Source organism: Gordonia sp. QH-12, from assembly GCF_001578675.1.
Classification (GTDB): domain Bacteria; phylum Actinomycetota; class Actinomycetes; order Mycobacteriales; family Mycobacteriaceae; genus Gordonia; species Gordonia sihwensis.
In genome coordinates, this window is sequence record NZ_KQ969288.1 from 1 (window position 1) to 56,428 (window position 56,428).

The window sequence follows — 56,428 nt, forward strand, 5'->3', positions numbered from 1 at the left end:
TCCACACGGAGGTGTTCGGCACCGCCTGCAAGCACGACGGATGATTGTCGCGCACGCTGTACACCAGCCACAACATCTTCCGGTCGATCCGATTCGTGATGGTGACCGTGTCACCGACCTTCACCTTGCCGTCGACGAGGGTGGCGCCCTCGACCGATCGTTGGAAACTCACGGTGTCGTTCTCACCGCTGACGGGGCCGACGGTGTCGGCGGCCGCCGCACCGGTGCCGATTCCCGCCAGCGCGGCAGCCGCCGCGCAACTGCCCACGACCGCCACTGTCCGTCTGATTGTCGACATGTTCGTCTGCTTTCTCGAGGTGTTGGTATGCGCGCTCATCCGAGGCTGCCCGTGTAGATGCTTCCGGTGTCCATGCCGGCGCTTCCGCTGCCGAGGCTTCCACCGAGACTGCCGCTCGCCGGGCTGGCCGAGACGTAGACGCTCTCGGTCACGGTGACCGGCTCTGCGCTGGAGATGACGGCGCGCAGCGGGTAGGTCCCGGCCTTCTTCGGCACCCAGGTGCAGCTGACGCGGCGGTCACCGTCGAGCTCGAGGTTGCCGCAACCGTCGAGCGACTTGCCGTCGGCGGTGAGGACCACCTTGTCGCCGGGGCGGCCGTCGGGGTTCTTGACGGTGATCTCGACGTCGTTGTCGGCCATCGCATCCTTCGGGTTCACCGAGATCCCGGGAACGCCGCGCGTCACCTCGATGTTCGGGCCGACGTTCGGATGGTCGCCGTTGTCGCCCACCCAGGTGGTCGAGTACTGCAGTCCGCCGGTGTTCAGCACCCCGACGTCGCACTTGAGCAGGTAGTCCTGCGACCAGGCGATGCTCTCCCAGGAGTTGGCCGCGGGCGCGTCGATCTTCGCCCATCCCGGACCGGAGGAGAACTCGTCGGGCTTCATGGCGCCGGAGACGTTCGGATTGTTCGTGTAGGTCTTGCCGCTCACCTTCCACACCGAGGTGTTGGGCACGGCCTCCATGCACGTCGGGTGCGTGTCCTTGACCCAGTAGATGAGCCATGCGAGTTTGCGGTCGAGCCGGTTGGTGACGGTGATGACCTCTCCGTTGGGCACCTTGCCGTCGACCAGTTTGAGTCCGCTGATCTCGCGGGAGAAGTTCACGGCACTGCTGCTGCCCTTCGCCGGACCGACGGTGTCGGCGTCCGCCGCACCCGATCCGGACATCACGCCGACCGCGCCCAGCGCAGCGATCGCCCCTGCCGCTGCGAGTCGTCGCAGCACGATCTTGGTTTTCAACACAGCCTCCTCGATTCGCGGCGCGGGATCAGGTGGGAGGGCGCCGCGACAGCGTCCGATAAATGTATGGATCCGACGAGGGCGAACGCTTCATCGAGCTGTCGATACGTCCCGAATTGCGTGCTGCCAGCACAAAAACTGCGACATATCGGCCGTTCGTAGGACGGCCGGCACGAAGTGGAGGGCGGCGCACCGCCCGCCGGACACGACGATGCCCGCAGGTTCCCCTGCGGGCATCGGTCGGAGTCGATGTGGTTCGGTCGCGCGCCCTACTGCGCCAGCAGTCCCTTCGCCACGTGGGTCACCTGGATCTCGTTCGACCCGGCGTAGATCATCAGCGACTTCGCATCGCGCGCCAGCTGCTCCACGCGGTACTCGGCCATGTAGCCGTTGCCGCCGAAGAGCTGCACCGCCTCCATCGCGACCTCGGTCGCCGCCCGGGAGGAGTACAGCTTCATCGCGGACGCCTGGGCCAGTGTCGGCGGCTTGCCGGCCTTGGCCGCCTCCATCGCGACGAAGAGCATGTTCTGCACGTTGAGCCGCGCGATCTCCATCTCCGCGAGCTTGAGCTGAATTAGCTGGAACTTTCCGATCTCCTGTCCCCACAGGGTGCGCGTCTTGGCGTAGTCGATGGAGAGCCGCTGGCATTCGTTGATGATGCCCAGGGACAGCGCGGCGATGCCGATCCGCTCGGCGGTGAATCCGGCCTTCGCGCTGTCGCCGCCCCGCTTGTCCGATCCGGTCTCCTCGGTCTCTCCGAGCAAACGATCCCGGCCCACCCGGACGTTGTCGAAGAACAGCTCACCGGTCGGCGAACTCATCATGCCCATCTTCTTGAACGGCTTGCCCTGGGTGAGTCCCTCCATGCCCTTGTCGAGGACGAAGGTGAGCACCTTGCGATCGCGCATCGGCGTGCCGTCGCCCTCGTCGAGCTTGGCGAAGACCACCATGGTGTCGGCGTACGGGCCGTTGGTGATGAAGGTCTTGTTGCCGTTGAGGATGTAGTCGTCGCCGTCGCGGCGCACCGTCGTCTTCATCCCGCCGAGCGCGTCCGAGCCGCTGTCGGGCTCGGTGATGGCCCACGCCCCCACCTTCTCCATCGTCACCAGCTCCGGAAGCCAGCGACGCTTCTGCGCCAGGGTGCCGCGGCTGCGGATCGTCGAGACCGTCAGGCCCAGTGAGACGCCCATCGACGCGATGAGGCCCAGGCTGACCCCCGCCATCTCCATGTTGAGGATCAGGAACATCGAGTTGGCGAGACTGTTCGATCCGCCGCCCGAGGATCGCGGCTCGCCCGCCTCCTCGGCTGCGAGCTCCTTCTCCAGGCTCTCGGCGTTCATCGAGTCCATCCCGAAGGTCGCCAGCATCTTGCGGAGGATGTCGTACGGCGGGAGCGACCCCGACTCCAGACCCTCCAGATTGGGCCGGACCTCCTTGTCGATGAAGCCGCGCACAGCGTCGCGGACCATCACATCTTCCTCAGACCACTCGAACATCAAGCCTCCAAACTGGAACACGTTTCACTTAGGTCTGACGGTAGCGCATCGTGTCACCGACCCGGTAGGTCGACGCCCTCAGTCGACCGGCTCGTCACAGCGCCGATCCGTCCCGTACGGCGGCCTCGGCCAGGCGACTGTGCCACTGCCGATTGAGCCACATCTCGACCAGTTCCGGCGCCACGCCCGCCTGCGCGGCCCAGCGGTGAAGCAGGGAGTTGTACCGCACGTATCTGCGGACGGAGTAGTGCGACACCGACGACGCGACAAGCCAGCCGTTCCACGTGAGACTGCCGGCGCTGGCAGCATCCAGCAGTTGCGGACGGTCGGGTGCCCCGGAGTGGATCGCCCAGCAGTACAGGGACATCAGGACGTGGCCCACACCAGGAGCGACCGGCCATCCCGACCAGTCCCGATACGCCGCGGCGTCGATCAGTGCCGGAGCGCGCCGGCAGGCGACGAGCGCACGCTCGACCGCGGCGAACGGCGTGCCCGCATCCCGCCCGGACCGGACGTCGACGAATCGGCGGACACCGCCGCGCAGCGGGTGCTCGGCCAGCCAGGCGGCACACATGTACAGGCGATCGAGTTCCGGTTCGTCACCGAGGCCCATTCCGTGCACACCCGGCTCGAGATCGCCCCGACGCAGGTACGCGGTGCCCTTCCACACCTGCGTTCCGTCCGCATCGCGCCCGCTGACCTGCGCCGGGATCTCGCACTGAGCCAGGCGCTCGTTCCACCAGTCGAGATCCACTTCGACGACATCCTCGAGAACCGTCTCGGCGTAGGGCTGGTTCCGGCACCAGGCGATGCAGTCCGCCGGAATCACCAGGTGCGCGTCCGCGCCGTCGCCGCTCCAACTCTCGTCCATGCGGCCGATGGTCGCACGGCCCTCTGACATCGACGTCGCACCTGCTCCGCGACGTCAGAGCGTGACCGTGTACAGCCCGCCCGGGCACACGTCGGCCGCAAAGAAGCTCGCGGCGTCCTCGCAGAGCACGGCCTGTGCGACCGGGCCCGCGACCACGAGCGTCGCCGGCCCACCCGCGGCGAGCGCGGCGAGAACGCCGCGAATCCGACCCACGAACGCGCCGACCGACTCACCGCCGTGGCCCGACCACAGGGGATCGCCGAACCAGGCGCCCAACTGCGCCGGGTCGACCGACTCCGGCGCGGTCGACCGCCAGCGGCCGACGTCGAGCGACGCCAGTCGCGGGTCGACGCCGAACAGACCGCACGCCAGGCGTGCGGTCTGCGTCACCGATCTCTCGGGTCCGGCGATCACCCGTCCGGCCCGGGGCAGCCGCGATGCGAGCGCCGCCGCATCCCGGCGGCCACGCGAGTCGAGATCGTCGTGCTCGCCGCCGAACCGGACCGCTCTGTTGGGTGCGGTCCGCGCGGCGACCACCAGATGCACCGACGTCAGGCGCCGACCTCCGCGAGCGTGCGGTCGGAAGTCTTGGACCGGCGCATCATCACGCCGAGCAGCGCGACGAACGCCACGGTCAGGACCGTCCACAGAAGTACCTGGTTCGCGATCGCGTACACCCGGAAGTCGGCCACCACCTGTCCGGGGAATCCGGCGCCGACGATCCGGTCGCCGTCCATCACCGGACCGGGGATCTCCTTGAACTCGGGAAGAAGCGCGGCCGTGATGGTCACACCGACCAGGTACACCACCGCGGAGGTGACACCCGACCACAGTCCGCCGATCCGGTCCGCGAGCCGGCAGCCGAGGATCACCGCGACGACCATCAGCGCCACCGACACCAGCGTCAGCGTCAGGTAGGCGCCCGACCGCGCTCCGATGGTGTCCTCCTCGCCGACCGCGGGCGGGTTGGGCGGGTAGACGAAGTAGGGGACGCCGATCACGGCCACGAAGGCCACGGCACCCAGCCCCGCTGCGACCGCCCGAGGGTCCGCGGCCGGCCACCGACGTCCCACGTAGGCCCACAGAACTGTGAACGCGACGGCGAACAGGGCGCCCATCGCGACGGCGAAGACGACCGTGCCGACTCCCGCACCGATGTTCTCCTGGACGGTTCGGCTGTAGATCTCGTGCTCGTGTGCATGCTCGCCGGACAGCATCGACTCGGCGTGCGACCGCTCCTCCTCGTAGTCGATGGCCAGCCGCACCTGCGGTTCGATGAAGATCCGCGCATAGACGAACGACACCAGTCCGGCGATCAGGCCTGCGAGCACGCCTGCGCCGGTGAATCTGCGCTCCATTGTTCTGTTGTCTCCCCGGCTCAGTGGCAGGGGAAGCCGAGGAAGTGCCGTGCGTCGTGCACGAACTCGTGGACATGGGTGTCGCTGCCGAACACCGACACCGCGCCCTGGTCGTATCCCAGGAAGTAGTAGGCGAGCGCCGCGAGTGCCACGGTGGCGGTGAGCCAGAGGGCCGCGCTCGCGGCGGAGAGGTTCGGCACGGCGAGGGAACGTACGCCCTGCGTTGCGGTGGATGCGGTCATCGTCGACGTCCTGTTCTCCCGGATCACGCGCCCGGGGTCGGCATTGTTCACACCGATGCGACTGTCTGGCTCGCAGTCCGACGGCGTCGTCGGCGGACCGCTCACAGTGGCGCGACCGCCCCGGATTCGCACCGGGTTAACCGCATCGGCCCGCTGAGTGTACCGCCGGCCGCAATCCGCTGAGTGTCACAGGTGTGCGCTTGAATGGGAGTGTGGCATCGGGCAGTCAGATCCTTCGGAGCATGCATCCGGCCACGCAGCGGTGGTTCAGCGACGCGTTCGGCGCGCCGACCCGAGCCCAATCCGGTGCGTGGACGGCGATCGCCCGCGGCGAGAACACCCTCGTCGTGGCTCCGACCGGGTCGGGCAAGACCCTCGCAGCCTTCCTGTGGGCCATCGACTCGCTGTACCGCGAGCGGATCGACGCCGCGACCGGCGGCAGTGCGGGCACCGCTCCGGGTGTCCGGATCCTCTACATCTCACCGCTCAAGGCACTCGCCGTCGACGTGGAGCGGAACCTGTCGGCACCACTGGTGGGCATCGCGCACGCGGCGCAGATCATGGGACTCGACGCACCGTCGATCACGGTCGGAGTCCGGTCCGGGGACACCTCGGCGGCCGACCGCCGACGGCTGCAGACCCATCCGCCCGACATCCTGATCACCACGCCCGAATCGCTCTACCTGATGCTGACCTCCTCGGTGCGCGAGACCCTCGCCACGGTGACGACGGTGATCGTCGACGAGGTGCACGCCGTCGCAGCGACCAAGCGGGGCACGCACCTGGCGCTCTCGCTCGAACGGCTCGATGCGCTGCTCGAGCGGCCCGCGCAGCGCATCGGGCTGTCAGCGACCGTGCGGCCCGAGGAACTCGTCGGCGAGTTCCTGGCGGGCGAGGGCGACTGCACCGTCGTGAAGCCGCCTGCGGCGAAGACCTTCGACCTCTCCGTGGACGTGCCGGTGGAGGACATGACCGCCATCCCGCCGCCGGACACCGGGACGGACGATCTCGACGACGCCTTCTCCCCGACCGCCGGTTCCCTCTGGCCCCACGTGGAGTCGGCGATCGTCGACCGCATCGAGGAGAATCGCTCGACGATCGTCTTCGCGAACTCTCGTCGTCTCGCCGAACGTCTGACCGCCCGGCTGAACGAGATCGCCGCCGAACGCGCGGGCATCGAGTTCGACCCGGACCGACCGAACCCGACAGTGCCCGGCGGGATGCCCGCCTACGTCTCGGCCAGTGGAGACACGGCGGGCGCGCCCGCCGTCCTCGCCCGCGCCCACCACGGCTCGGTGAGCAAAGAGCAGCGTGCACAGATCGAGGACGATCTGAAATCCGGCAGGCTCCGGTGCGTGGTCGCAACGAGCTCACTGGAACTCGGCATCGACATGGGTGCCGTCGACCTCGTGATCCAGGTGGAGGCCCCGCCGTCCGTCGCGGCCGGGCTGCAGCGCATCGGCCGCGCCGGACACCGGGTCGGCGAGGTGAGTCGCGGCGTGCTGTTTCCGAAGCACCGCACCGACCTGATCCACTGCACGGTGGTGGCGCAGCGAATGCTCGCCGGCCGCATCGAGGCGCTCTCGGTACCGGCCAACCCGCTCGACATCCTCGCCCAGCAGACCATCGCGGCGACCGCCGTCGACGATCTCGACGTCGACGACTGGTACGCGACCGTCCGGCGCGCGATGCCGTATCGGACCCTCACCCGCGACGTGTACGACGCCGTCCTCGATCTGATATCCGGCCGGTATCCGTCCGACGAATTCGCCGAACTGCGCCCGAGGGTGGACTACGACCGCGCAGCCGGGCGGCTCACCGCCCGGCGCGGCACCCTGCGTCTGGCGGTCACCTCCGGCGGGACCATCCCCGACCGCGGGCTGTTCGGCGTCTTCCTCGTGGGCGGGACCGACCGCGCAGAAAGCGGCCAGCCCCGCCGGGTCGGAGAGCTCGACGAGGAGATGGTCTACGAGTCACGGGTCGGCGACGTGTTCGCCCTCGGCGCGTCGAGCTGGCGAATCGAGGAGATCACACACGATCGGGTGCTGGTCTCGCCCGCGTTCGGCATGCCGGGGAGGCTGCCGTTCTGGATCGGCGACGCCGTCGGTCGTCCGGCCGAGCTCGGTGCGGCGATCGGTGAGTTCATCGGGATCGCGGGCCATGAGGAGAAGCTCGCCGCACTCGCCGCCGAACTCGGGCTCAGTGCCAATGCAGAGCGCAACCTGTCCGCGCTGATCGCCCAGCAGCGCGATGCCACCGGCGTGCTCCCGACCGACCGCACCCTCGTACTGGAACGCTTCCGCGACGAGCTCGGCGACTGGCGGCTGGTGCTGCACTCCCCCTACGGCCTGCGGGTCCACGCACCGTGGGCCGGTGCCGTGGCCGCGCAGCTCTCGGCACGTCTCGGCATCGACGGGGCCACCACTGCCACCGACGACGGCATCATCGTGCGCCTCCCCGACACCGATGACGATCCGCCGGGGGCCGACGTCTTCCTCCTCGACCCCGAGCACATCGAAGCGGACGTCACACGCGCGCTGGCCGATTCGTCACTGTTCGCGTCGCGGTTCCGCGAGTGCGCCGGGCGGGCGCTGCTGCTTCCGCGCCGTGATCCCGGAAAGCGTGCCCCGCTGTGGCAGCAGCGGCAGCGCAGCGCCCAGCTGCTGGCGGTGGCGTCGCGCTTCAGCGATTTCCCGATCATTCTCGAGACGGTCCGCGAATGCCTCTCCGACGTCTACGACCTGCCCTCGCTGGTGGACGTCCTCACCCGCATCATGCAGCGCAAGATCCGGATCACCGAGGTCGAGACGTCCACGCCGTCGCCCTTCGCGGCCTCGATGCTGCTCGGCTACGTCGGCTCGTTCATCTATGACGACGACGCCCCGCTCGCCGAACGCCGGGCGACCGCGCTGTCCCTCGACACCGCGTTGCTCGCCCAGCTCCTCGGCCGCGTCGACCTGCGTGAGTTGCTCGATCCCGCAGTGATCACGGAGGTCGTCGCACGGCTCCAGCGGACGGCTCCGGAACGGCGGGCGCGCGACGATCAAGATGTGGTGGACCTGCTGCGATGGCTGGGACCGTGCACACCCGGACAGATCGCCGAACGCTACCGGGGCGACGACCCACTCGCCGTTCCGCTCGACGAGGTGCTCGAGCGACTCGTCGCCGACGGCCGCCTGATCGAGGTGCCCTTCCGCGGCGCGACCGCTCTGGCCTCGGTCGACGACGCAGCGCGCCTCCGCGACGGCCTCGGCATACCGCTCCCGCTGGGCGTCCCCGCCGCCTACCTCCAGCCTGTCGCCGATCCCCTGGCCGACCTGGTGCACCGTTACGCCCGCACCCACGGACCGTTCACCACCGCCGATGTCGCGGAAGCTCTCGGCATGGCGCCCGCGGTGGTGACCCGGACCCTTGAAGAGCTCGCGGCGCGACGAACGGTGATCGAGGGCGAGTTCATTCCGCTCCCGCCCGAACCGCAGACCGGGCGCACCCCGAGCCAGTGGTGCCATTCCGACGTCCTCACCCAGCTCCGCCGCGGATCGCTGGCGGCCGGGCGCGCCGAAGTGGAGCCGGTCAGCGCCGAGGCGTACAACCGATTCCTGCTCGGCTGGCAGCACGTCACCGGGAAGTCACGGCTGCGCGGCGCCGCCGGCGTCGCGGCCGTCGTCGAGCAACTCGCCGGACAGCCGATACCGGCGTCGGCGTGGGAGACGCTGGTGCTGCCGGCCCGGGTGGAGGACTACCGGCCGTCGATGCTCGATGAGCTGACCGCCTCCGGCGAGGTGATCTGGTCCGGACACGGGGGCATCGGCGGGGCCGACGGCTGGGTGGCCCTGCATCTGGCCGACGCCGCCGCACTCACCCTCCGGCCCGCCGAGGACACCGAACTGACTCCCGCGCAGGACGCGGTCCGGACCGCTCTCGACCGGGGCGGGGCCCTGCGCTTCCGCGAGCTGTCCGACGCGCTGAACAACGCAGAGCACGCGATCCCCGACGGTGAACTGCCGGACCTGCTGTGGGATCTCGTCTGGGCCGGGCTCATCACGAACGACTCGTTCTCGGTGGTCCGCGCCGCGCTGAACCCGCCGCGCAGCGCACGATCGTCGGCCACCTCCGCCCACCGGACTCGCGGTCGGCCGCCGCGTCTGCGCGCCGCGCGGCTGTCGTCGCAGTATCTGGCGGGTGCTGCGGGTGCGGCAGCCACGCCGCCCACGGTCGGGGGGCGGTGGTCGGTGATCCGTCGCATCGCCGTCGATCCGACCACCGCTGCCGCTGCCACCTGCGAGGTGCTTCTCGACCGCTACGGCGTGGTGACGAAGGGAGCCGTGACCGCCGAATCGACCGAGGGCGGGTTCGCGCGAATCTACAAGGCGCTCGGCGTCTTCGAGGACAACGGCCAGGTGCGGCGCGGGTACTACATCGACGGGCTGGGAGGCGCGCAGTTCGCCGCCGGTCACACCGTCGACATCCTGCGCGAGTCGGCTGTCGTCGCACGCCAGGAACGGTGCGCGGCGGTGGTGCTCGCGGCCACCGATCCGGCGAATCCGTACGGTGCGGCCCTCGACTGGCCCGAGCGAGCCGTCGAATCGGGGCATCGGCCCGGCCGGAAGCCGGGAGCGGTCGTGATCCTGGTGGGCGGACGCGCCGCGGTGTTCATCGAGCGCGGCGGAAAGACGGTGCTCACCTTCACCGCCGAGACCGAGATCCTCGAGGCGGCCGCGGCGGCGCTGTCGCACGCGGTCACCACCGGGGCGGTGCCGCGCATCCACATCGATCAGGTCGACGGCGAGCCGGTACGCCGCACACCGCTGGGTGACCGACTGGTCGCCTCCGGCTTCGCGACCACGCCCCGGGGGCTGCGGATGAACTACGACCCGAGGAGCCGGTAGCGGTGCCCGAAGGCGACACCGTGTTCCGTGCGGCGCACCGCCTCCGCACCGCGCTCGTCGGAAAAACCCTGAGCGACAGCGACTTCCGAGTACCTCGCTACGCCACCACCGACCTGTCCGGTGCGCGCGTCGAGTCCGTGCGGTCGGCGGGAAAGCACTTGTTCATCGATCTGCGGCGTCCCTCGGGCACCCCGGTCTCGATCCACTCGCATCTGATGATGGAGGGCCTGTGGGACGTGCACGCCATCGGTGCGAAGTGGCGCAGGCCGTGGCACACCGCACGAGTGGTGCTGCGTGCCGAAGACATCGAGGCCGTCGGCTTCGATCTCGGCGTCCTGGACCTGCTCGCCGATCCCGGCCCCGCGGTCGCCCATCTCGGCCCGGACCTGCTCGGCGACGATTGGGATGCGGCTCGCGCCGTCGAGAATCTGGCCGCCGCCCCCGATACCCCGATCGGCATCGCTCTCCTAGACCAGCGCAATCTGGCGGGTGTCGGCAACGTGTATCGCAGCGAACTCTGCTTCATGCGGCGCGTGCACCCGGCCACACCGACGGCCGCGGTCGACCTGCCGCCACTGGTGGACCTCGCGCACCGGTTGTTGACGGCCAACCGGCTGCGCGTCGCCCGCGTCACCACGGGCGCCACCGGCCGCGGCCGGGAACTGTGGGTGTACGGCCGCGACCGCCGCCCGTGCCGCAGATGCGGTACCGCCGTCGAACGCGGGATGCTGGGCGAGCCGCCGGCCGAGCGCAGCATCTATGTGTGTCCGCGATGTCAGACACGGTGACGCGGATGCGCCGAACCCCTAGGGTCGGGCGCAAGACCGGTCGGCCCCAGGCGTCGACCCGCACCGCGACGTCAGGAGGACGAATGGACATCGAACAGCGCGTGGCCGCACTCGAGAAGATCGAAGCGATCAAGGAACTCAAGTACCGCTATTGGCGCGCCTGCGACGCCAAGGATCCCCGCGGATTCCGTGACGCCTTCATCGCCTCCGGCGCCCGGATCGATTACGGCCGCCTCGGCGCGTTCGACGACGTCGAGCCGATGGCGCGGATCTTCACTCAGGTGGCACTGCACAAGGTGGACGGTCGCCACGCCATCCTCGACATGCACCACGGGATGCACCCGGAGATCCGGCTCACCGGTGAGTCGTCTGCGATCGGCCGGTGGACGCTGCGATTCCGACAGCTCAACCTGTCGGACCGTACCGAGACGATCGCCACCGGCGAATACGACGACGAGTACGTCGTCGAGAACGGCGAATGGAAGATGTCGAAGTGCGTCTTCACCGAGACCTGGTCGGTGACACGCCCACTCGACGCCGGGGCGATCATCACCGAGGGCGCCTTCGCCGCAGAGTCGGCCGGGTGAACCGGATCAGCGGATCTCGTGGTCGGGCTCGGGCCCGAAGACGAACCGCCTGCCGGTGATCTCCTCCACGGCGATCTCCACGTACGTCGTCCGCACCGTGGGAATCCAGGGGTTGAGCGGGGTCTGGTCGGCCGCTTCGATCTCCGCGGAGTCTCGGAGGATGCGGGCGCGCCCCTTGGCCACCACGCTCCAGCCGATCCGGCTGGTGAAGGCGTCCACCTCGATCACTGCTCGGTCGTTGACGGCGAGCTCGGCCAGCTTCGTGCCCTCCGCGGTCCGGAACAGGATCTTGCCGTTCGACACGTAGATGTTCACCGGGAAGACGTCCGGCTGCCCGTCGACGCAGACCGCCAGCCTGCCGAGGACGCTGCCCTCCAGCAGTTCCCACGACTGTTCGTTGCTCAGGTTCTCCACCGGCTGCGTACTCATGGCCCCAGTCTGGCCCAGACCGCCCGGGCTGTACAGGGCACTTGGTCTGTGAGCCGGGCGACGTGAGTCGGATTCGCCGCTAGTCCGGAACGGGAACCGGTTCGAGGATCTCGCGGCGCGCCTCCGGTGCCGCGGCGCGCAGCGCATCGGCGGAGGCGTCGTCGGGCTGGCGCTGCGAGGCGATCTCGGCGTCCACCCGCGCCTTGTACGTCGCGACCTCGGTGGCGACCCTCGTCTCGTCCCATCCCAGGACCGGGGCGATCAACTCGGCCACCTCCTGCGCGCAGTCGACCCCGCGGTGGCTGTACTCGATCGCGATCCGCGTGCGACGGGCGAGCACGTCCTCCAGGTGGAGTGCGCCCTCGGCCCACACCGCGTAGACGATCTCGACCCGCAGGTACTGCGGTGCCGCCTGCAGCGGCTGCAGCAGCGACTCGTCGGCGTCGGCGTAGTACAGCACATCGTCGAGCAGTGAGCCGTAGCGGTTCAGCAGCCGCCGGATCCGGTAGGGATGCAGGCCGAACCGCTGCCCCAGGTGCTCGCACTGGTTGATCAGTGCGAAGTAGCCGTCGGCCCCCACCAGCGGCACCCGCTCGGTGATCGACGGTGCGACACGGGTGGGGATGTAATCGTTGCAGGCGTCCACGGCGTCGGCCCCCATCACCCGGTAGGTGGTGTACTTGCCGCCCGCGATCGACACCAGGCCGGGTGCGACGACGGCCACCGCATGCTCGCGGGAGAGTTTGGAGGTCTCGTCGTCCTCACCGGCGAGCAGCGGCCGCAGCCCGGCGTACACGCCTTCGATGTCGTCGTGCGTCAGCGGGGTCACCAGTTCCTGGTTCACCCGGTCGAGGAGGTAGTCGATGTCTTTACGCGTGGCGGCGGGATGCGCGAGGTCGAGGTTCCAGTCGGTGTCGGTGGTGCCGATGATCCAGTGCGTCTCCCAGGGGATCACGAAGAGCACCGAACTGGCCGTCCGCAGGATGATCGCAGTCTCCGAGACGATCCGGTCGCGCGGGACCACGATGTGCACTCCCTTGGACGCACGCACCTTGAAGTGACCGCGCTGCTTCGAGAGTGCCTGCACCTCGTCGGTCCACACCCCGGCCGCGTTGATGACGCAGTGTCCGCGCACCTCGGTGGTCTCCCCCGTCTCCGAATCGCGGACCTTCACGCCCATCACCCGGTCGGACTCGGTGAGGAAGCCGACGGCCTGCGTCGAGGTCCGGATCACCGCACCGTACTGCGACGCGGTGCGGGCGAGGGTGAGGCTGTGACGGGCGTCGTCGACGACCGTGTCGTAGTACCGGATGCCGCCGATCAGCGAATCGCGCTTGAGGCTCGGCGCCACGCGCAGCGCACCCGACCGCGACACGTGCCGTTGTCCCGGAACCGATTTGGCGCCGCCCATCCGGTCGTAGAGGAACAGTCCGGCGGCCATGTACGGGCGCTCCCAGAAGCGGCGCGTGAGCGGAGCGAGGAAGGGCAGCGGCTTCACCAGGTGCGGAGCGAGCAGACGCAGCGACAGCTCGCGTTCACGCAGCGCCTCCCGCACCAGACCGAACTCGAACTGCTCCAGGTAGCGGAGCCCGCCGTGGAACATCTTCGACGAGCGGCTCGAGGTGCCGGACGCGATGTCGCGGGCCTCCACGAGCGCCACGCGAAGACCGCGAGTGGCCGCGTCGAGCGCCGCGCCGACGCCGACCACTCCGCCGCCGACGACCACGATGTCGAACTGTTCAGAGCCCAGTCTGCGCCAGGCCTCGTCGCGATAGGCGGGGCTGAGGTCGGCGGGCCGATCCGGATTGAACTCGCTCTCCATATTTCGCAAGACTACCCGAGGGTAACCGGCCGTCATGCCAGACTTGACGGCGTGAAATCGGATGCTCAGTACGTCGCCGCAATCGATCAGGGAACCACGTCCACCCGGGCGATGATCTTCGACCGCAAGGGGTCTGTGATGATGAGCGAGCAGGTGGAGCACAGACAGATCTTTCCCCGCGCCGGCTGGGTGGAGCACGACCCGATGGAGATCTGGCGCAACACCCGTCGCGTGGCCGCCGCCGCGCTGGCGGCGGCGCAGCTGCATCCGGGGAACATCGCGGCATGCGGGATCACCAATCAGCGGGAGACCACCGTCGTCTGGGATCGGCACACCGGCACTCCGATCCACAACGCGATCGTCTGGCAGGACACCCGCACCGATGCGCTGTGCGAGGAACTCGCGGGCGAGCACGGCGTCGACCGCTATCGCGAGCGGACCGGGCTGCCGCTGTCGACGTACTTCGCCGGGCCGAAGGTCGCGTGGATCCTTGACAACGTCGAGGGCGCCCGCGATCGCGCCGAGGCCGGCGACCTGCTGTTCGGAACGATGGACAGCTGGCTGGCGTGGAACATGACCGGCGGCGTCGACGGCGGGCTGCACGTCACCGACGTGACGAATGCGTCCCGCACCATGCTGATGGATCTGCATACGCTGCAATGGGATCCGGAGATCTGCGCGGACCTGCGCATCCCGATGTCGATGCTTCCCGAGATCCGGTCGAGCTCCGGTGTGATCGGGAGCCTGCGGACCTCGGGCTCCCTCCCAGATGTGCCGCTGGGCGGCATCCTGGGCGACCAGCAGGCCGCGATGTTCGGCCAGGCCTGCCTGGAACCCGGCGAGGCGAAGAACACCTACGGCACCGGCAACTTCCTGCTGCTCAACACCGGCACCGAGGCAGTGCTCAGCAAACACGGCCTGCTGAGCACCGTCTGCTATCGACTGGGCGATGAGCCGGCACGCTATGCGCTGGAGGGATCGATCGCGGTCACCGGCTCCCTGGTCCAATGGCTGCGCGACAACCTCGGGATCATCGACACGGCCGCCCAGGTGGAGGAGTTGGCCCGCCGAGCCGACGACAACGGGGGCGTCTACTTCGTCCCGGCGTTCTCCGGGCTGTTCGCGCCCCGCTGGCGACCGGATGCGCGCGGCGTGATCGTCGGGCTCACGCGGTTCGCCGACCGCACGCACATCGCACGCGCCGTCCTGGAGGCCTCCGCGTACCAGACGCGCGAGGTGATCGAGGCGATGCAGGCCGACTCGGGCGTGCACCTGCAGACGCTGAAGGTGGACGGCGGCATGGTCGTCAACGAGCTGTTGATGCAGTTCCAGTCGGACATCCTGGATGTCCCCGTGGTGCGGCCGGTGGTGAACGAGACCACCGCGCTGGGCGCCGCATACGCGGCCGGCCTCGCCGTCGGCTATTGGTCGAGCACCGATGAGATCCGCGACAACTGGGCGCGCGGCGGGCGGTGGGAACCGCGGATGTCGGAGTCCGACCGCACACGGCTTTTCGAGGGCTGGAACCGCGCGGTGACGCACAGTTTCGATCTGGCATGAGCCATTGACATACAACCGATTAGTTGTATGTTTGAGAGGTGACCGAGGACGACGAGGACCGCGCTGACGCGCTGTTCCACGCCCTCTCCGACCGCACACGGCGGGACATCCTCCGGCGGGTGCTGGCCGGCGAGCACTCGGTCACCGCGTTGGCGGAGAAGTACGACATGAGCTTCGCCGCGGTACAGAAGCACGTCGCCGTCCTCGAACGGGCCGGTCTGCTGGTGAAACGCCGTGCGGGCCGCCAGCAGATGGCGTCCGGCGACGTGAACGCTGTGCGCTCGGTGTCGGCGATGCTCTCCGACATCGAACAGATCTGGCGGGGCCGCATCGCCCGCGTCGACGACTTGCTCGCCGCATCCCCGGCCCCGACGACCGACACCACCGATCCCTCTGACATCCCACGAGACCATCGACCCTGAGGACCAGCCATGCCTGTCATCGACGTCCAGACCGACACGGACGCTCTCACCCTGACCATCACCGCCGAATTCGCCGCGCCTGTGGAGCGCGTCTGGGAGGTGTACGAGAACCCACGCCGACTCGAGAAGGTGTGGGGACCGCCCGAGTACCCGGCGACCTTCGTCGAGCACGACTTCACTCGCGGCGGACGCGCCACCTACTACATGACCAGTCCCGAAGGTGAGAAGTTCGGGGGCTGGTGGCGCTTCGAGACAATCGACCCGATGTCGTCGTTCACCTTCGAGGACGGTTTCGCCGATGCCGAACTCAAGCCGCTCGACGGCATGCCGGTGTCGCAGAACCGCTACGTCTTCGAGGCCACAGACAGCGGCACGCGCGCTGTCTTCACCTCCACCTACGAGAGCGCCGAGAACCTCCAGAAGGTCTTGGAGATGGGCATCATCGAGGGAGCCTCGGCGGCGATCAACCAGATCGACGACCTCCTCGCCGCGTAGGCGAATCGGGCTCGCGCATGCGGCGGTCGACGGCGAACTCCCGCAGCGCGACCGCGATGCCGCAGAAGGCCAACGCGGCGAAACCGAAGCTGAGGACCCTGGCCGATCCCACGATGTCGGGGCCGCCCAGAGCCACCAGCAGACCCGCCAGCGCCGAGCCGCAGGCGTTCGCGATCAGCTGGCTGGTGTTCAGTCCCGCCGACGCCTGGGCGGCCTCCGCTTCGTCATCGGTGACCCGCAGACCCGCGGTGAACCAGTGCGCCATCGCCATGCCGATGCCGCAGCCGCCGACGAACAGCACCGCGTACCACGCCACGATCACGCCGGGCGAGGGGTCGCGCATCTGCAGCAGGCCGTACAGGATCAGCCCCGACCCCAGCAGGAGCGGACCGCAGATCCGGACCGCTCGCCGCCCGCGCTCGCTCTCGATTCCGCTCGCAGAGATCGAGGCGACCGTCCATCCCCAGGACAGTGCCGCTCCGAGGAAACCGGCGGCGAGCGGCCCGAGCCCGCCGATCCGCTGCCCGAACAGCGGCAGGAAGGTCTCCACCGTCGACACCGCGGCGAGAACCAGGATCGCCAGGTAGATCCATCGCAGCGGCGACCGGCCCCGATAGGTCGTCTCCGGCAGCACTCGGGAACTCGCCCGCCGCTCCCAGCCCACGAAGCCCAGGCCCGCCAGCACGGCGAAGGCCAGCAGCGTCCACGTCGCGATCCCGTGCACCAGCGAGGCCACGCTGATCGCTCCGACCGCCGTCGTCAGCAACGCCAGCGACATCCACGGAACCGCGGCGGCCGGTTCACCGGATGTGCGCCGTACGGGAAGCGCCCGAAGCGTCATCGCGATCAGCGCCAGCGCCAGGAGGGTGAGCAGGCCGAATGCCCCACGCCAGAAGTGGATCTGGGCGAAGAATCCGCCGACCACGGGTCCGACGAAGTTGCCGACTCCCCACATCGCCGACATCAGGGCGATGGACCGCTGCCACAGATGAGGAGCCAGCACCAACCGCACCACCGCGAAGCCCAGGCCGCCGAGGAGACCGGCCCCGAATCCCTGCAGGGCCCGGCCCACCAGCATCACGGTCATGGTCGGCGACGCGCCGGCGACCACCGTGCCCGCAGCGAACAGCGCGAAGGCCCACACGTACGACCGCCTGGCCCCGAGCCCGGCCAGCCAGCGGCTCACCAACATCGACGAGATCACCGAGACCACCAGGAAGACGGTCATCGTCCAGGCGTACAGGTCCTGACCGCCGATGTCGGCGACCGCACTGGGCAGCAGCGAGGTGGTCAGGTAGACGTTGATCGCGAACAGCGCCACGCCGCCCGCCATCACCACCATCGGCGCGCGGTTGTCGCGCCCCAGCAGTTCCCGCCAGGTGCTCAATCCAGATCGTCGTGCCGGACGAGCTGGCGGGCGGCCTCGGTGATCGATCCCGACAGGGACGGGTACACCGAGAACGTCTGTGCGATCTCCGAGACCTGCAACTTGTTCTCCACGGCGATCGCGATCGGCAGAATCAGCTCCGAAGCGTTGGGCGCGACCACCACGCCGCCGATCACCACGCCGGTCGCCGGGCGGCAGAAGATCTTGACGAAGCCGCGGCGCAGACCGCTCATCTTGGCGCGCGGATTGGTCGACAGCGGCAGCATCACGGTGCGCGCCGGGTACTCCCCCGCGTCGATGGCCTTCTGCGAGACACCGACGTTGGCGATCTCGGGCCGGGTGAAGATGGCCGACGCCACCGTCTTGAGCCGGATCGGGCTCACGCCCTCGCCGAGCGCGTGGTACATGGCGATGCGTCCCTGCATGGCGGCCACCGAGGCGAGCGGCAGCACCCCCGTGCAGTCGCCGGCGGCGTACACGCCGGGCGCCGATGTGCGGGAGACCCGGTCGACGGTGATGTACCCGCCCCGATCGGTCACCACGCCCGCCTCCTCCAGGTTCAGCGAACCGGTGTTGGGGACCGAACCGACCGTCATCAGCACGTGGGTGCCCGTCACCTCCTTGCCGTCCGCGAGGTGCACGGTGGCGGAGTCCTCATCGCGCGTCACCCGGTCGGCGCGCGCGTACTTGATGAGGGTCACTCCGCGCTCGGAGAAGGCCTCCTCCAGGACGCGCGCGGCATCCTCGTCCTCGTGCGGAAGCACGCGGTCCCGGCTCGACACCAGCGTCACCTTCACGCCCAGCTCGGTGTACGCGTGAGCGAACTCGGCGCCGGTGACACCCGATCCGACGATCACCAGATGCTCGGGCAGCTCGGCCAGGTCGTAGAGCTGGCGCCAGTTGAGAATCCGCTCCCCGTCCGGCTGCGCCGTCGGCAGGATCCGCGGCGACGCCCCGGTGGCGATGAGCACCACGTCGCTCTCGTAGGTCTCGGTGGTGCCGTCGGCGAGCGTCGCCACCACTTCGTGCGCTCCGATTCCGGTTCCCGTCCGACCGAGCCGTGCGGTTCCATTGACGATCGTCACGCCCTCGCTGATGAGACGCGAACGGATGTCGGCCGACTGCGCGAAGGCCAGATCCTTCACCCGCTGGTGGATCTGCGGCAGGGTCACCATCGCCTGGTCGGTGGCGATGTTGATGCCGAGGTCCACGGCACGGCGCACCTCGGTGCGGATTCCGGTGGACGCGATGAACGTCTTCGACGGAACGCAGTCCCACAGCACGCACGCGCCGCCGATCCCGTCCGAATCGATGACCGTGATCTCCGCGCCGTAGGCCGCACCGGTCAGGGCCGCCTCGTAGCCGGCCGGCCCACCACCGATGATCACGATCTTCGCCACTGTGCACACTCCTTAGACACGACTCTGGACTCCGTGAACAAACTTATCCCCTGGCTGCTGCGCGCGCCGCCCGGACCGGCCGGTGTTCCCTCATCGGCCACCGACCGAATAGGCTGGCGACGTGCCGATCTATGCCGCCTACGCGTCGAACATGGACCCTGCCCAGATGCTGGAGCGGGCTCCGCACTCGCCGATGGCCTCGACCGGATGGCTCAACGGCTGGCGGCTGACCTTCGCGGGCGACGACATCGGTTGGGAGGGTTCGCTCGCCACCGTGACCGAGGACCGCGACAATCCCGACGCGCGCGTATTCGTGGTGCTCTACGACGTCACCGCAGAGGACGAGAAGAACCTCGACCGCTGGGAGGGCACCGAACTCGGCGTGCACCGCAAGATCCGCGCGCGAGTCGACACCGCCGACGGACCGGTACTGGCGTGGCTGTACGTCATCGACGGCTACGAGGGCGGTCTGCCGTCCGCGCGGTATCTCGGCGTGATGGCCGATGCGGCCGAGATCGCCGGCGCGCCCGCGGACTACGTCGAGCGGCTGCGCCTGCACGAGGCGCGCAACGTGGGTCCCGGGCCCGCGGAGCCGATGGACAACGAAGGCTGACCGCGGTCGGGAAGAATTTTGGCTCCCGGAGCGGTCTGAGAGGCCGTTGCGGGAGCCAAAATACTTCGGCCGCTCAGTCCAGCTCTCCGGAGAGCACGACTCCCGCGAGCGTCGCGACGCCCACGCCGAGCGCGCGCTCATCGATGTCGAAGTTCGGCTGGTGCAGATCGCACTGCTGGCCGACGCCGGTCCACACTCCGAGCCTGGCCATGGCGCCGGGCACCGACTCCAGGTACCACGCGAAGTCCTCGCCGCCGGGCGACTGCGGCGTGTCGACCGCTGCCGCCGGACCGATGGCCTCCACGCTGCGGCGCAGCATCGCGACACTGTGCGGGTCGTTGACCACCGGCGGAACACCGCGCACATAGGTCAAGTCGTAGGTGACTCCCAGCGGCGACACCAGTTCGCCGATGATGCTCCGCACCAGCGGCTCGAGGTCCTGCCACACGTCGCGGTCGCCGGTCCGGACCGTTCCGCGCAAGCGCCCCTCCTGCGGGATCGCGTTGGGGGCGTCACCGGAATGCGCGGCACCCCATGCCATCACGGTGCCCGAGCGCGGGTCCACCCGGCGCGACAGCAGTCCGGGGAGCCCGGTGATGACGGTGCCTATCGCGTACACGAGGTCGGCGGTCAGATGCGGACGCGAGGTGTGCCCGCCGGGCCCGCGCAGATGCACTTCCACACGATCGGCCGCGGAGGTCAGCGCACCCGCGCGCAGACCGACCGTTCCGGCCGCCAGGTGCGGATCGCAGTGCAGCGCGAAGATCCTGGTGAGTCCGTCGGTGACTCCCGCATCGATCGCGTCGAGCGCACCGCCGGGCATCACCTCCTCGGCCGCCTGGAACAGGAGCCGGACCCCGAACGGCAGTTCGCCGCCGGTCTCGGCGAACTCGGACAGCAGCAGCCCGGTGCCGAGCAGAATGGCCGCGTGCGCGTCGTGCCCGCAGGAATGCGAGACACCCTCCACCCGCGAGGTGAACGGAAGTCCGGTCTGCTCCGGGATCGGCAGCCCGTCCAGGTCGGCGCGCAGCCCGATGCGCGGCTTGTCGGCCGGCCCCAGATCGCAGACCACCCCGGTGCCCTTCGGCAGGATCTTCGGGGACAGGCCCGCATCGCTCAGGATCTGCACAACCTTCGCCGTGGTCGCGAACTCGGCCATCGACAGCTCGGGTTCGGCGTGGATCTCCCGGCGCCACGCCACCACGCGGCCGAGATTCGATGCGAGCCAGGCGTCGATCACGGGAGAACTCACAGCAGTGTCTCGGGGGTCGGGGCGGTGAGGTCCTCCAACAGCGGCAGTCGCAGCGCGCGCTTGACGGCACCGAGGTTGTCGCCGGCGAAGGACGCGCGCTCGCGGGCGACCTCGCGGGCGCGGTCGAGCAGGCGGTCGGCCTCGACCGCCTCGTCGACGATCCCGCCGGCGACGGCGTCGGCGGCACCGTAGCGGCGGGAGGTCAGCATCGCCTCGGTGAGGGTCGCATCGGGAACACGCGTGCGCAGCAGACCCGCCATCCCGCGCGGGAAGGGCATGTTCAGCGCCGCCTCCGGCAGCGACCAGAACCCGCGGTCGGAGCGCATGATGCGGTAGTCGGCGCAGAGGGCGAGCATCGCTCCGGCGCCGAACGCGTGGCCGTTGATCGCCGCGATCGTCGGCGTCGCGGCCGTCACCACCTTCGCGTACAGGGCGTGGACGGCATCGAGATATGCCGGCAGCGGCTCCGCACCGGAGAAGATGTAATCGGTGTCGAGGCCGTTGGTGAAGAACTTGCCGGTGGCGCTGATGATGAGCGGCTTCTTCGCTGCGACGGCCTCATCGGTCAGCTCCGACACCCGGGCCATCCACTCACGGCCGAAGCGGTTCTCCGGATTCGCCTCGTCCAGTTCCATGCCCTCGGTACCCAGGTACAACTCGGCGGCGTCTTCGGTGAGAGTCAAGTACGGCATGGCAGAAACCTTATCGCCGCACACCTCGGCAGGAGCAGGCACGGGTGAGACACTACGGTTGCCTCATGGATCCAACCGTCGATCATGACGCCGCGGCAGCCGCCGCGGCCGCCGTCATCGCCACCGCTACCGACTGTCCCCGCCACGACGTGGCCGTCGTCCTGGGATCCGGGTGGGCACCGGCCGCGGCGGCGCTCGGCACGCCGGTCGCGCGACTGCCGATGGCTGACATCCCCGGCTTCGGGACCCCGTCCGCGCGGGGACACGCGGGCACCGTCGAGTCGATTCAGCTCGGCGAAACCCGCGTGCTCGTCCTGCTCGGCCGGATCCACGCCTACGAGGGCCATGCCCTGGCGCGCGTGGTGCACCCGGTACGGACCGCGGCCGCCGCCGGCGCGCACACCGTCGTCCTGACGAACGCGGCGGGCGGCATCCGTCCCGGACTCGAGGTGGGCCGACCCGTGCTCATCGCCGACCAGATCAACCTCACCGGCCGGTCCCCGTTGGAGGGCGCGCACTTCGTGAACATGGTCGACGCCTACAGCCCGGCGCTGCGTGCGGCGGCCCGCCGCGTCGACCCCGAACTGGCCGAAGGCGTATACGCGGGACTGCCCGGTCCCCAGTACGAGACGCCCGCCGAGATCCGCATGCTCGGCGTGATGGGGGCCGACCTGGTGGGGATGTCCACCGTGCACGAGACGATCGCGGCCCGGGCGGCCGGCCTCGACGTCCTCGGACTGTCGCTGGTCACCAATCTCGCGGCGGGAATCACCGGGGAGCCGCTCGACCACGCGGAGGTCCTGGCCGTGGGCCGCGAGTCGGCCGAGCGGATGGGCCGGCTGCTCGGCGCGGTCATCGGCGCGCTCGCCGAACGGTGAGCCGATGCTGACCTTCGGAACCGCCGGTCTGCGGGGCCCCGTGGCGCCCGGGCCCGACGGGATGAACGTCGCCACGGTGACCCGCGCGACGGCGGGCCTGGCCGACTGGCTGATCGCGCGCGGACACGCCGGAGCGCCCGTCGTCGTGGGCCGCGACGCCCGCCACGGCTCGGAGGAGTTCGCCGCGGCGACGCGCGAGGTCCTGGCCGCGAGGGGATTCGACGTGATCGCGCTGCCCGGCCCGGCGCCGACGCCGGTGACGGCCTTCGCGACCCGCGTGCACGGCGCCGCCGCCGGCGTGATGATCACCGCCTCACACAATCCGCCGCGTGACAACGGCTACAAGGTGTACCTGGGCGATCCGCCGTGCCCGGGCGCCCAGTTGGTGGGCCCCGCCGATCGGGAGATCGAGGCCGCGATCGCCGCGACCGGACCGGCGGAGACGATTCCCCGGAGACCGGTGGCTCCGGACCGACGAGCCCGCGCCGCGCGCGCCGACTACCTGGCGCGGATCTGCGCACGCTTCGAGGGGGCGATTGCGCGGCCCCTGCGGATCGCGTTGACACCGTTGCACGGCGTCGGCGGCGACCTCGCGGTGGAGGCGCTCGCCCGCTGCGGATTCTCCGACGTGCACGTGGTCGGCGAGCAGTTCGCTCCCGATCCGGACTTCCCCACGGTCGCTTTCCCGAACCCCGAGGAACCCGGCGCCACCGACCTGCTGCTGGCACTGGCCGACGACGTGGACGCCGATCTCGCGGTCGCGCTCGACCCGGACGCCGATCGCTGCGCGGTAGGCATCCGCGACGGCGACCGCTGGCGCATGCTCACCGGCGACGAGACGGGGGCGCTGCTGGGCACCTGGGTCCTCGACGCCGTCGCCGAGTCGGCGGTGCCGCACGGCGACCGCCCGGTGGTCGCCAGCTCGATCGTCTCCGGCACGCTGCTGCACGCCGCGGCGCTGCGTCGCGGCGCCGACGCCCGCCGCACCCTCACCGGGTTCAAATGGCTCGTTCGGGCGGGCGAACCGCTCGTCTACGCCTACGAGGAGGCACTCGGGCACTGCGTCGATCCGGCTGCCGTCCGCGATAAGGACGGAATCAGCGCGGCGGTGGCCGCCGCCTTCCTCGCGTCGTCCTGGATCGGGCGCGGCGGGCTGGCCGCGGCACTCGGCGCGCTGCACGCTGAGAACGGCGTGCACGTGACGGCACCGCGGTCGCTCCGGCTCGACGATCCGTCCGAGATCGCTGCGATCATGGCCGGTCTGCGCACCGCGCCGCCGGCGGCGCTCGCCGGCATCCCGGTGACGGCCGCCGACTACGCCGAACGCACCGACGGCCTGCGAACCGACGGTGTGGAGCTGACCGGTCGGCGGCCGGACGGCGTCGCTCTGCGCGTCTTCGCCCGTCCGAGCGGAACCGAACCGAAACTCAAGTACTACGGACAGCTGAGCGCGCCGGTCGCGGACGGTAGCGTCAGCACCGTGCACCACGAGCTGTCGCAGCTGTTGGACGACGTCCTGGCCGAGCTTCCGGCCGGTCGTCGCGGGGAGGAGATCCGACGATGAGCTATCCGCAGTATCCGGATCCGGGGTATTCGCAGGGCGGGCCCCCGACCGGTCCTCAGCCACCCCGCAACCAGTCGCCCTGGTCGTCGCCGGCGGTGCTGGTCGCGATCATCGCCGGCGTGGTGCTGCTGATCGGCGGGATCGCCGCCGCCGTCCTGTACTCGCAGGGGAAGAAGTCGGACACCGCGGCCCCGGTCACGTCGTCGAGTCCACCCACGACCGTCACTCACACCGCAACCGGCACTCCGACGCCGCCCACCGTCACCGCGCAGCCCACCACCACCGCGCCGACGATCCCGACCACCGCGCCGGGCTCCGGTCCGGTCACCGTCCCCGGCGCCGACCGCCAGGGCTTCCTGTCCGGGCCGCGCTGCAACGCCTCGGAGGACGACGCGGTGTTCGTCGGATACACCGAGCGCTCTCGCGTCGTCATCTGCCAGGTGGGCACACAGACCGGCCGCTACTACTACAAAGGCGAGGCCGACGGTGACACGGTCGAGGTGGGGTATCCGACCCGCAGCGGCGACACCTTCGTCGCGACCAACGGCAGCGTCGACTACGTGGTCTCCCCCAGCTCGCTGACGATCCGGGAGAACGGCTCGACCCTCACCGTGGAGCCGATGGTCTCCAGCTGGGTGGATTAGCGGCCCGCTCCTCCGCTCGCGGTCGTGGTGTTCGGACCCGGACCGGTCGCGAACTGCGTCCGGTAGAGCTCGGCGTAGCGGCCGCCGCGTTCCAGCAGCAATCGGTGGTCGCCGCGCTCGACCACCCGGCCTGATTCGAGCACGATGATCTCGTCGGCCGCCCGGACCGTGGAGAGCCGGTGGGCGATGACCAGCGACGTCCGCCCCGTCAGCGCCTCCGCGAGGGCCGCCGAGACGGCGGCCTCCGACGTCGAGTCCAGGTGCGCGGTGGCCTCGTCGAGGATCACCACCGACGGTCGGGCGAGCAGCAGCCGCGCGATGGTCAGCCGCTGGCGTTCGCCGCCCGAGAGGCGGTAGCCGCGTTCGCCGACCACCGTGTCCAAACCGTTGGGCAGCGAGCGGACCAGATCGTCCAGACGCGCCCGCGCCAACGCCTCCCAGAGTTCGTCGTCGGAGGCGTCCGGCCGGGCCAGCCGCAGATTGGCGCCGACGGTGTCGTGGAAGAGGTGCCCGTCCTGCGTGACCAGGCCGACGGTGCGGTGGATCGCATCCGACCGCAGGTCGCGGAGGTCCACACCGTTGAGCGAGATGCCGCCCTCATCGACGTCGTAGAGCCGGGTGGCCAGCGACGCGACCGTCGACTTGCCCGCGCCCGAACTCCCGACGAGAGCGACCATCGAGCCGGCGGGGACCTCGAAGTCGACCTCGTGCAGGACCGTGCCGCCGGTGCGGGAGTCCAGTTGCGCCACCTCCTCCAGCGAGGCCAGGGACACCTTGTCCGCGGACGGGTACCCGAATGAGACGTTCTCGAATCGGACCGTGACGCCGTCCGCGGCGTCGGGTACGGTCTCGGCCCCGGGGCGGTCCACGATCAGCGGCCGCAGATCGAGCACCTCGAAGACCCGCTCGAAACTGACGAGCGCGCTCATCACCTCCACGCGCGCATTGGCCAGCGCGGTCAGCGGCGCATACATGCGGGTGAGCAGCAGAGCCAGTGAGACCACCGCTCCGGCGGACAGATGCTGATGCACCGCCAGCCAACCGCCGAGACCGTAGACCAGAGCCAGAGCGAGTGCCGAGACGAGCATCAGCGCGGTGTAGAAGTAACTCTGCAGCATCGCCTGGCGGACTCCGATGTCTCGAACGGCGTCGGCGCGGTCGCCGAACTCCTTCGATTCGATCTCCGGGCGCCCGAAGAGCTTCACGAGCGTGGCGCCCGGAGCGGAGAAGCGCTCGGTCATCTGCGTCGACATCCGCGCGTTGTGATCCGCGCTCTCCCGCGCGAGCCCCGCCATCCGGCTGCCCATGCGTCGCGCCGGCACCACGAACACCGGGAGCAGGATGAGGGCGAGCACGGTGATCTGCCAGCTGATCGCGACCATCACGCCCAGGGTCAGCAGCAGGGTCACCACATTCGACACCACCCCCGAGAGGGTGTCACTGAAGGCGCGCTGCGCGCCGATCACGTCGTTGTTGAGCCGGCTCACGAGCGCACCCGTCCGGGTTCGGGTGAAGAACGCGACCGGCATCTGCTGGACGTGGTCGAACACGGCTCGGCGCAGGTCCAGGATCAGCCCCTCACCGATGTTCGACGACAGCCACCGCGTGCCGATCGAGGCCGCAGCCTCGGCGACGGCGATCGCCGCGATCAACAGCGCCAGCATCACGATCTCCCGGCCGGCGGCCGAGCCTCCGGATCCGATGAGGTTGACCACCCGGCCGGCCAGGAGCGGCGTGACGACGGTGAGTACCGCGGTCACCACCGACAGCAGGAGGAAGGTGATGATGCGCCGCCGGTGCGGGCGCGCGAAACCGCTGATCCGGCGCAGTGTCGCCCGCCGGTCCGCCCGGGCCGATTTCGCGTCGGCGGCGTGCATCGACTTGTACATGACGTCCCATGCGACCGATTCCATGCTCATCGCAGATCGCCCCGTTCGGTGCTCATGACTTACAGTGCACTTCATCAAGTGCACTTGATGTCAAGGAAAGGGCCGATGGCCGAGAGCTCGCCGCGCGGAGCGTGGCTCAAACCGGGACAGGTCGCAGACCGTGCGGGGGTCGCCGTCTCGACGCTGCACTACTACGAGCAGATCGGGCTCATCACCAGCCGCCGCACCGCCGGGAACAGGCGGGAGTACCGCAGGGACACGCTGCGGCTGGTCGCCTTCATCCGCGCCTCGCAGACACTCGGCATTCCGCTCGCCCGCATCAAGGCCGCACTGGACGCACTCCCGCATGAGAAGCCGCCGACCAGGCAGGACTGGGCACGGCTGGCTCAGGACTGGCGGGCCGACCTCGACCGCCGCATCGCCGGTCTGGTGGCCCTGCGAGACGATCTGGCCGACTGTATCGGCTGCGGCTGCCTGTCGCTCACCGAGTGTCCGTACGTCAACCCGGGGGATGTCCTGGGCGAACAGGGGCCGGGGCCGCGGCGACTGCCTCCGGCGACCCGGGGATGATCCGGGGGCTCAGCGCGGACCGAACTGGCGGTCGCCCGCGTCGCCGAGCCCGGGAACGATGAACTTGGCCTCGTTGAGCCGTTCGTCGACCGCACCTATCACCAGGCGCAGCGATCCGCCCCACGCGCGCAGCGCGTCGAGCCCCTCCGGTGCCCCGACCACGCAGATCGCCGTGAGATCGGTGGCGCCGCGGGCGACGAGCAGATCCAGCGTGTGCACCAGCGAGCCGCCGGTCGCCAGCATCGGGTCCAGCACGCACACCGGACGCCCGGTGAGGTCCTGCGGCAGCGATGCGAGGTACTCGGTGGGCATGGCCGTGGTCTCGTCGCGGGCCACGCCGACCAGACCGATCCCGGCCTCGGGCACCGCTGCGAGCGCGGCGTCGAGCATGCCGAGACCGGCGCGCAGGACCGGAACGAACAGCGGCGTGGACGCGAGCCTGCTGCACGACGCGTCCCCGACGGGAGTCCGCACCTGCAACGGGCGTTCCGGAACATCCGCGAAGGCCTCGTAGACCAGCATCTGGGCCAGTCGGGCGAGCGCGTTCCGGAAGGCCGCGTTGTCGGTGGCCTCGTCGCGCAGAACCGACAGCCACGCGCGGGTCAGCGGGTGATCGACGATGCGGACGTGCAGGCCTGACGAGGGGGTGTCGGTCATGCGCTCATCGTAATGTCGGGCAGTCGGTGACACGCCGTGGCCGACGGCGGCGGAACCGTTCGGCGGCCGGGTGCGTCCAATTAGGTATGAACGTCCAATCCGGCACACCGGTCATCGTCGATCCGGCCGCGGTCCACGCCGTCGCCGCCAACCAGTCGGGAGCGGCAGAGGCCGTCCGTGCGCGCACGGCGGCCGAGCGATCCGGCACGAGCACGCTGGTACCGACTTTCGGGCTGATCGGCGTCGAGTTCCTGGCCGCGCTCGAACGGCTGGGCGCGGCGCGGGCCGACCGACTCGACGCTCTCGCCTCGCGCCACGCATCGGCCGCCGACTGCGCGAGCACCGCCCGCACCGCCTACCAGTGTTGCGACGGCACCAACGCCGAGGCCGTCGCCGGGGTGCCGGCATGAGTGCCGAACTCTTGATCGCGCCACTCAAAGCGCTGGTGGCGACACTCGGCACCGGAGTGCTCCCGCCCGGGGCGACGGCGGTGTACTCCGACACCGGGTCCGCACTGGCCGAGGCTTCGACACTGTCGGACCGGAGTGTCGCCGCCACCGCAGCGGGCTGGCGCGGCGCGGGCGGCGACCGCGCGGGAACCGCATCACGCCGTCTGGCGGCCGTCGACGACTCGATCGGCACCGCCGGCAGCGACATCACGTCCATCATCGAGCACGCGGCCGGGCGGGTGAAGGAGGCGAACACCGAACTGAATGCTCTCGTCGAATCGTTCGTCGCGACTGCCGCGACGGTCCCGGCGATCGCCTCGCCCGCAGGGCTGGCCGCGCTGGTCCCGCTCGCGCTGAGCCATCTGGCGCGCGGGGTCCACGTGGTGCAGCGAGCGCAGGTCGACCTCTCGCGCGACGCCTCCGCCCTGGAGGGGCAGGCGGCGGCCGATCCGAGCGCGGCGCGGGCCGTCTCCGGTGCCCCGTCGGCCGGTGCTCCGTCGTCGGGCGGCGGACGGATCCCGATCACCCTCCCCGACGGCTCCGTGTCGTACGCCGAGAACGAGCGCGCCGCGACCGCGGTCCGCGCTGCGCTCAGCGTCCAGGGCACCCCGTACGTCTGGGGCGGAACCACCACCGACGGCTTCGACTGCAGCGGCTTCACCCAGTGGGCCTACCGGCAGGCGGGAGTGGAGCTGCCTCGGCTCGCCCAGGACCAGGACACCGCGGGGTTCGCCGTGTCACAGGACGACCTGCAGCCGGGAGACCTCGCCGTCTGGTCCGGGCACGTCGCCATGTACATCGGCAACGGCCAGCTCGTGGAGACCGGCGGCGATCCGGTCGGAGTGACGCCGTTGCGCACCTCCAACGCCGACCAGACCTTCGAGGGCTTCTACCGGCCCCGATGACGGTCGAGGCGGGCGGCCGTCGGTCCGGATTCAGCCGAAGGTGAAGCTGTACACCTCGAGTCCGTCGCTCAGATCGATCGTCGTGTCACGGTGGCGGTAACCGTCGTCAGCGAGGTTGTACAGCCGCGGCGGGACCGAGACGTCGATCGTCCGGTCCGGGGCTCCGGGTGTGTGCACGACCGCGCGGCCGGTGCCGCCGAGAACCGCGTTGACTGATGAGGCGGTGCTGTCGAGGCGGATACGGGCGGCGTCGACCGCGCGCACCGATTCGTCGGTCACGTCGAACTCGCCCGCTAGCGCGTATGTGCTGGGCTTCGAGTCGGCGCCGAATGAGAAGGTGCGGCGTCCCACAGTCAGCGCACCGCCCGCGTAGGAGCCCTCCGAGCGCGACGCCGACACGTACATCTCCGGCGAGATCGGTCCGGAGGCCGGTCCGCCGCCGAGGTCGCCGGCACTCACGGTGGCGCCGCTGACCGGTGCCGGCAGCGCACGCTCGGGCGAGGCCTCGTGGAGCAGAGTGCGGATTCGTTGTTCCATCTCCTCGTAGCCGCCCTCACCGTAGGAGACGGCACGCACGGTGCCGTGCGCGTCGATCAGGTACTTCGCCGGCCAGTAGCGGTTGCCGTAGGCGTTCCAGATCGCGTAGTCGTTGTCCTGCACCACCGGATAGCCGATGTGTTCGTCGCCGATCGCGGCGGCCACATTGCCCGAGTCCTTCTCGAACGCGAACTCCGGCGTGTGGACTCCGACGATCTCCAGTCCCGACGTCCGGTACGCGTCCCACCACTGGCGCACGTGCGGGCCGTCGCGCAGGCAGTTGATGCACGAGTAGGTCCAGAAGTCGACGAGGACCACTTTGCCCCGGAGCCCGGCCACCGTCAGCGGGGCGCCGCCGGGCGTGTTGAACCAGCGACCGCCTCCGGTGAAGTCGGCCGCACTGCCGCAGTCGGCGAGCCCGTCGCCGCCCGTGCACGCCGCGGCACCGCCCGTCTGCCGTCCGAGTGCGCGGTTGACCGCGTCCGACTGCGACAGCGCACGGTCGACCGAGGCGGTGTACGAGGGAATCGCCGCCTGCAGCCGGGCCGGGGCGTCGAAGACGAGTGCCACCGCCAGCCCGATGAGGATCACCCCTCCCACCGCGCGGAAGGTGCGCTGCCGCCGCCGGTACGCGGCCAGCCGCTTCGCCAGCGACGCCCCCGCGACCGCGAACACGGCCAGCGGCAGTGCCGCGCCGACGGCGAACGAGACGGTCAGGACCACGGTCCGCCACCCGATGTCGCCGGTCGCGCCGGCCACCGAGATCGCGGCGAGCACCGGGCCGGCGCACGGCACGTACAGGGTGCCCAGTCCCAGGCCCAGAAGGAAGGGCGCGGCCCGCCCGCCTCGGCCCTTCGGCATCCACCCGGGCAGTCGCGCGAACGGACGCTCCAGCACATGCGCCACCGACGGGATCAGCATGCCCAGTCCGATCAACACCAGCAGGACGATGCCGGTCCATCGCAGCAGTCCGCTCGGCAGTCCCAGCGCGGCGAGCACCAGAGTCCCGAGCAGCGTGATGAGACTGAAGCTGACCACGATTCCGCCGATGATCGCGATCGCCCGGCCCGGTGACGCCGACGTCTCGCGAGTCCCGGTCTGGGCGCCGCCGGTCACGAAGATGATCGGAATCATCGGCAGCACGCACGGCGACACCCCGGTCACCAGACCTCCGGCCAACCCCACCAGAATCATCGTCAGCATCGCGGATCCATTCCTCTCGACCGGTCTGTTCACGATTGATTCGACGCCGAGCGCGGCGGGGATTGGATCGCGGGACAGATCTCAGGGAATCGGGAACTGGACCACCATCGGTGAGGTCGGCTGCGGCGAACCGGTCATCGGCTCCACCGACAGCGAGACGCCGGCCGGCCGGCTCATGTCGGTCATGATGACGCTCGACGTGTCGGCACCGTGCACCATGCCCGCCGACTTCTTCCGCCCGTCGACGGTGATCCACACCTGGTATCCGGTCCGGTGGTCGGTCGGCGGCAGGTTCTCAACACTCACCACGGTGGCGCGCTGCGACGGTGCGTACATCGCCTTGACCGTGCCGTCGCCGACGGCACCGGTGGCCTTCTCCATGTCGGGTGCGGCGAGCACGTCGTCCATCGAGGTCCCCGAGGTCGACGTCGCCGACGGCCGGTGGTCGGCGACGACCCGCCAGGTGACGACGCCGCCCGCGGCCGCGACCGCGATGCACGCCGCTGCCGCCGCGCGCACCCAGCGGCGCGAGCGGCGCGAGCGGCCGGCGGACGGCGCGGCGGACGCCTCACCGTCCACGGCGCGCATGAGCGCGGCCCGCACCGGCGGCGGTACCGGGTCCGCGTCGGTACTCAGATCTGCCGCGGTCTCCTGCCAGGCGGCCCATGCGGCCGCACATTCGGGGCACGTCTGCAGATGCGCCTCCACCCGGCGCCTGTCGAGTTCGTCGAGCGCGTCGAGCGCGTGCAGGGGCAGCAGATCACGCGGGTGGTCGCGGGTGCTTCCAGATCGTGGATCGCTCATGGTCACCGTCCTCCCATGCAGGTCCGGAGCCGTTGCAGCCCGTCACGGATACGTGTCTTGACCGTGGCCGGACTCAGCGCGAGGGCCGCCGCGACCTCCGAGTACGGCAGTCCGCCGAAGTAGGCGCGATCGATCGCCTCGCGCGGTTTGACGGTCAGCGTGTCCAGGCAGGCCCGCACCCGGATCCGTTCGTCACGCGCCACCACGTCGTCGCTGACCGAGTCGAAGTCCGGGACGCGCGCGGCCTCGAACCGCTCGTCACGCCGGTGTTCGGCCACGTCGTGGCGCACGGTGTCGACGGCGCGGCGGTGGACGAGCGTGGTGATCCAGGCCCGCGCGCTGCCGCGGCCGCGGTCGTAGGCGCCTGCGGTGCGCCATACCTGCAGCCACGCGTCCTGCAGCACCTCCTCGCCGCGGGCGCTGCTGCCGACCACGCGTCGAGCCAGCGCCAACGTGCGCGGGCCGAGTTCGTCGAAGAGCACGTCGAAGGCGTCGCGGTCGCCTTCGCCGACCGCTTCGAGGAGGTCGTCGAACGACACCGTGCCGGTCACGACAGACTGATTCGTGTGGTCCACACCAACCATTCGACACCCGATGCGTCACGGATTGGTGTCACTGCCGATTTCGATCGAAACCAATACTCGGCCGTCTCGGCGACGAATCATCAGCGAGGGCGGCCGAGCCGGCCACCCCGTCGACGAAACGAACTCCGATGATCTCCACCTCCACCCGTCGCACCGCCGTGGTCACGCTCGCGGGCGCCGCCGCCCTGGTCGCAGTGCTCTCGGCGTGCGGCGACGACAACGACAAGACTCCGACCACCCCGTCGACCATGTCCTCGCAGATGTCCCCCGCACCCATGTCTCAGACCCCGATGTCCCCGCCGATGTCCCAGACGCCCATGTCACCGCCGATGTCCTCGCAGATGGCACCCATGTCGCCGACGATGGCGCCGCCGGCCACCAGCGAGATGATGACTCCGCCGGGTGCGATGACGGACGAGAACGGTCCAGCCATGACCGGCCACTGACCCGAATTCACGACGTCGACCGGCCCCGTGCAGCACGCGAACGAGTTCTTGATTAGGCTCAGTGACCATGGCCGGTGACATCGTTCCCATCGAACTCGGACTGACCGAAGGCAACCTCTTCACACTGTGGGCTCCGCGGTGGCGCGAGGGCGATGACGAGTGGGAAGCGTTCCTGGGTCTGGAAGACGACCTGTACGCGTTGCCCGGCGTCGCCGAACTCGTCGCCTTCGTGCGCACAGACGACGACAACGACCTCGTCGATCACCCCGCGTGGGAGACGATCAAGAAGGTGCAGGCGGCCGAGCTGGTCCCCGACGACCGGCACAGCTACGACCTCATCGGCGTCCCCGAGCTGGCCGCCGAGGACCCGCGACCGGAGGTCCTCGGCGAGCTCGAGGACGCGCTGGAGATCGTCCGCATCATCGGCGAGGTCTGCGAACTGGCCCCGGTCACCAAGTTCTTCACGGGCAACCCGATCCTGGGCGCCGTCACGGTCGGCACCAACAACTTCGAGGGCCGCGACGGCGTCGACCTCTGGGTCCGCATCGGGCGTCTCATCGCCAAGCACTGGGACGATGTGATCGACGCTCTCGATGCGGTCATCACCGTGCCGAAGGTCGACGCCGACGCGGTGACGATCGCCGAGGACGAGTTGGCCGCGGCGGCCTCCGCCGAGGACGAGGACGAGCCCGACTTCGATGCCGAAGAAGTGGTCCTCGACGACGCCGACGACGATGACGAGCAGGACGACGACGAGGAAGACGAGATCGGCGAGGACGATTTCTGGGCCGGCGTCGGGATCGATCCCATCCGCATCTACACCGACGCCGGCGAGTTCCTGACCCTGCGCTGCTACCTCGGCGACGATCCGGTGTTCCTGGGCCGTAAGGGCACCATCTACGGTTTCGGATCGCAACGGGCGCTCACTCGCTTCCTGGCCGACAACGACGACCACGATCTGGCGAAGCTGTCGACCTTCAATGACGTGCAGGCCGCCGCCGACACCAACGAGATCGAGTACGACGTCCTCCCCGAGAACGTCTACGCGCTCCAGGGCATCGGCGAGGACATCCTGGACGGCCCGCGCCGGATCGACAGCCGCCAGCTCGATCTGGCCGTCGAACTGCTCACCGACGCCGCCGACTACGCGGGCATCGACACGGTCAACGAGGCGCTGGCCACCACCACGCCGCTCGGCTGGTTCGTCGACTACGCCATCAATCCCGACCCGAAGCGGCTCGCCCCGTCGGGCCCGTTCGACAACGAGGCCGAGGTGTGGCGCGCGCTGGTCCACGACTTCGAGGACCGCCTGGTACGGCGGGGTTAGCCGCCGCCCCGCCCCACGGCCAGTAACGCGAGCACGCCTCTACGCCCGCCTAGGCCAGTTGAGCGAGCCTCCCTCCTAGGCCAGTTGAGCGAGCCTCCCTCCTAGGCCAGTTGAGCGAGCCTCCCTCCTAGCCTCCTAGGCCAGTTGAGCGAGCCTCCCCTCCTAATAGGCCAGTTGAGCGAGCCTCCCCTCCTAATAGGCCAGTTGAGCGAGCGAAGCGAGTCGAAACCCACCCCCCTCACCCCATCAGCACCTCGAACCCGGGCTTGATCACGTCGTCGATCAGGCGCAGACGCTGGTCGAACGGGAGGAACGCCGACTTCATCGCGTTGACGGTGAACCGCTCGAAATCGGCCCACCCGTAGCCGAACTGACGATGCAGGACCATGAACTCACGGCTCATGGACGTGTTGCTCATGAGGCGGTTGTCGGTGTTCACCGTCACCCGGAACCGCAGTTTCGCGAGGATGTTGAAAGGGTGATCCGCCAGCGACGCGACGGCACCGGTCTGCACATTGCTGCTCGGGCACAGTTCCAGCGGAATCCGCTTGTCGCGGACGTAGTCGGCGACTTGGCCCAGCTTCGCGCCGTCGAAGGATGAGTCGGTCGGCCGGGAGCCGGGCGGGAGCACCACGTCGTCCATCACCCGCACCCCGTGGCCGAGCCGGTCGGTGCCGCAGAACGCGACCGCCTCGTGGATCGACGGTAGCCCGAACGCCTCGCCGGCGTGGATGGTGAAGTGCGAGCACTCGCCGCGCAGGTACTCGAAGGCGTCGAGATGTCGGCTCGGCGGATTCCCGGCCTCGGCGCCCGCGATGTCGAACCCGACCACACCGCGGCCACGGAAGCGGACCGCGAGTTCGGCGATCTCGCGAGAACGCGCCGCGTGCCGCATCGCCGTCACGAGGCATCGGACGATGATCGGCCGGCCTCCTCCCGACGACGCCGCGGCCTCCCCCGCCGCGAAGCCGCGCAGCACCGCCTCCACCACTTCGTCGAGGGACAGTCCCTGCTCCAGATGGAGCTCGGGAGCGAACCGCACTTCGGCGTACACCACACCGTCGGCGTGCAGATCCTCCACGCATTCGCGGGCCACCCGCTCGAGGGCGTCGGCGGTCTGCATCACGGCGACGGTGTGCGCGAACGTCTCCAGGTAGCGCTCCAGCGATCCGCTGTCAGCGGCGGTGGCGAACCACTCCGCCAGCTCGTCGGCGTCATCGGCGGGCAAGCGGTCGTAGCCGCCCCTGCGAGCGAGGTCGACGACGGTGGCCGGGCGCAGTCCCCCGTCCAGGTGATCGTGCAGCAGCACCTTCGGCGCCAACCGGCATTCTTCGACGGTGATCGTGGCGGAAGTGACCATGGCCTCGACGGTAGCGCCGATCCGGCGGCCGCGCGCGATGAGCGCGACCGCTCAGTTCAGCAGCGCCGTCAGCATCGCCCCGGCCTCAGCCACCTTCCCGGGCAGATGCCCGTTCGGGACCATGTTGATCACCAGCCCGTCGATCCCCTGGTCGAGTACCCGCCGCTGCAACTGGTCGGCGACGTCGTCCGGAGTACCGATGTACATCCGGTCGGTGGCGCGCGCGTAGGTCTCGTCGTCGATCACTTCCGGGTCCACGCCGGTCTTGCGGAGGTAGTCGTGCGCCAGGCTCCGGGCACGGTCGCCGTCCACGTCCATGATCACGAAGCTCAGGAAGCTGGTCTCCAGGGTGTCGCGATCGCGTCCGGCCTCCTCGCACCGTGCCGCGAGCGCGTCCATCTTGCGCGGCAGTTCGGAGGCGTTGCAGATGACGTTGAGGTGGTCGGCGTAGCGCGCGGCCAGACCGAAGGTCTTCTTCTCCCCGCCGCCGCCGAGCATGATCGGCAGGTCGTCGCGCAACCGAGGCTGGTTGAGCGTGTCGTGCGCCGAGTACCACTTGCCGGTCAGCTCCGGCCGCCCGCCGCGCAGCATCGGCGAGAGGATCTCGAGCGATTCCGACAGCCGCTCGAACCGATCGGTGAAGGTCCCGAATTCAAAACCCATCTGATCGTGCTCGAGCTGGAACCAACCCGCGCCGATCGCGCACACCGCCCGGCCGCCGCTGACCACGTCGAGGGTGGTGACGGTCTTGGCGAGCATCGCCGGATTGCGATACGTGTTGCCCGTGACGAGCGCCGACAGCTTGATCTCGGATGTCGCGCCCGACAGCGCACCGAGCGTGGTGTACGCCTCCAGCATCGGCTCGCTCGGCGCACCCAGTCCCGGCAGTTGGTAGAAGTGATCCATCACGAAGACGGTGTCGAAGCCGGAGCGCTCGGCCTCCCGCGCCTGCGCCGCAACGGTCGGGAAGATGTCCGCGACCGGTCCGGCGTTCTCCGGCGCGAGCGGGTCGGGGTAGGTGAAGTTGGGAATCTGGTATCCGATGCGAATCCGCTTGTCGACCATGCGATCCAACGTAGCGCCGAAAGCCAGTCCCCGCTCGTCGATTCACCCGGCGGCCGGGACCCGGTCGAGAATGCGCGAAGCGGGCCGGGACACGGGCTCGACGCGCACGTCGACCCCGCCGTCGAGGGCGGCCAGCGCACCCTCGATGCGTGTCTCGTCGTCGGTGTGAAGGGTGAGCAGCGGCTGCCCGCGGCGCACCTGGTCGCCGATGGCGGCGTGCCACACGACGCCGGCGGTCGCCGACACGGCCTGACCGGGCCTGCTGCGCCCGGCACCGAGCAGCCAGGCCGCCTGCCCCACGGCCAGCGCGTCGAGCCTCGCCAATCGGCCGTCGCGGTCGGCGATCACCTCGTGGGTGCAGCGCGGCGCGGGCAACGGGGCATCCGGATCTCCGCCCTGCGCCTCGATCATCGAGCGCCAGGTGTCCATCGCCTTGCCGTTCGCCAGGTTGCGGAGCGGATCCACGTCGTGCATCCCGGAGGCGTCGAGCATCTCCGACGCCAGCGCCGCCGTCAGTTCCACCACGTCCGCGGGACCGCCGCCGGCCAGCACTTCCAGGGACTCGGCGACTTCGACGGCGTTGCCCGCGGTGCGGCCCAGCGGCGTCGCCATGTCGGTCAGGAGGGCGCTGGTACGCACGCCCGCGTCCGCACCGAGCGCCACCATCGTCTCGGCGAGCTCCCGCGCGTCGGCCATGTCCTTCATGAACGCGCCGGAGCCCACCTTGACGTCGAGCACCAGCGACTGCGTGCCCTCCGCGATCTTCTTGCTCATGATGCTGCTGGCGATCAGCGGGATCGACGCGACGGTCCCGGTCACGTCGCGCAGTGCGTACAGCTTGCGGTCGGCGGGCGCGAGGTCGGCGGTCGCCGCGCAGATCACCGCACCGACCCTGCCCAGTTGACTGCGCATCGCGTCCACGGACACCTCGGCCCGCCATCCCGGTATGCACTCGAGCTTGTCGAGGGTGCCGCCGGTGTGACCGAGCCCGCGGCCGGACAACTGCGGCACCGCGACTCCGTACGACGCGACCAGCGGCGTGAGCGGCAGCGTGATCTTGTCGCCCACGCCGCCGGTGGAGTGCTTGTCGACGGTCGGCACCCGCCGGCCGCCGCGCCGCAGGTCCGAGAAGTCCATCGTGATGCCGGAGTCGATCATCGCGGCGGTCCAGTCTCCGATCTCGCGACGGGTCATCCCGCGCAGGACGATCGCCATCAGCAGCGCCGACATCTGCTCCGGAGCCACGTCGCCCGCGGTGAATCCGGCGATCATCCCGCGGATCTGCTCACCGGTCAGTTCGCGGCCGTCCTTCTTGGCCAGGATCGCGTCGACCGGCTCGAGCGATGCGGTCACCGGATCGCCTCCAGGTGGCCCGGGCCGAAGGCGTCCGGCAGCAGTTCCCGCAGCGGCCGAGGCCCCCCGGCCGAGTCGACGAGAAGCTCCTCGCCGCCGAACTCCAGGAGCACCTGTCGGCAGCGGCCGCACGGGGTCAGCACGCTGCCGCGCGCGTCACAGACGCTCACCGCTATCAGTCGTTCGCGCGAGGCGCGATCGGCGTCCATACGACCGAGAGAAATGCCCGCCGCGACCATCGACACCTCGGCGCAGAGCCCTAAGCCGTATGAGACATTCTCCACATTGCTTCCGGTGATGATCTGGCCGCTGAGTGTGATTCCCGCCGCACCGACCGCAAAGCCGGAGTAGGGGGCGTATGCCCTGGTCATCGCCGTCGACGCCGCGTTTCGCAATGAATCGAAGTCGATTCCCGCAGTCAATTGATCCCCTCTCCACACAAATCACCGTAGGTAAGGCACACCTAATTAAATCGGTGGACCTTGGTCACATTGCTCCGGCAATTTACGACAACACTCAGCTTAGGTTTAAAGTCAGGAGCATTGGGTCTTGCAGCGACCTACGCGTGCGCTTGCGGTCCCACCCCAAGTCCACGACAACGGAGGCGTAGTTTCGCGATGAGCACCCCCACAGAGGTTGCACCGGCACCGGTGCGCAAGCGCTCTCTCTACAGAGGTGACCCAGGCATGTGGTCGTGGGTGTTGCACCGCATCACCGGCGTGTCCATCTTCTTCTTCCTCTTCGTGCACGTGCTCGACACCGCCGTCATCCGGGTCAACGAGAACACGTACACCGAGATCATCGACACCTACAAGACGCCGATCATCGGCCTCATGGAGATCGGTCTCGTCTTCTGCGTGCTCTACCACGCCCTCAACGGTCTGCGCGTCATCCTCGTCGACTTCTGGTCGAAGGGCGCCAAGTACCAGCGCCAGATGCTGTGGGCCATCCTCACCGTCTTCGCGATCGTGTTCATCGCGGCTGCCGTGCGCATGCTGCAGATCCTGATCACGCACGCGCTTTAAGGGAGCTGAGAAACAATGACTGAAGCAAAGACCCTCGGCACCGCCTACGACCGCCCCGCCAGCCTGGACGCGCCGGGTGCCCCGCGCATCCGCAGCCGCGGCAACTTCGAGAAGAACGCGTGGCTGTTCATGCGTTTCTCGGGCCTGGCCCTCATCGTCCTGACGTTCGGCCACATGTTCATCATGCTCATGTGGGACAGCGGCGTGCACCGCATCGACGCGTCGTTCGTCGCAGACCGCTGGAAGTCGCCGTTCTGGCAGGTCTGGGATCTTTTCATGCTCTGGCTCGCGCAGCTGCACGGCGGCAACGGCGTCCGCACGGTGATCGCCGACTACTCGCGCAAGGACTCCACCCGCTTCTGGCTGAACACCTTGCTCGCCCTGTCGATGATCCTGATCCTCGTGCTGGGCACCTACGCGATCCTCACCTTCGGCAGCGCCAGCTAAGGAGAACTAGAAACCCATGCAGGAACACCGCTATGACGTGGTCATCGTCGGCGCCGGCGGCGCCGGTATGCGCGCTGCCATCGAGGCCGCACCGCGGGCCCGCACCGCAGTCCTGACCAAGCTCTACCCCACCCGCTCCCACACCGGCGCGGCACAGGGCGGCATGTGCGCCGCTCTGGCCAACGTCGAAGAGGACAACTGGGAGTGGCACACCTTCGACACGGTCAAGGGCGGCGACTACATCGTCGACCAGGACGCCGCTGAGATCATGGCCAAGGAGGCCATCGACGCGGTGCTCGACCTGGAGAAGATGGGTCTGCCGTTCAACCGCACCCCCGAGGGCCGCATCGACCAGCGCCGCTTCGGCGGTCACACCCGCGACCACGGCAAGGCGCCGGTCCGCCGCGCCTGCTACGCCGCGGACCGCACCGGTCACATGATCCTTCAGACCCTGTACCAGAACTGCGTCAAGCACGACGTCGAGTTCTTCAACGAGTTCTACGCTCTGGACGTCAACATGACGACCGACGAGAACGGCGAGCCCGTCGCCAACGGTGTCGTCGCGTACGAGTTGGCCACCGGCGAGATCCACGTCTTCCACGCCAAGTCGATCGTCTTCGCCACCGGCGGTTCGGGTCGCATGTACAAGACCACGTCCAATGCGCACACGCTCACCGGCGACGGCATGGGCATCATCTTCCGCAAGGGCCTGCCGCTGGAGGACATGGAGTTCCACCAGTTCCATCCGACGGGTCTGGCCGGTCTGGGCATCCTGATCTCCGAGGCGGTCCGAGGCGAGGGCGGCATCCTCCGCAACGCCGACGGCGAACGCTTCATGGAGCGGTACGCACCCACGATCAAGGACCTCGCCCCGCGTGACATCGTCGCCCGGTCGATGGTGCTCGAGGTGCTCGAAGGCCGCGGCGCCGGACCCAACAAGGACTACGTCTACATCGACGTGCGTCACCTGGGCGAGGACGTGCTCAACGAGAAGCTCCCGGACATCACCGAGTTCTCGCGCACCTACCTGGGCGTGGACCCGGTCACCGAGTTGGTCCCGGTGTACCCCACCTGCCACTACGTGATGGGCGGCATCCCGACCAACGTCCGCGGCCAGGTGCTCGCGAACAACGAGCAGATCGTTCACGGTCTGTTCGCCGCCGGCGAGTGCGCCTGCGTGTCGGTCCACGGCGCGAACCGCCTGGGCACCAACTCGCTCCTCGACATCAACGTCTTCGGTCGCCGCGCCGGAATCGCCGCTGCCGAGTACGCCAACTCCACCGACTTCACCGAGCAGGTGGAGAACCCGACGGCGATGGTCGACGGCTGGCTCGCCGGCCTGCTGTCCGAGCACGGCAACGAGCGCGTGGCCGACATCCGCACCGAACTGCAGCAGACCATGGACAACAACGCGTCCGTGTTCCGCACCGACGAGACCCTGAACAAGGCGCTCGCCGATGTCCGTGCACTCAAGGAGCGGTACAACCACATCCGCGTCCACGACAAGGGCAAGCGCTTCAACAGCGATCTGCTCGAGGCCGTCGAGCTGGGCTTCCTGCTCGAACTGGCCGAGGTCACCGTCGCCGGTGCGCTCAACCGCAAGGAGTCGCGCGGCGGTCACGCCCGCGAGGACTTCCCGAAGCGCGACGACGAGAACTACCTGGTGCACACCATGGCGTACAAGAAGGGCGACGGCCTGCTCGCCGACATCGAGCTCGACTACAAGCCCGTCGTTCAGACCCGCTACGAGCCGATGGAGCGTAAGTACTGATGACTGCCACACTCGAATCCACCCCGGCGACCAATGAGCCCCCGCTGCCTCCGGTTCCGGCCGAGGCGACGATGGTCACGCTGAAGATCTACCGGTTCAACCCGGAGAACCCGGACGCCCAGGGCTTCGAGAGCTTCCGTGTCCCGGCGCTGCCGACCGACCGCCTGCTCAACCTGCTCCTGTACGTCAAGGGTTACCTGGACGGCTCGCTGACCTTCCGCCGCAGCTGCGCCCACGGCGTCTGCGGTTCGGACGCGATGCGGATCAACGGCGTCAACCGGCTGGCCTGCAAGCTCCTCATGAAGGATCTGCTGCCGAAGGACTCGTCCAAGGAGATCACCATCACCATCGAGCCCATCAAGGGCCTCCCGGTGGAGAAGGACCTCGTGGTCGACATGGAGCCGTTCTTCGACGCGTACCGCGCCATCAAGCCGTTCCTGATCACCTCGGGCAACGAGCCGACGTACGAGCGGATCCAGAGCCAGGCCGACCGCGCCCGGTTCGACGACACCACCAAGTGCATCCTGTGTGCGTGCTGCACCACGAGCTGCCCGGTGTTCTGGAACGAGGGATCGTACTTCGGACCGGCCGCGATCGTGAACGCTCACCGGTTCATCTTCGACAGCCGTGACGAGGGCGCCGCCGAGCGTCTCGACATCCTCAACGACGTCGACGGTGTGTGGCGCTGCCGCACCACCTTCAACTGCACCGACGCATGCCCCCGCGGCATCCAGGTGACGCAGGCGATCCAGGAAGTCAAGCGCGCCCTGATGTTCGCCCGCTAGAAGCAGACCTTTCTCTGCAGCCCCGACGAGGCCCCCGGTTACTTCCGGGGGCCTCGTCGTCTGCGCCGCGGGCAGCGCTTGTTTCGACTCGCTTCGCTCGCTCAACTGGCCTGGAGTTCGCTCGCTCAACTGGCCTGGAGTTCGCTCGCTCAACTGGCCTGCAGAAGGCCTGGGACTGTCGAACGCTCCCCCAGGCTGGTTGAGCGAGCGAAGCGAGTCGAAACCACCCGCACCCGGACGCCGAGCGGAGCGAGTCGAAACCACCCGCACCCGGACGCCGAGCGCGGACCGCCCGACGACCGCCCTGTAGGGTGACGCTCGTCATGAGCATGTCCGTCTTGAAGCGCGCCGCGGCGACGGTCGCCGCGTTCGGCGTCGTCGCGGCGCTGTGCGCACCGCCCTCGTCGGCCGATCCGGCCGTGGCGGTCACTCCTCCGGTGCCGATGACCACCCCGAACACCGACGCATGCCCGCATCGCACCGATCCGCCGCCCGCGGTCGACGAATCCGAAGCGGTCGCTCCCGGCGTCCCCTCGCCCTCGCCGCTGCCGGTGCCCCAGCGGCCAGTCGGCGGTGACGCGCTCGGCGGATGCGGCGTAGTCGCCGACCCCGCGGCGGGCCCGCTGCCCGACCGTCTCAACTCCTCCGGCTGGCTGATCGCCGACCTCGACTCGGGTCGAGTGATCGCCGCGAAGGATCCGCACGGCCGGTACCGCCCGGCGTCGACCATCAAGGTCCTGCTCGCGCTCGTCGTCCTCGACGAACTCGACCTCGACTCGTCTGTGGAACCGACGCCCGCGGACTGGTCGATGGAGGGCGACTCCTGCGGGATGGGCCCGGGCGGCCGCTACACGGTGCGCGACCTGCTCACCGGCCTGCTGGTCGTCTCCGGCAACGACTGCGCCTCCGCGCTGGCCGGGCGTCTCGGCGGGCATGACGCGGCGCTGGCGAAGATGAACGCGAAGGCCGCCCGGCTCGGCGCCGACGACACCCGTGCGGCCAGCCCGTCGGGCCTGGACGCACCGGGGATGTCGACCTCGCCGTTCGATCTGGCGGTGATCTTCCGAGAGGCGATGCGGAATCCGGTGTTCCGTCAGATCGTCGCACTGAGGACCTTCACCTTCCCCGGCTATCCGAAACGGCCAGACGTTCCCGGCGACGTCGACCATCCGGCATGGACGATGCACACGTCGAACACCCTGCTCCGCGACGGCTGGCCCGGGATGCTCGGCGGCAAGACCGGGTACACCGACGACGCCCTGAAGACCTTCGTCGGCGCCGCCGAGCGCCACGGCCGCAGGGTGATCGTGACTCAGATGTACGGGCTCAACGAAGCCGACAACATGTACTCACAGCAGGCTGAGCGGATGTTCGACTACGGGTTCGCGGCCCCGTCAGACACCTCCGTCGGAACACTCGACGTCGCCGATCCGCCACCGGCCGCCGCCACGACCGCCGAGCCGGGCCACGACGATCCCTCGCCCGCCTCGGTCTGGACGGCAGGGCTCGTGGCCTTCGCCGCCGTGTGTCTCACCGCCGCGGCGGTCCTGTGGCGGAAGCGATCACGGCGCTGACTCAGCGATCGTGACGGCCGAGCCAGCCGGCCAGCCCCGCCGCCGCGGCGCCGATCCCGGCCGCGGCGATCAGACGGCGCGCCTGCTTCTCCGGCTCCGCCTCATACACCGGCGCCAGGACCACGGGTTCGGCTTCCGGCTCCTCCGGGTGCTCGAGCTCGTCGACGATCAGGAACCGCTCGTTGTTCGGGTCGGCGGCGCTCCAGGCGGCCGCGTAGAGCACGATCCGGGAAGCGAGATAGGCGAAGACCATCACACCGATGATCGGCCCGAACGCGGTGCCCGCCGGGCTCCCCAACACCTTCTGCAGATACAGGCTGCTCACCGATTTCAGGATCTCGAACACGACCGCCGTGCCGAGGGCCGGCCACAGGATCGCGCGTGCCGACACCGTGCAGCGCGGCATCCACGCGAGAACCACGATGAACAGCACCCAGGTGGCGGCCACCCCGACGATCACCGACGCCGCGCGCAGCAGGAAAGTCATGAGCCAGTTGTCGAGCAGACCCAGATAGTCGGTGATCTGCGAGCCCAGCGGCCCGGTGGACACGATGTTCAGTCCGATGGTGACGAGGAACAGCAGTCCGAGCGCCACGAACGTGCCGAGGTCGTACAGTTTGCCGAGAATCGCGTTGTTCTTGACGCGCCCGCCCCACATCTCCGTGAGACCGTTGCGCATCAACGTCATCCAGCCGATACCGGTCAGCGCCGCGGTCACCAGACCGATCACACCGACCGTGCGGCGCGAGGCGATGGCGGAGTCGATCACCGAGTTCAGCTGATCCCCGAGCTCGCCGGGCACGTGTTCGACGATCGCATCGGTGATATCGGTCAGCAGCGCGGGATTCCAGACCAGCACGAAGGCTGCGGTGGCGAACGACACCATCAGGATCGGGACGAGAGCCAGGATGCCGATGAAGCTGATCGCCGCGGCGTAGGCATTTCCGCGACGCTCGTTGTACCGGTCGAGCGTCGCGACGACGTGGCGCAGCAGGCCCCACCGGTCGATCGACGCGTCGTACAGCGCCTTCAGCCGGGCGATGATCTCCTTGATGCGGTCCATGCTCCCCTTCGTCTCGGCCACGTCACTCCCCGCGGCGTCGTCGCTCGGACCCTACCCGGTGATCAGCCGGGCAGCAGGAATCCGACCTTGTCGTAGACGGCGGCGACGGTGTCCGACGCGATCTCCCGAGCGCGTGCGGCTCCGTCGGCGAGGATGCCGTCCAGGTGAGCCCGATCGGCCAGGATCTCTTCGACGCGACCGCGCAACGGCGTGACGAACTCCGTGAGGATGTCGGCGGTATCGACTTTCAGCTCACCGTATCCCTTGCCCTCGTACGACGCGACGATTTCGTCCATCGCACGCCCGGTCAGCGCCGCTTGAATGGTGAGGAGGTTGGAGACGCCCGGTTTGTTCTCGCGGTCGAAGGCGACGACCCTGTCATTGTCGGTGACGGCCGAGCGGATCTTCTTGGCCGACCGCTTCGGTTCATCGAGCAGAGAGATCAGACCCGAGTCGGAGTCGGCCGATTTGCTCATCTTCGCCGTCGGGTTCTGGAGGTCGTAGATCTTGGCGAACTCTTCGACGATGTACGGCTTCGGCACCGTCAGCGTCTTGCCGTATCGCTTGTTGAAGCGCTGGGCGAGGTCGCGCGTCAGTTCCAGATGCTGCCGCTGGTCCTCGCCCACCGGAACGCTGTCGACCTGGAAGGCGAGGATGTCGGCCGCCATCAGGATCGGATAGGTGAACAGGCCTACGCCGGCAGCATCGGTTCCCGACTTCGCCGACTTGTCCTTGAACTGCGTCATCCGGCTGGCCTCGCCGAACCCGGTGAGACACGACAGCACCCAGGTCAGCTGCGCGATCTCCGGAACGTGCGACTGCACGTAGATGGTCGCGCGCTTCGGGTCGACGCCGACCGCCAGCAATTGTGCGACGCTGCGTCGGGTGCGCTCCCGCAGCACCTTCGGGTCCTGCGGAACCGTGATCGCATGCATGTCCGGGATGAAGTAGAAGGCCTCGTCGAACTCGTCCTGAAGCTGCACCCACTGCCGGACCGCGCCGAGGTAGTTCCCGAGGTGGAACGAGTCGCTGGTCGGCTGGATTCCGGACAGGACGCGGCGGCGCGGTGCAGGCCGCGATACAGGCGATGTCATGACCTCAATTGTTTCAGACCCGGACAATCGAGTTTCCGACGGTCGCGGACTGGCTTCCGCGCCGGTCGATCGGCCGACGAAACACCGAAATCGTGTCGCCATGTGTGACATGTCCGGTCATTGGATCGTCACGTGGTCACCACCACTGTTAGCTTCAGGCTTCAACCGGTCACCGCACCGGCCTCTCCCTCCTGGTCAATCCCTTCCGAACAACGGAGCCCCCATGAAGCTGTCCCTCGTCAAGCGCGGCGCGATCGTCGCTGCTGCCGCCGCCGTCGCGGGCGCCGGACTCACCGCTGCCCCCGCGGTCACCGGTGCCGTCGGCGGCGCCTCGGCCGCCACCTGCAAGTCGGAGTCGACCGAGACTGTCAGCGACGCCATCATTCCCAGCATCAAGTACATCTTCCAGAAGTCTGCACCCGCCGAGGTCGGCCAGGGTGCATCGATTACCTATTCGATCTCCGTCAGCACAACCGGCGCAGGTAACCCGTACGTGCAGGGCGTCTGGGACACCCCGCCGGCGGAACTACGTGATGTGAAGCCGACGGTCAAGGTCAAGGCGTTCACCCTGCTCGGCGGCATTCTCGGCGGCGGCGGTGCGTTCGACAAACTCATCCAGGAACGGGCCGTCGCACCCGGCGACGTCACCAAAGACAACGCCAGCTGGCGGATCAGCCACACCGGGTGGGCGATCTTCGCTGGTCAGGCATACACGGCGAGCTTCACTTACCAGCTCCCCAGCAGCGTTCGAGTCGGAAAGCAGCTCACCAGCGGCGGTGCCGCCGTGCGAGGAACGCCGGATTGGTCGATCGGTTCGAAGCAGATGCCGAACCTGACCGCCTGCACCACGGTGCGCGCACCCAACGCCGGCGAGGCGATCACTGGCAGCCTGGACTCGGCGGGCCTGGGCTCCTCGGAGGGGCAGCTCTCGAGCACCGGCTCGCTCACCGACATGATTCCGGCCATCATCGGCGGCGCCGTCGGCGGACAGGACGACTGACCTCCACCGACACCGACACATAGGCGACGGGCCCGCTCCATGGGAGCGGGCCCGTCGTCGGTTTCTCGACATGAGAGGGATGAAGTCCGACCTCGGATTCGTGCCATCGCCCGCGCCGCGAATCGGCTCCTCGGCTGTGTGCGTGCCAGGATCGCACCGAAGCGCCCTTGGCGCAGTCACTGATGATTCTCTCTGAACGGTGGTCCCGCATGAAGCGAATCCCCTTGTCCCGCACGACTTCTCTCGTCACCGCAGCCGCCCTGATCTGCGGTGGCCTCACCGCCGCCTCCGTCGGCGCGGCAGGTGGCGCCGACGCCGCGACCTGCTCGTCGGCCAGCCGCACCACCAAGAAGGCCACCCTAGCGACGCATAACTACTCCAAGTCGGTGACCCAGACCGCCGGTGCGCTCGCGAAGGTGACCTACACGATCGACGTCGGCACCTCCGGTGCCGGCAATCCGTACGTCAACTCGATCACCGACACCCCGCCCGCCGGATTCGGGAAGCCGACGGCGAAGGTGAGGGCGTACCACTTCCTCACCGGCCTCAAAGAAGAGGCGGTTCCGGTGACTGCGTCCGGTACCGGCTGGAAGGTCTCGAACACGGGCTGGTCGGTGACCTCGAGCCATCCCGTCACGGCGTCGTTCACCTACGACATGCCGCTGTCGAAGTTTCCCGGCTTCCCGGTCACCAGCGGCGGCATCGCCGTCACCGGAACTGTCGGGGTCGAAGGCGACTTCCCCGGTCTCACCGCGTGCTTCCTGACTCGCCCGATGTCTCCCGGCGAGGCGATCGGCAGCGTCAGCGGCGATCTGTCCAGTTCCGGGTCCACCCAGGACATCATCAGCGAGGTGGTGGCCGGACTGGTCGGCGGCGTGATCGGCGGCATCGGCAGCGGAAGCAAATCGGCCAGCTGACGGATGCGCCCCGGAGGCCGCGGACCGCTCAGCCGAATACCGCGGTCACCGGGGCGTGATCGGACCACCGAAGGTTGTACGCGCCGGCTCGATCAACCCGCGTCCGTTGCGCTCGTGCAGCCAATGCCGGCGTCGCGAGGTGGTAGTCGATACGCCAGCCGGCGTCGTTGTCGAACGCCTTGCCCCGCCACGACCACCACGCGTACGGCCCAGCGACGTCGCCGTGATGCTCGCGCGCCACGTCCACCCAGCCGGCCTCCAGCAGTCCGGCGACCCATGCCCGCTCGTGCGGGAGGAAACCCGCGTTTTTGAGATTGCCCTTCCAGTTCTTGATGTCGCGCTCGTCGGGCGCGATGTTCCAGTCACCCGCCACCACCGCCAGTCCCCCGGTGCCGAGCAGTTTGTCGAGGTAGGGCCGGAACACTTCGAGGAAGCGCCGCTTCTCCTCGTACTTCTCGATGTCTTTCTCCTGCTCGGTCGGCGCCGCCCCCGTCGGCAGATACAGGCTCGCCGCGGTCACCGTCTCACCGCCGAAGTCGAAATCCGCCTCGATGTACCGTCCCGCCGTGTCGAACTCGTCGCTGCCGAAACCGACCCGCACCTGCGAGGGTGCGCGGCGAGACAGGATCCCGACGCCGGCGCGGCCCTTGACCGACGATTCCGTGTGCACGAAGTGCCACCCGGCATCCAGCGCGGGCTGCAGCGCCTTGCGAGCGATCGCGTCGCCTGCCCTCACCTCTTGCATCAGCACCACGTCGGGTGCGGCGTCCTCGAGCCACGGGAGCATGCCCGGATTGTCGTCCGAGCGCTGCTTCACAGCGGCACGGATCCCGTTGACGTTGATCGTGGTGATGGAGAACGGTGTGGTCACGGGACCACCCTAGCGACCGCTTCGGACATCGCCCACGGGCTCGTCTCCGACCGGAACCGCGACCTCCCGCTGCGGCATCTCCTCGCCGGACCGCCGCGCAGCCGCCACCGCCGCCGCGAGCACCAGCACGCCGCCCACCGCGAGGACCGCACCGACCAGTGACGGTGCCCGGTAACCGAGACCGTGGGCGATCACCAGCCCGCCGACCCATGCGCCGAGAGCGTTGGCGACGTTCAGCGCCGAATGGTTGAGCGCGGCCGCGATCGTCTGCGCATCGTGCGCGACGTCCATCAGTCGCGTCTGCAGCCCGGGGATGGCGGCCGATCCGGAACAGCCGACGAAGAAGGTCATGATCACGGCCGGCCACCCGGTGGACACCAGGAGCGCGAACAGCACCAGCGCCGACGCTGCGCTCGCCATGCCGATGGCGATGGCCTTGTCGCCCAGGCGGTCGGCGAGACGGCCGCCGAGGTAATTGCCGCTCACCATTCCCGCGCCGAACAGCATCAGCGCGATCGGCACCGCGGCCTCCGACAGTCCGCCCAGCGAGGTGAGCGCGGTGTTCAGATACGTGTAGAAGGCGAAGAAGCCGCCGAATCCCACCACGCCGACCAGCAGCGTCAGCCAGATCTGCCCGTGGCGGAGTCCGCCGAGTTCAGTGGCGGGATCGGTGGTGCGCATCGACCGCAGATCGGGCACCACGCGCCACAGCGCGAGCACCGTCACAGCACCGATCACCACGACGAGGGCGAGGGCGGCGCGCCACCCGAGCGCCTGGCCCAGCCAGGTGGCCGCCGGCACCCCGAGGACGTTGGCCACCGACAGTCCCATCATCACCTGCCCCACCGCCTGCGCACGGCGGCCGGGGCCGGCGAGGTGGGCGGCGACCAACGAGGCCACGCCGAAATACGCCCCGTGCGGCAGCCCGGCGACGAAGCGTGCGGCCATCAGCGTCGGATAGTTCTGCGCCACCAGACTCAGCGCATTGCCGAGAGTGAACGCCACCATGAGTGCGATCAACAGCGTCCGTCGCGACACCCGGGCCGCGAGCACCGCGATCAGCGGAGCGCCCACCACCACGCCCAGCGCATAGGCGGAGATCAGGTGCCCGGCGGTCGGCTCACTGACGCCGAGGCTCGACGCGATGTTCGGCAGCAGCCCCATCGCGACGAACTCGGTGGTTCCGATGCCGAACCCGCCGAGCGCGAGTGCTCCGACCACCCAGCCTACCCGCCCAGCCGGATGCTCGCCGTCGCACGATGCCGCCACGTCCTGAGTCTCGGTGTCCACCCGATGCGCAACACCCGCACACCGAGCGCCATTCCACAGACCGCGGTGACCTCCGACACCCGGAGGAGAGGACTACCGCAGCGCGGCCTGCAGATTGTCGTCGAGAGCGCCCAGGAACTCCTCGGTGGTGAGGTACGCCTGGTCGCCGCCGACCAGCAGTGCCAGGTCCTTGGTCATCTTCCCCGACTCGACGGTCTTGATGACGACGTCCTCGAGCTTCTCCGCGAACTCGCGCACCTCGGGAGTGTTGTCGAGCTTGCCGCGGTGGTCCAGACCACGCGTCCAGGCGAAGATCGACGCGATCGGATTGGTCGACGTCGGCTTGCCCTGCTGGTGCTGCCGGTAGTGCCGGGTCACGGTACCGTGCGCGGCCTCGGCCTCGCAGGTCTGGCCGTCGGGTGTCATCAGAACCGAGGTCATCAGTCCGAGCGAGCCGTAGCCCTGGGCCACGGTGTCCGACTGGACGTCGCCGTCGTAGTTCTTGCACGCCCAGACGTAGCCGCCCTCCCACTTGAGCGACGAGGCGACCATGTCGTCGATCAGCCGGTGCTCGTAGTGCAGCCCCGCGGCATCGAACTCGGCCTTGAACTCACGCTCGAAGACGTCGGCGAAGATGTCCTTGAACGCGCCGTCGTAGGCCTTGAGGATGGTGTTCTTGGTGGACAGGTACACCGGATAGTTGCGCTGCAGTCCGTAGTTGAACGACGCCCGCGCGAAGTCCTCGATCGACTTGTTGAAGTTGTACATGCCCATCACGACGCCACCCGACTCGGGGATTCGGACGATCTCGTGCTCGATCGGCTCGCTTCCGTCGTCGGGCGTGTAGGTGATGGTGACCGTGCCCGCCGAGGGCACCTTGAAGTCGGTGGCGCGGTACTGGTCGCCGAAGGCGTGACGCCCGACGACCACCGGCTTGGTCCAGCCGGGTACCAGCCGAGGCACGTTCGAGATCAGGATCGGAGCCCGGAAGATGGTGCCGCCGAGGATGTTCCGAATGGTGCCGTTAGGCGATCGCCACATCTTCTTGAGACCGAATTCCTCGACGCGGGCCTCGTCGGGGGTGATGGTGGCGCACTTGACGCCGACACCGTGCTTCTGAATCGCGTGCGCGGCGTCCACCGTGACCTGATCGTCGGTCGCGTCGCGGTTCTCGATCCCGAGGTCGTAGTAATCCAGATCGATGTCGAGGTAGGGGTGGATCAGCTTCTCTTTGATGAACTGCCAGATGATTCGCGTCATCTCGTCGCCGTCGAGTTCGACGACGGTGCCCTCGACCTTGATCTTGCCCATATGGCTCTGTGCCCTCCTCAGCAGTAGACCGCCGGCCACTCGTCCTCAAACGTAATACGGACGGTCGTTCGGCGCGGCGGGCTCCAAACAGAACGCGCGTACTGTTTTAACCAGCATATCCCATGAGCAGCTCAGCGACCGAGCGATCGTGCAAGCACCGCCGCGCCTCCGCAGATCCGCGCCGAATGCCCTGTGCGGCAGCAGTTCTCCTTGAACACCGCGCCGACGCGCCGAGACCGACCGCTCGCACCGGTCGTCGCTTTTGCGCGGTCCTACCACATCGCCCACCGGGTCGACAGATTTACGACCAGGGGCGGTGAAGCCGTTTCAACAGCCGCATCGAGTTGATATATCCTCAGCAACAGGTCATGAGTGTCAGCGCACAGCCCCGGCTTGCTGACCGGCAACCCTCCATCCGCGGTGGGGTGCTCCGGGTGATGACCTGGCTGCGACGGAAGTCGCCGCAGCAAGCGCGGGTCCGAGGGTCGGACCCAACATACGAGGCCCACCCCGGGCCGCCGACCGAAGAAAGAGAATGACGTCTCATGTCTGACGCCGCGAATTGGAGCTTCGAGACCACCCAGGTGCACGCCGGGCAGGTAGTCGACGCGACCGCCAAGACACGCGCACTGCCGATCTACCAGACCACGTCGTACGTGTTCGACAACACCGACCACGCGGCGAACCTGTTCGCGCTCGCCGAGCCGGGCAACATCTACACCCGGATCATGAATCCGACGCAGGACACCGTCGAGCAGCGCCTCGCGGCTCTCGGCGGCGGCGTCGCGGCCCTCTTGGTGGCCTCCGGCCAGGCCGCCACCACCTACGCGATTCAGAACATCGTCGAGGCCGGCGGGCACGTCGTCTCCAGCCCCCGCGTCTACGGCGGCACATACAATCTCTTCCACTACACGCTGCCGAAGTTCGGCATCGAGGTCTCGTTCGTCGACGATCCCGACGATCTCGAGTCGTGGAAGTCGGCGATCCGGCCCAACACCCGCGCACTGTTCGGTGAGACCATCGCGAACCCGCACAATCAGGTCCTCGACATCGCCGGAGTGGCGGACGTCGCACACTCGCACAGCCTCCCGCTGATCGTCGACAACACGGTCGCGACGCCGTATCTGCTGAATCCCATCGAGCACGGGGCCGACATCGTCGTGCACTCGGCCACCAAGTACATCGGCGGTCACGGCACCGCGATCGGCGGCGTCATCATCGACGGCGGCACCTTCGACTGGCGCGTCCAGCGCGACGGTGAAGACCTGTTCCCCGGCTTCACAACCCCGGACCCGAGTTACAACGGCGTCGTCTTCGCCGACCTGGGGGCTCCGGCCTACGCGCTCAAGGCGCGCACGCAATTGCTGCGCGACACGGGCGCGGCCATCTCGCCGTTCAACGCCTTCCTGCTGGCTCAGGGCATCGAGACGCTGAGCCTGCGCGTGGAGCGCCACGTCTCCAATGCACAGAAGGTGGCCGAGTTCTTGGAGGCCAACGACCAGGTCACCTCGGTCTCGTACGCCGGTCTCAAGTCGTCGCCGTACTACGAACGGGCGCAGAAGCTGCTGCCGAAGGGCGCCGGCGCGGTCATCGGATTCGAGATCGAGGGCGGCGTCGAGGCGGGCAAGGCCTTCGTGAACGCGCTGACCCTGCACAGCCATGTCGCCAACATCGGCGACGTCCGCTCGCTGGTGATCCACCCCGCGTCCACCACGCACAGCCAGCTCTCCCCGGAGGAGCAGCTGGCCGCCGGTGTGACGCCCGGTCTAGTCCGGCTCGCCGTGGGCATCGAGGGCATCGACGACATCCTCGCCGACCTCACCACCGGGTTCGCCGCGGCAGCGCGAGTCAAGTAGCCGTTGTCTCGTCCACTGCCGTTGTCTCGTCTACTGAAGGGAGGCCAGGTGTCGGTCAGTATCGACCCGGCCACGACGGTGAGCGACCCCGACTGGGCCACCCGTCCGGACGGAGCTCAGGTCAGCGTCTCGATCGGCGATCTGACTCTCGATTCGGGGGCCACGCTGGCCGACGTCACCGTCGCCTTCCAGAAGTGGGGCACGCCGACGGCGGCCCGGGACAACATCGTGTTGGCGCTGCACGCGCTCACCGGTAACTCGCACGTCGCCGGCCCGGCCGACGATCAGTTCTCGATGACCGGATGGTGGGACGGACTGATCGGGCCGGGCTGCGCGGTCGACACCGACGAATGGTGCGTGTTGGCGCCGAACGCGATCGGCGGCTGCTTCGGCTCCACCGGTCCCGGCTCCCTCGCTCCCGACGGCAGGCCGTGGGGGTCACGCTTCCCGCGGCTCACCGTTCGCGACCTCGTCCGGTCGGAGTCGCTCGCGCTGGAGGCACTCGGCATCAGCCGTCTGGCCGCCGTCGCGGGCGGCTCGATGGGCGGTGCCCGTGCCCTCGAATGGGCCGTCACCCACCCCGACGCGGTCGGCGCCGCGCTGGTGCTGGCGGTGGGCGCGCGGGCCAGCGCCGATCAGATCGGCACGCAGACCACCCAGATCGAGGCGATCAAGTCCGATCCCGCGTGGCAGGGCGGCGACTACTACGGGACCGGCCGCTCCCCCAGCACCGGAATGGGTATCGCGCGCCGAATCGCGCATCTGAGCTACCGGAGCGACCGCGAGCTCGACCAGCGTTTCGAGAACCGCCCCCAGGGAGAGGAGAACCCGCTGGTCGACGGCCGCTACTCCATCGCCAGCTATCTGGAGCACCAGGCCGAGAAGCTCAAGCGGCGCTTCGATCCGGGCGCCTACGTGGTGCTCTCGGACGTCCTCAACAACCACGACGTCGGCCGCGACCGCGGCGGCGTCGCGGCGGCCCTGGCCGGATGCAGCGTGCCGACCGTCGTCGGCGCGATCGACTCCGACCGGCTGTATCCGCTGTACCAACTCGAGGAGATCGCCCGCGAGCTCGGCGACTGCGTCGGCGGGCTGCACGTGATCCGCTCCGACGCCGGCCACGACGGATTCCTCACCGAGTTCGAGCCGATCCGGGAACTCCTCGCGAAGACGATGGACGTCGCGCGCCTGCGGCGGTCGGCGGACTGAGCCGCACCCCGCAGCGCTCACTCTCACAGTTCCGTCGAGGCCACCCAGTACTCGGTGAACCGTCCGTCGCGGACGCTCAGGATGTCGTTGCCCGTCAGATACGAGATCTGTCCGTCGGACGTCATACCCTGACCTGCCCACCGCCCGGCCACGTAGCCGTCGGCGGCGAACGGCCCGACCTCCACCTCGAAGACCAGGTCCCGGTAGGTGGCTTTCGTGGCGTCGACCAGTGCGGCGAGCTTGCCGAGACCGGCGACCTCCGCGCTCGGCCAGTGTCCGAGGAAGTCCTCGCTCACCAGTTCCTCGGCGACCGCCTTGAGACGTTCACGGTCGGTCGGCCCGTTCCACAATTCATCGATCCAGCGGCGATACAGATCGCATGCGTCGGCAGATTCGGTCATGCCTCAACCGTGACACATCACGGCGCCGACCCGGCGGAGGTGCTAAGCGGTTCCGAGCGAGTCGATCGATGTGGCGAGCCACAGCACGGTGCCGCCGAGCGCCGCCATGGCGCAGATGTCGAAGACGCGGCTGCGCACCTGCAGGAGGCCGACGCGATTCGCCGGAAGGAACGCACGGAACACCGCGCCCAGGAGCATCGCCGAGCCGAAGACGAATGCCCCGCGTCGCCAACGGTCGATCAGCACCAGCAGCGCCGCGACGGCTATCACCGCCAGAACGGTGTAGTAGGGCACGTTGGCGATGAAGCCGTGCAGCTTGCGGGCACGGCGCATCGATTCCACCCGTTCCGAGTCGACCGGGACGGGCCCGTCGTGCGCGGCACCCCCGGACGCCTCGGCCGCCATCACTTGCTCTCGAGGTCCGCCAGCTGAGCTTCGGCGCGCTCGACGACGTTCGCCAGCAGGAACGCGCGCGTCAGCGGACCGACGCCGCCCGGGTTGGGCGACACCGCGCCGGCGACCTCCCAGACGTCGGGGTGCACGTCGCCGGTGAGTCCCGCCTCGGTGCGGCTGACGCCGACGTCGATGACGGCGGCACCCGGCTTCACCATGTCGGCCGTGATCAGGTGCGGCACGCCGGCTGCCGCGACCACGATGTCGGCGCGGCTCACCTCGGCCGCGAGGTCGCGGGTACCGGTGTGGCACAGCGTGACCGTCGCGTTCTCGCTCCGGCGGGTCAGCAGCAGGCCGATCGGCCGGCCGATGGTGACGCCGCGGCCGACCACGGTGACGCGCGCGCCGTCGAGCGGGATGTCGTAGCGGCGCAGCAGGTGGATCACGCCGCGCGGCGTGCACGGCAGGGTCGACTCCTTACCGAGCACGAGGCGGCCGAGGTTGATCGGATGCAGACCGTCGGCGTCCTTCTCCGGTGCGATGCGCTCGAGCGCCGCGTTCTCATCGAGGTGCTTGGGCAGCGGCAGCTGCACGATGTAGCCGGTGCACGCGGGGTCCGCGTTGAGGTCGTCGATCGCGGCGTTCAGCTGCTCGGTGGTCGCGTCGGCCGGGAGATCCTTGCGGATCGACGCGATGCCGACCTTGGCGCAGTCGGAGTGCTTGCCCTTCACGTACGAGTGCGAACCCGGGTCGTCGCCGACGAGCACGGTTCCCAGTCCGGGAGTGATCCCGGCTGCGTTGAGCCGCGCCACGCGGGCGCTCAGATCGGTGAAGATCTCGTCGCGGGTGAGTTTGCCGTCCAGTCGAATCGCCGTCACGGGTCTCTATTGTTCCACTATCCCCGCCGATCGCGCGTACCCCCTAGTCGACGGCGCGCGCAGCGGCCGTGCCGCCGACCAGGGCGACGCACGCCGCCACCGCCGGCTCCTCGAGCGAGCTCAGCGGAAGGCCGCGTTCGATCGTCGATGCCGCGAGTTCCCGAATGCCGCCCCAGACGATCACCGCGGTCTCGCGAGACATCGGCGGGATGCCCGCGGCGTGGAACCGGTCCGTGCCGGTCAGGCGTGCCATCAGAGCCGTGAACGCCTCCAGCGAAGCGAGCTGCACCGCACGGGCCGCGTCACCGAGAGCCGGCAATTCCCGAATCCAGCTGCGCGTGGTGCCGGGATTCGATTCGCACACCGTGATGTATGCGTGCACCGCCTGTCGCACCTGCGCCGGCCACGCGGACGCCGGGTCGACGGCCGTCTCGATGGCCGCCAGCAGTTCCACGTTGACGGCGCCCAGCAGTTCTACGTAGCACTCCTGCTTGTCTGCGAACTCGGCGTAGAAGGAACGTTTCGACGTGCGTGCCACACGCACGATGTCGGCGATGGTGGTCGCTTGGTAGCCGCGATCGGTCAGGCACTGGCGCATCGCGTCGAGCAGCCGTCCGCGGACGGTCGGGCTCTCCTGCGCGGTCGTCGGCATCTCCCACCTCACGGGTCCCCTTGGCAAGTTCGGTACTTCATCGTACCGTTGGTACCGACCGGTACCAGGCGGTGACGCGGCCGCGTTCCGCCGGTGCCCGCTCCCGAGAAAGGACGA

55 protein-coding genes, 1 pseudogene and 2 riboswitches are annotated in these 56,428 nt (G+C 69.0%); of the genes and pseudogenes, 23 read left to right on the forward strand and 33 right to left on the reverse strand.

Annotated elements, in window-relative coordinates; genetic code table 11:
• From Y710_RS07710 to Y710_RS07740, 7 genes and pseudogenes are all read right to left on the reverse strand, one after another.
• Nucleotides 1–268: pseudogene (locus Y710_RS07710) on the reverse strand (hypothetical protein); the annotation flags it as partial.
• A 65-nt stretch (nt 269–333) separates the two neighbouring features.
• Nucleotides 334–1,260: a hypothetical protein gene (locus Y710_RS07715; protein WP_006896505.1), complete on the reverse strand. Its 927-nt coding sequence runs from the start codon at nt 1,258–1,260 to the stop codon at nt 334–336.
• Nucleotides 1,261–1,526: 266 nt separating this feature from the next.
• On the reverse strand, nt 1,527–2,753 hold the full coding sequence (locus Y710_RS07720; protein WP_006896506.1) for an acyl-CoA dehydrogenase family protein: 1,227 nt from the start codon (nt 2,751–2,753) through the stop codon (nt 1,527–1,529).
• A 94-nt stretch (nt 2,754–2,847) separates the two neighbouring features.
• Nucleotides 2,848–3,654 (reverse strand): 8-oxoguanine DNA glycosylase OGG fold protein, encoded by an 807-nt coding sequence (locus tag Y710_RS07725; RefSeq protein WP_006896507.1) that lies wholly within the window; start codon nt 3,652–3,654, stop codon nt 2,848–2,850.
• Between the two features lie 24 nt (nt 3,655–3,678).
• Nucleotides 3,679–4,170 carry a histidine phosphatase family protein gene (locus Y710_RS07730; RefSeq protein WP_006896508.1) on the reverse strand — a complete coding sequence of 164 codons (492 nt, stop codon included), beginning with the start codon at nt 4,168–4,170 and terminating at the stop codon, nt 3,679–3,681.
• A 5-nt stretch (nt 4,171–4,175) separates the two neighbouring features.
• A complete protein-coding gene (locus Y710_RS07735; RefSeq protein ID WP_006896509.1) occupies nt 4,176–4,982 on the reverse strand; it encodes a CbtA family protein in 807 nt (268 codons plus the stop codon).
• Nucleotides 4,983–5,002: 20 nt separating this feature from the next.
• On the reverse strand, nt 5,003–5,224 hold the full coding sequence (locus tag Y710_RS07740) for a CbtB domain-containing protein (RefSeq protein ID WP_006896510.1): 222 nt from the start codon (nt 5,222–5,224) through the stop codon (nt 5,003–5,005).
• 41 nt (nt 5,225–5,265) lie between these two features.
• Nucleotides 5,266–5,413, reverse strand: a riboswitch (cobalamin riboswitch).
• A gap of 53 nt (nt 5,414–5,466) precedes the next feature.
• Here Y710_RS07740 and Y710_RS07745 point away from each other — a divergent pair.
• The 3 genes from Y710_RS07745 to Y710_RS07755 all read left to right on the forward strand — a co-directional run bounded on the left by Y710_RS07745 (nt 5,467) and on the right by Y710_RS07755 (nt 11,488).
• Nucleotides 5,467–10,113: an ATP-dependent helicase gene (locus Y710_RS07745; protein ID WP_062367046.1), complete on the forward strand. Its 4,647-nt coding sequence runs from the start codon at nt 5,467–5,469 to the stop codon at nt 10,111–10,113.
• A gap of 2 nt (nt 10,114–10,115) precedes the next feature.
• A complete protein-coding gene (locus Y710_RS07750) occupies nt 10,116–10,901 on the forward strand; it encodes a DNA-formamidopyrimidine glycosylase family protein (protein WP_062367048.1) in 786 nt (261 codons plus the stop codon).
• A gap of 83 nt (nt 10,902–10,984) precedes the next feature.
• Nucleotides 10,985–11,488 (forward strand): nuclear transport factor 2 family protein, encoded by a 504-nt coding sequence (locus Y710_RS07755; RefSeq protein WP_045539390.1) that lies wholly within the window; start codon nt 10,985–10,987, stop codon nt 11,486–11,488.
• 6 nt (nt 11,489–11,494) lie between these two features.
• Here the strand turns inward: Y710_RS07755 and Y710_RS07760 are convergent, their stop codons facing one another.
• Complete coding sequence (locus Y710_RS07760; RefSeq protein ID WP_045539388.1) at nt 11,495–11,917, reverse strand: pyridoxamine 5'-phosphate oxidase family protein; 423 nt, start codon at nt 11,915–11,917, stop codon at nt 11,495–11,497.
• A 79-nt stretch (nt 11,918–11,996) separates the two neighbouring features.
• Complete coding sequence (locus tag Y710_RS07765; RefSeq protein ID WP_062367050.1) at nt 11,997–13,739, reverse strand: glycerol-3-phosphate dehydrogenase/oxidase; 1,743 nt, start codon at nt 13,737–13,739, stop codon at nt 11,997–11,999.
• Nucleotides 13,740–13,790: 51 nt separating this feature from the next.
• Here Y710_RS07765 and glpK point away from each other — a divergent pair, with 51 nt between their 5' ends.
• The 3 genes from glpK to Y710_RS07780 are packed head-to-tail and all read left to right on the forward strand — an operon-like array spanning nt 13,791 to nt 16,216.
• Nucleotides 13,791–15,299, forward strand: a complete 1,509-nt coding sequence (glpK, locus tag Y710_RS07770; RefSeq protein ID WP_082781277.1) for a glycerol kinase GlpK — start codon at nt 13,791–13,793, stop codon at nt 15,297–15,299.
• Between the two features lie 38 nt (nt 15,300–15,337).
• Nucleotides 15,338–15,721 carry an ArsR/SmtB family transcription factor gene (locus tag Y710_RS07775; protein WP_006896517.1) on the forward strand — a complete coding sequence of 128 codons (384 nt, stop codon included), beginning with the start codon at nt 15,338–15,340 and terminating at the stop codon, nt 15,719–15,721.
• Between the two features lie 9 nt (nt 15,722–15,730).
• Nucleotides 15,731–16,216, forward strand: a complete 486-nt coding sequence (locus Y710_RS07780) for an SRPBCC family protein (RefSeq protein WP_006896518.1) — start codon at nt 15,731–15,733, stop codon at nt 16,214–16,216.
• On the opposite strand, the gene Y710_RS07785 is transcribed toward Y710_RS07780, so the two are convergent.
• Both Y710_RS07785 and Y710_RS07790 read right to left on the reverse strand, forming a co-directional pair.
• Nucleotides 16,185–17,603 carry an MFS transporter gene (locus tag Y710_RS07785; RefSeq protein ID WP_006896519.1) on the reverse strand — a complete coding sequence of 473 codons (1,419 nt, stop codon included), beginning with the start codon at nt 17,601–17,603 and terminating at the stop codon, nt 16,185–16,187. The genes Y710_RS07780 and Y710_RS07785 overlap by 32 nt on opposite strands.
• Complete coding sequence (locus tag Y710_RS07790; protein ID WP_006896520.1) at nt 17,600–19,003, reverse strand: NAD(P)H-quinone dehydrogenase; 1,404 nt, start codon at nt 19,001–19,003, stop codon at nt 17,600–17,602. The genes Y710_RS07785 and Y710_RS07790 overlap by 4 nt, the downstream gene beginning before the upstream one ends.
• A gap of 121 nt (nt 19,004–19,124) precedes the next feature.
• On the opposite strand from Y710_RS07790, the gene Y710_RS07795 reads away from it, so the two are divergent.
• A complete protein-coding gene (locus Y710_RS07795) occupies nt 19,125–19,616 on the forward strand; it encodes a gamma-glutamylcyclotransferase family protein (protein WP_006896521.1) in 492 nt (163 codons plus the stop codon).
• A gap of 73 nt (nt 19,617–19,689) precedes the next feature.
• On the opposite strand, the gene Y710_RS07800 is transcribed toward Y710_RS07795, so the two are convergent.
• Nucleotides 19,690–20,868, reverse strand: a complete 1,179-nt coding sequence (locus Y710_RS07800; protein ID WP_062367052.1) for an amidohydrolase — start codon at nt 20,866–20,868, stop codon at nt 19,690–19,692.
• The gene (locus Y710_RS07805; protein ID WP_006896523.1) at nt 20,865–21,560 is read right to left on the reverse strand and encodes an enoyl-CoA hydratase/isomerase family protein; all 696 of its coding nucleotides are present in this window, start codon (nt 21,558–21,560) and stop codon (nt 20,865–20,867) included. Before Y710_RS07805 ends, Y710_RS07800 begins: the two co-directional genes overlap by 4 nt.
• A gap of 65 nt (nt 21,561–21,625) precedes the next feature.
• On the opposite strand from Y710_RS07805, the gene Y710_RS07810 reads away from it, so the two are divergent.
• The 3 genes from Y710_RS07810 to Y710_RS07820 are packed head-to-tail and all read left to right on the forward strand — an operon-like array spanning nt 21,626 to nt 24,646.
• Complete coding sequence (locus Y710_RS07810) at nt 21,626–22,438, forward strand: purine-nucleoside phosphorylase (RefSeq protein ID WP_062367053.1); 813 nt, start codon at nt 21,626–21,628, stop codon at nt 22,436–22,438.
• Nucleotides 22,439–22,442: 4 nt separating this feature from the next.
• A complete protein-coding gene (locus Y710_RS07815; RefSeq protein ID WP_062367055.1) occupies nt 22,443–24,002 on the forward strand; it encodes a phospho-sugar mutase in 1,560 nt (519 codons plus the stop codon).
• Nucleotides 23,999–24,646: a hypothetical protein gene (locus tag Y710_RS07820; RefSeq protein WP_062367057.1), complete on the forward strand. Its 648-nt coding sequence runs from the start codon at nt 23,999–24,001 to the stop codon at nt 24,644–24,646. Before Y710_RS07815 ends, Y710_RS07820 begins: the two co-directional genes overlap by 4 nt.
• On the opposite strand, the gene Y710_RS07825 is transcribed toward Y710_RS07820, so the two are convergent.
• Nucleotides 24,643–26,565, reverse strand: a complete 1,923-nt coding sequence (locus tag Y710_RS07825; RefSeq protein WP_062367060.1) for an ABC transporter ATP-binding protein — start codon at nt 26,563–26,565, stop codon at nt 24,643–24,645. The genes Y710_RS07820 and Y710_RS07825 overlap by 4 nt on opposite strands.
• A 75-nt stretch (nt 26,566–26,640) precedes the next feature.
• On the opposite strand from Y710_RS07825, the gene soxR reads away from it, so the two are divergent.
• Entirely contained in the window at nt 26,641–27,105 is a 465-nt protein-coding gene (gene soxR / locus Y710_RS07830) for a redox-sensitive transcriptional activator SoxR (RefSeq protein ID WP_006896528.1), read from the forward strand.
• A gap of 9 nt (nt 27,106–27,114) precedes the next feature.
• Here the strand turns inward: soxR and upp are convergent, their stop codons facing one another.
• Nucleotides 27,115–27,762 carry a uracil phosphoribosyltransferase gene (gene upp, locus Y710_RS07835; RefSeq protein ID WP_062367062.1) on the reverse strand — a complete coding sequence of 216 codons (648 nt, stop codon included), beginning with the start codon at nt 27,760–27,762 and terminating at the stop codon, nt 27,115–27,117.
• 86 nt (nt 27,763–27,848) lie between these two features.
• Here upp and Y710_RS07840 point away from each other — a divergent pair, with 86 nt between their 5' ends.
• Together Y710_RS07840 and Y710_RS07845 are read left to right on the forward strand one after the other, a co-directional pair.
• A complete protein-coding gene (locus Y710_RS07840) occupies nt 27,849–28,172 on the forward strand; it encodes a type VII secretion target (protein ID WP_062367064.1) in 324 nt (107 codons plus the stop codon).
• Entirely contained in the window at nt 28,169–29,116 is a 948-nt protein-coding gene (locus Y710_RS07845; protein WP_062367065.1) for a C40 family peptidase, read from the forward strand. The genes Y710_RS07840 and Y710_RS07845 overlap by 4 nt, the downstream gene beginning before the upstream one ends.
• A gap of 30 nt (nt 29,117–29,146) precedes the next feature.
• Here the strand turns inward: Y710_RS07845 and Y710_RS07850 are convergent, their stop codons facing one another.
• From Y710_RS07850 to Y710_RS18730, 5 genes are all read right to left on the reverse strand, one after another.
• The gene (locus Y710_RS07850; protein WP_062367067.1) at nt 29,147–30,856 is read right to left on the reverse strand and encodes a cytochrome c biogenesis protein DipZ; all 1,710 of its coding nucleotides are present in this window, start codon (nt 30,854–30,856) and stop codon (nt 29,147–29,149) included.
• Nucleotides 30,857–30,937: 81 nt separating this feature from the next.
• Nucleotides 30,938–31,660 (reverse strand): anti-sigma factor, encoded by a 723-nt coding sequence (locus Y710_RS07855; RefSeq protein WP_062367069.1) that lies wholly within the window; start codon nt 31,658–31,660, stop codon nt 30,938–30,940.
• A 2-nt stretch (nt 31,661–31,662) separates the two neighbouring features.
• The gene (locus Y710_RS07860; RefSeq protein ID WP_231875706.1) at nt 31,663–32,211 is read right to left on the reverse strand and encodes a sigma-70 family RNA polymerase sigma factor; all 549 of its coding nucleotides are present in this window, start codon (nt 32,209–32,211) and stop codon (nt 31,663–31,665) included.
• A 61-nt stretch (nt 32,212–32,272) separates the two neighbouring features.
• A complete protein-coding gene (locus tag Y710_RS07865; protein WP_062367073.1) occupies nt 32,273–32,521 on the reverse strand; it encodes a hypothetical protein in 249 nt (82 codons plus the stop codon).
• 3 nt (nt 32,522–32,524) lie between these two features.
• On the reverse strand, nt 32,525–32,677 hold the full coding sequence (locus Y710_RS18730; protein WP_156479425.1) for a hypothetical protein: 153 nt from the start codon (nt 32,675–32,677) through the stop codon (nt 32,525–32,527).
• An 80-nt stretch (nt 32,678–32,757) separates the two neighbouring features.
• Here Y710_RS18730 and Y710_RS07870 point away from each other — a divergent pair, with 80 nt between their 5' ends.
• On the forward strand, nt 32,758–34,017 hold the full coding sequence (locus tag Y710_RS07870; RefSeq protein ID WP_062367075.1) for a hypothetical protein: 1,260 nt from the start codon (nt 32,758–32,760) through the stop codon (nt 34,015–34,017).
• 238 nt (nt 34,018–34,255) lie between these two features.
• On the opposite strand, the gene Y710_RS07875 is transcribed toward Y710_RS07870, so the two are convergent.
• From Y710_RS07875 to Y710_RS07890, 4 genes are read right to left on the reverse strand one after another with little or no spacing between them, the layout of a single operon-like run.
• A complete protein-coding gene (locus tag Y710_RS07875) occupies nt 34,256–35,377 on the reverse strand; it encodes an adenosine deaminase (protein ID WP_045540457.1) in 1,122 nt (373 codons plus the stop codon).
• A 51-nt stretch (nt 35,378–35,428) separates the two neighbouring features.
• Entirely contained in the window at nt 35,429–36,442 is a 1,014-nt protein-coding gene (locus tag Y710_RS07880; protein WP_062367167.1) for an LLM class F420-dependent oxidoreductase, read from the reverse strand.
• 42 nt (nt 36,443–36,484) lie between these two features.
• Nucleotides 36,485–37,795 carry a thymidine phosphorylase gene (locus tag Y710_RS07885; protein ID WP_006897245.1) on the reverse strand — a complete coding sequence of 437 codons (1,311 nt, stop codon included), beginning with the start codon at nt 37,793–37,795 and terminating at the stop codon, nt 36,485–36,487.
• The gene (locus Y710_RS07890) at nt 37,792–38,217 is read right to left on the reverse strand and encodes a cytidine deaminase (RefSeq protein WP_062367169.1); all 426 of its coding nucleotides are present in this window, start codon (nt 38,215–38,217) and stop codon (nt 37,792–37,794) included. The genes Y710_RS07885 and Y710_RS07890 overlap by 4 nt, the downstream gene beginning before the upstream one ends.
• 195 nt (nt 38,218–38,412) lie before the next feature.
• On the opposite strand from Y710_RS07890, the gene sdhC reads away from it, so the two are divergent.
• From sdhC to Y710_RS07915, 5 genes are all read left to right on the forward strand, one after another.
• Nucleotides 38,413–38,820: a succinate dehydrogenase, cytochrome b556 subunit gene (sdhC, locus tag Y710_RS07895; protein WP_006897243.1), complete on the forward strand. Its 408-nt coding sequence runs from the start codon at nt 38,413–38,415 to the stop codon at nt 38,818–38,820.
• Between the two features lie 15 nt (nt 38,821–38,835).
• Complete coding sequence (locus Y710_RS07900; RefSeq protein ID WP_006897242.1) at nt 38,836–39,267, forward strand: succinate dehydrogenase hydrophobic membrane anchor subunit; 432 nt, start codon at nt 38,836–38,838, stop codon at nt 39,265–39,267.
• 16 nt (nt 39,268–39,283) lie between these two features.
• Complete coding sequence (gene sdhA / locus Y710_RS07905) at nt 39,284–41,038, forward strand: succinate dehydrogenase flavoprotein subunit (RefSeq protein WP_006897241.1); 1,755 nt, start codon at nt 39,284–39,286, stop codon at nt 41,036–41,038.
• On the forward strand, nt 41,038–41,823 hold the full coding sequence (locus tag Y710_RS07910) for a succinate dehydrogenase iron-sulfur subunit (RefSeq protein WP_006897240.1): 786 nt from the start codon (nt 41,038–41,040) through the stop codon (nt 41,821–41,823). The genes sdhA and Y710_RS07910 overlap by 1 nt, the downstream gene beginning before the upstream one ends.
• 323 nt (nt 41,824–42,146) lie before the next feature.
• A complete protein-coding gene (locus Y710_RS07915) occupies nt 42,147–43,397 on the forward strand; it encodes a D-alanyl-D-alanine carboxypeptidase family protein (protein ID WP_062367171.1) in 1,251 nt (416 codons plus the stop codon).
• 1 nt (nt 43,398) lies between these two features.
• Here Y710_RS07915 and Y710_RS07920 read toward each other — a convergent pair whose 3' ends face one another.
• Nucleotides 43,399–44,460 carry a YhjD/YihY/BrkB family envelope integrity protein gene (locus tag Y710_RS07920; protein WP_062367173.1) on the reverse strand — a complete coding sequence of 354 codons (1,062 nt, stop codon included), beginning with the start codon at nt 44,458–44,460 and terminating at the stop codon, nt 43,399–43,401.
• 62 nt (nt 44,461–44,522) lie between these two features.
• Nucleotides 44,523–45,554, reverse strand: coding sequence for a tryptophan--tRNA ligase (gene trpS, locus Y710_RS07925; RefSeq protein WP_006897237.1), 1,032 nt, complete (start codon nt 45,552–45,554; stop codon nt 44,523–44,525).
• A 223-nt stretch (nt 45,555–45,777) separates the two neighbouring features.
• Between trpS and Y710_RS07930 the strand changes: the two genes are divergently transcribed.
• A complete protein-coding gene (locus Y710_RS07930; RefSeq protein WP_006897236.1) occupies nt 45,778–46,554 on the forward strand; it encodes a hypothetical protein in 777 nt (258 codons plus the stop codon).
• A gap of 209 nt (nt 46,555–46,763) precedes the next feature.
• Complete coding sequence (locus tag Y710_RS07935; RefSeq protein ID WP_006897235.1) at nt 46,764–47,471, forward strand: hypothetical protein; 708 nt, start codon at nt 46,764–46,766, stop codon at nt 47,469–47,471.
• A gap of 28 nt (nt 47,472–47,499) precedes the next feature.
• Here the strand turns inward: Y710_RS07935 and Y710_RS07940 are convergent, their stop codons facing one another.
• From Y710_RS07940 to Y710_RS07950, 3 genes are all read right to left on the reverse strand, one after another.
• A complete protein-coding gene (locus tag Y710_RS07940) occupies nt 47,500–48,342 on the reverse strand; it encodes an exodeoxyribonuclease III (protein WP_062367076.1) in 843 nt (280 codons plus the stop codon).
• A 9-nt stretch (nt 48,343–48,351) separates the two neighbouring features.
• On the reverse strand, nt 48,352–49,611 hold the full coding sequence (locus Y710_RS07945; protein WP_231875707.1) for an MFS transporter: 1,260 nt from the start codon (nt 49,609–49,611) through the stop codon (nt 48,352–48,354).
• Nucleotides 49,612–49,704: 93 nt separating this feature from the next.
• Entirely contained in the window at nt 49,705–50,922 is a 1,218-nt protein-coding gene (locus Y710_RS07950; RefSeq protein WP_006897232.1) for an NADP-dependent isocitrate dehydrogenase, read from the reverse strand.
• A gap of 364 nt (nt 50,923–51,286) precedes the next feature.
• Nucleotides 51,287–51,401: riboswitch (SAM riboswitch) on the forward strand.
• Nucleotides 51,402–51,467: 66 nt separating this feature from the next.
• Here Y710_RS07950 and Y710_RS07955 point away from each other — a divergent pair.
• Together Y710_RS07955 and Y710_RS07960 are read left to right on the forward strand one after the other, a co-directional pair.
• Nucleotides 51,468–52,778, forward strand: coding sequence for a bifunctional o-acetylhomoserine/o-acetylserine sulfhydrylase (locus Y710_RS07955; RefSeq protein ID WP_062367081.1), 1,311 nt, complete (start codon nt 51,468–51,470; stop codon nt 52,776–52,778).
• Between the two features lie 48 nt (nt 52,779–52,826).
• The gene (locus Y710_RS07960; RefSeq protein ID WP_062367083.1) at nt 52,827–53,987 is read left to right on the forward strand and encodes a homoserine O-acetyltransferase MetX; all 1,161 of its coding nucleotides are present in this window, start codon (nt 52,827–52,829) and stop codon (nt 53,985–53,987) included.
• Nucleotides 53,988–54,010: 23 nt separating this feature from the next.
• Here Y710_RS07960 and Y710_RS07965 read toward each other — a convergent pair whose 3' ends face one another.
• From Y710_RS07965 to Y710_RS07980, 4 genes are read right to left on the reverse strand one after another with little or no spacing between them, the layout of a single operon-like run.
• A complete protein-coding gene (locus Y710_RS07965; RefSeq protein ID WP_062367085.1) occupies nt 54,011–54,388 on the reverse strand; it encodes a nuclear transport factor 2 family protein in 378 nt (125 codons plus the stop codon).
• Between the two features lie 42 nt (nt 54,389–54,430).
• A complete protein-coding gene (locus tag Y710_RS07970) occupies nt 54,431–54,793 on the reverse strand; it encodes a DUF3017 domain-containing protein (RefSeq protein WP_006897228.1) in 363 nt (120 codons plus the stop codon).
• Nucleotides 54,793–55,659, reverse strand: coding sequence for a bifunctional methylenetetrahydrofolate dehydrogenase/methenyltetrahydrofolate cyclohydrolase (locus tag Y710_RS07975; protein ID WP_006897227.1), 867 nt, complete (start codon nt 55,657–55,659; stop codon nt 54,793–54,795). Before Y710_RS07975 ends, Y710_RS07970 begins: the two co-directional genes overlap by 1 nt.
• Nucleotides 55,660–55,702: 43 nt before the next feature.
• On the reverse strand, nt 55,703–56,311 hold the full coding sequence (locus Y710_RS07980; RefSeq protein WP_006897226.1) for a TetR/AcrR family transcriptional regulator: 609 nt from the start codon (nt 56,309–56,311) through the stop codon (nt 55,703–55,705).
• Nucleotides 56,312–56,428: the final 117 nt, after the last annotated feature.

Excerpts from the sequence above, each read along its gene's own strand:
- Y710_RS07720 (WP_006896506.1), bottom strand. The coding sequence starts at position 2,753 with ATGTTCGAGTGGTCTGAGGAAGATGTGATGGTCCGCGACGCTGTGCGC.
- Y710_RS07725 (WP_006896507.1), bottom strand. The coding sequence starts at position 3,654 with ATGTCAGAGGGCCGTGCGACCATCGGCCGCATGGACGAGAGTTGGAGC.
- Y710_RS07735 (WP_006896509.1), bottom strand. The coding sequence starts at position 4,982 with ATGGAGCGCAGATTCACCGGCGCAGGCGTGCTCGCAGGCCTGATCGCC.
- Y710_RS07740 (WP_006896510.1), bottom strand. The coding sequence starts at position 5,224 with ATGACCGCATCCACCGCAACGCAGGGCGTACGTTCCCTCGCCGTGCCG.
- Y710_RS07745 (WP_062367046.1), top strand. The coding sequence starts at position 5,467 with ATGCATCCGGCCACGCAGCGGTGGTTCAGCGACGCGTTCGGCGCGCCG.
- Y710_RS07755 (WP_045539390.1), top strand. The coding sequence starts at position 10,985 with ATGGACATCGAACAGCGCGTGGCCGCACTCGAGAAGATCGAAGCGATC.
- Y710_RS07760 (WP_045539388.1), bottom strand. The coding sequence starts at position 11,917 with ATGAGTACGCAGCCGGTGGAGAACCTGAGCAACGAACAGTCGTGGGAA.
- Y710_RS07765 (WP_062367050.1), bottom strand. The coding sequence starts at position 13,739 with ATGGAGAGCGAGTTCAATCCGGATCGGCCCGCCGACCTCAGCCCCGCC.
- Y710_RS07780 (WP_006896518.1), top strand. The coding sequence starts at position 15,731 with ATGCCTGTCATCGACGTCCAGACCGACACGGACGCTCTCACCCTGACC.
- Y710_RS07805 (WP_006896523.1), bottom strand. The coding sequence starts at position 21,560 with ATGCCGTACTTGACTCTCACCGAAGACGCCGCCGAGTTGTACCTGGGT.
- Y710_RS07810 (WP_062367053.1), top strand. The coding sequence starts at position 21,626 with ATGGATCCAACCGTCGATCATGACGCCGCGGCAGCCGCCGCGGCCGCC.
- Y710_RS07815 (WP_062367055.1), top strand. The coding sequence starts at position 22,443 with ATGCTGACCTTCGGAACCGCCGGTCTGCGGGGCCCCGTGGCGCCCGGG.
- Y710_RS07820 (WP_062367057.1), top strand. The coding sequence starts at position 23,999 with ATGAGCTATCCGCAGTATCCGGATCCGGGGTATTCGCAGGGCGGGCCC.
- Y710_RS07825 (WP_062367060.1), bottom strand. The coding sequence starts at position 26,565 with ATGAGCATGGAATCGGTCGCATGGGACGTCATGTACAAGTCGATGCAC.
- soxR (WP_006896528.1), top strand. The coding sequence starts at position 26,641 with ATGGCCGAGAGCTCGCCGCGCGGAGCGTGGCTCAAACCGGGACAGGTC.
- upp (WP_062367062.1), bottom strand. The coding sequence starts at position 27,762 with ATGACCGACACCCCCTCGTCAGGCCTGCACGTCCGCATCGTCGATCAC.
- Y710_RS07840 (WP_062367064.1), top strand. The coding sequence starts at position 27,849 with ATGAACGTCCAATCCGGCACACCGGTCATCGTCGATCCGGCCGCGGTC.
- Y710_RS07845 (WP_062367065.1), top strand. The coding sequence starts at position 28,169 with ATGAGTGCCGAACTCTTGATCGCGCCACTCAAAGCGCTGGTGGCGACA.
- Y710_RS07850 (WP_062367067.1), bottom strand. The coding sequence starts at position 30,856 with ATGCTGACGATGATTCTGGTGGGGTTGGCCGGAGGTCTGGTGACCGGG.
- Y710_RS07855 (WP_062367069.1), bottom strand. The coding sequence starts at position 31,660 with ATGAGCGATCCACGATCTGGAAGCACCCGCGACCACCCGCGTGATCTG.
- Y710_RS07865 (WP_062367073.1), bottom strand. The coding sequence starts at position 32,521 with ATGGGTGCGGGGGACATCTGCGAGGACATGGTCGACGGGGTGGTCGGA.
- Y710_RS18730 (WP_156479425.1), bottom strand. The coding sequence starts at position 32,677 with ATGGCTGGACCGTTCTCGTCCGTCATCGCACCCGGCGGAGTCATCATC.
- Y710_RS07870 (WP_062367075.1), top strand. The coding sequence starts at position 32,758 with ATGGCCGGTGACATCGTTCCCATCGAACTCGGACTGACCGAAGGCAAC.
- Y710_RS07875 (WP_045540457.1), bottom strand. The coding sequence starts at position 35,377 with ATGGTCACTTCCGCCACGATCACCGTCGAAGAATGCCGGTTGGCGCCG.
- Y710_RS07880 (WP_062367167.1), bottom strand. The coding sequence starts at position 36,442 with ATGGTCGACAAGCGGATTCGCATCGGATACCAGATTCCCAACTTCACC.
- sdhC (WP_006897243.1), top strand. The coding sequence starts at position 38,413 with ATGAGCACCCCCACAGAGGTTGCACCGGCACCGGTGCGCAAGCGCTCT.
- Y710_RS07900 (WP_006897242.1), top strand. The coding sequence starts at position 38,836 with ATGACTGAAGCAAAGACCCTCGGCACCGCCTACGACCGCCCCGCCAGC.
- sdhA (WP_006897241.1), top strand. The coding sequence starts at position 39,284 with ATGCAGGAACACCGCTATGACGTGGTCATCGTCGGCGCCGGCGGCGCC.
- Y710_RS07910 (WP_006897240.1), top strand. The coding sequence starts at position 41,038 with ATGACTGCCACACTCGAATCCACCCCGGCGACCAATGAGCCCCCGCTG.
- Y710_RS07915 (WP_062367171.1), top strand. The coding sequence starts at position 42,147 with ATGAGCATGTCCGTCTTGAAGCGCGCCGCGGCGACGGTCGCCGCGTTC.
- Y710_RS07920 (WP_062367173.1), bottom strand. The coding sequence starts at position 44,460 with ATGGACCGCATCAAGGAGATCATCGCCCGGCTGAAGGCGCTGTACGAC.
- trpS (WP_006897237.1), bottom strand. The coding sequence starts at position 45,554 with ATGACATCGCCTGTATCGCGGCCTGCACCGCGCCGCCGCGTCCTGTCC.
- Y710_RS07930 (WP_006897236.1), top strand. The coding sequence starts at position 45,778 with ATGAAGCTGTCCCTCGTCAAGCGCGGCGCGATCGTCGCTGCTGCCGCC.
- Y710_RS07935 (WP_006897235.1), top strand. The coding sequence starts at position 46,764 with ATGAAGCGAATCCCCTTGTCCCGCACGACTTCTCTCGTCACCGCAGCC.
- Y710_RS07950 (WP_006897232.1), bottom strand. The coding sequence starts at position 50,922 with ATGGGCAAGATCAAGGTCGAGGGCACCGTCGTCGAACTCGACGGCGAC.
- Y710_RS07955 (WP_062367081.1), top strand. The coding sequence starts at position 51,468 with ATGTCTGACGCCGCGAATTGGAGCTTCGAGACCACCCAGGTGCACGCC.
- Y710_RS07965 (WP_062367085.1), bottom strand. The coding sequence starts at position 54,388 with ATGACCGAATCTGCCGACGCATGCGATCTGTATCGCCGCTGGATCGAT.
- Y710_RS07970 (WP_006897228.1), bottom strand. The coding sequence starts at position 54,793 with ATGGCGGCCGAGGCGTCCGGGGGTGCCGCGCACGACGGGCCCGTCCCG.
- Y710_RS07980 (WP_006897226.1), bottom strand. The coding sequence starts at position 56,311 with ATGCCGACGACCGCGCAGGAGAGCCCGACCGTCCGCGGACGGCTGCTC.